Origin of the sequence: Albimonas donghaensis (genome assembly GCF_900106695.1) — a bacterium.
Taxonomy (GTDB): domain Bacteria; phylum Pseudomonadota; class Alphaproteobacteria; order Rhodobacterales; family Rhodobacteraceae; genus Albimonas; species Albimonas donghaensis.
In genome coordinates this window covers 166,965-222,790 of the sequence record NZ_FNMZ01000003.1, presented here as the reverse complement: position 1 = coordinate 222,790, position 55,826 = coordinate 166,965, and the positions used below count along the sequence as shown (strand labels likewise).

Below are 55,826 nucleotides of genomic sequence, written 5' to 3'. Positions count from 1 at the left end.
TCGCCGTTGACCCCGTATTTGCGTCATCATGGCCGTGTCGTCGCGGCCGTGCGTCGTGGCCGTGCGTCGTGGTCGTCATCGCGGAACGCCCGCCGGAAAAGACAAAGGGCGGGCCGTAGCGGCCCGCCCTTTCGGTCCGGTCGCCGCGCCCCCGAGGGGACCACAGCGCCGCTATGTCGAGGGGGATATACACAGCCCCGCCCCCGGAGGCAAGAGCGGGGCGCGGCCCGCCGCCGGCTCAGGCCGGGGCGCCCAGCGCCGCCAGCGGACGCTCGCGCACCGGCAGGTGGCAGGCGGCCGAGAACAGGCTGATCGCCACCCCGATCCACCACACCGCCGCGTAATCCCCGAAACGGTCATGCAGCGCGCCGCCCAGCCAGACCCCGAGGAATCCGCCGACCTGGTGGGAGAAGAACACGATCCCGTAAAGCGTGCCCATGTAGCGCAGCCCGTGGATCACCCCCACCAGCCCCACCGTCAGCGGCACGGTGGCGAGCCAGAGCGACCCCATGGCGACCGAGAAGATCAGCACCGTCGCCGGGGTCATCGGGATCACGATGAAGGCCGCGCAGACCGCGGCGCGCAGCAGGTAGACGATGGTCAGCAGCCAACGCTTGGGAAAGGTCGCGCCCAGCTTGCCGGCCAGCAGGGTGCCGCCTATATTCGCCGCCCCGATCATCGCCAGCGCCCAGCCCCCCAGCGCCGCGGTGGACGAGATCCCGACCGAGGCCAGCAGCCCCGCCGGGTCCACGGCGGCGCAGGCCTCGGTGATGAAGGCCGGGAAATGCGCGGTGATGAAGCCCAGCTGATAGCCGCAGGAGAAGAAGCCGAGGAAGATCAGGATGAAGGACGGATCCTTCGCCGCCCGGACCAGCGCCTCGCGCAATGTGCCCTCGGCCGGCGCGGCGGCGCCGGGCAGGGCGGGGGGCGGCGCGCCGGTGGTCAGCGGCAGCAGCAGCGCGCAGGCCGCGACGATGGCGGCGGACACGAGGAACACGTCCTCCCACGCCATCGAGGTCAGCAGCATCCCGAGGATCGGCGGCAGGATCAGCTGCCCCGCCGAGGCCGCCGAGGTGACGATCCCCAGGCTGAGGCTGCGGTTCTTGTCCGACGCCTCGCGCCCCACCGCGCCGAGGATCACGCCGAGCCCCGATCCCGCGATGCCGAAGCCGATCAGGATGTTCAGCGCCTGGTGCCCCTCGGGCGTCGTCGCCCAGGCGGAGCCCAGCAGCCCGACCGCATAGATCGCCAGCCCCACCAGCAGCGTGCGCCGCGTGCCGAACTTCTCGGCCATCGCCGCGAAGGCGGGCTGGGCCGCGCCCCAGGCCAGGTTCTGCAGGGCGATGGCCAGCGAATATTCCGCCCGCGGCCAGCCGTAGCTCTGCTCGATGGGGATCTGGAACAGCCCGAAGGCCGCCCGCACCCCGAAACCCAGCGCGAGGATCACGGCGCCCGAGATCAGCATCGGCGTGAACAGCCGGTCCGGCGCGGAGGACACGGCGGCGGCGGCGGGGGAGGTCGTGGTCATCGGATCGATTCCATCACAGGTCGCCGTCACAGGACGCGGGGCCGCCGGGGCGCCGCCATTCGGTCAGGGTCACGCCGGTCTCGGGCGTGAGGGTCTCGGTCGGGCCGGGGACGAGGCCGGCTTCCGCCAGCGCGCGCTCCGCCGATCGCGCGGGGCCGAGCCCCGAGAACACCGGGCGTCCGCCGGGCAGGGGGCAGGACGGGTTCCGGGCCAGGTGGAAGCTGTCGAACCAGGGCAGGAACAGGTCGAAGGCCGCGCGCCCGCCGGGCACGCCGATGCGCCCGCCCTCGGGAACCACGGCGGCCAGCATCTCGGGGACGGGGATGTCGGCGGGGTTCCATTCCCAGGCCTCCAGGCCCCTTGTCAGGCCCCGATGGCCCCGGCTCATCACCACCCGCAGGCGGCGGCCGGCGTTGGGCGTCGCCTCGTGGCTGGCGCGGGCCAGAACGGTCGCCGCGCAGGCGTCCAGCGCCGCCTGAAAGCGCGCCCAGTCATTGGCGTCCCCCAGCGCCGGCGGAAAGGCGCCCGAGGCGTCGGCGATGCAGTCCTCCGGCGACAGGATCGCATGCCCCTCGATCCGCCAGCGGAAGGCGGAGGCGCGGGTTTCGGAGGCGGGAGCGTCTGGCATGGCGGGCCTGCGGGGCGAGATGGTCGGTGCGCCCGCGCCCGCGACGCGGGAACGGCCGGGCCGGGGATCATCCGCCGGATCGCGGATCGGCCGGAGACTGGCCGAGCCTCGGCGTCGGGGCAAGCGAATAATGTAAGCATGACTTACATTGATGCGCCCCGTCACCGGACGTGATCGGCCGCCCCCACCCGGTCCGCCTCCCGGTCCCCCCCGGTCCGCCTACCGGGCCGCCCCGTTCAGGCCCCCGCGCCTTGACATGCGCGCCCCCCGGCCGCACGCCGGTCCCCGACGCCCCTGCAGGAGGTCCGCCCGCCCCATGGCCCCCAACGCCTCGAAAACCGACGACACCCCCATGGCCCGCTACCGCGCGCTGCTGCGCGAAGGCGAGCTGAACGAAGACCCGGCCCAACGCCACGCCGTCGAGCAGCTGCAACTGCTGCATGACCGCCTCAAGGGCTACGACCCCGGGCAGGGCAAGAAGGTGGCGCGCGGCTGGTTCGGCTGGGGACGCGAGCGTGCGAAGCAGGAAACCCTGGGCGGCCTCTACCTCTACGGCGGGGTCGGGCGCGGAAAATCCATGCTGATGGACCTGTTCTGCGACATCGCCCCGGTCAGCCCCAAGCGCCGCGTGCATTTCCACGCCTTCATGCAGGAGATCCACGCCGGCATCAAAAAGGCCCGCGACGCCGGCGCCTCCGACCCGATCGCGCCGGTGGCGGACACGGTCGCGGCCTCGGCCACGCTGCTCTGCTTCGACGAGATGCAGATCACCGACATCGCCGACGCCATGATCGTCGGCCGCCTGTTCGAGGCGCTGTTCGCCCGCGGCGTGGTCGTGGTCACGACCTCCAACCGCCACCCGGACGACCTCTACAAGGACGGGCTCAACCGCGCGATCTTCCTGCCCTTCATCGAGATCCTGAAGGACAAGCTCGACCTGCACCATCTGGACGGCGCCGAGGATCACCGCCGCGACCGCGCCCGCTCCGACCGCCGCTACATCGCGCCTCTGGGGCCGGAGGCGGAGGCCGAGATCGACCGCATCTGGGACCATCTGGGAACCGGGGAGGAGACCCCGCTGGTCCTGACCTTCCCCGGCCGGACCGAGAGTTTCGCCCGCCACCGGAACCGCGCCCTGCGCGCAGGTTTCGAGGATCTCTGCGCCCGCCCGCTGGGGGCCGCCGACTATCTCGCGCTGGTCGAGGCCGTGGACGCGCTGGTGATCGAGAACGTGCCCCGCCTGTCCCGCGCCCGCAACAACGAGGCCAAGCGCTTCGTGACCCTGGTGGACGCGCTCTACGAGGCGCGCACGAAACTGTTCGTCTCCGCCGAGGCGGAACCCGAAACGCTCTACCTGGAGGGCGCCGGGGCCTTCGAGTTCGAGCGCACGGCGAGCCGCCTGGACGAGATGCGGGCCGCCGACTGGCCGGAAAAGGCGGACTGACATGCGCATGCGGTTGCGTTGGGCATTCGACGCGGCCCTTGAGAGCTTCTGGTTCCTGCCCCTGCTGATGGTCGCCGTCAGCCAGTCGCTGGTGCTGCCGGCGATGCTGTTCGGCGCGGACCCGGCGTCCTGGGCGGCCGCGGCCGGGCTCGATGCGCTGGCCGAGCGCATCCGCGCGCTGGCCGAGGGGCTCGACCCGGACGGCGCCCGCGACGTGCTGGGCATGGTTGCGGGGGGGATGATCACCACCGTTTCCATCGTGTTCTCGCTCAGCTTCGTGGCGCTGACCCTGACCTCGCAGCAGATCGGGCCGCGGATCATCGACTTCTGGCTGCGCTCCAACGCCACCCAGGCGCTGCTCGGGCTCAGCCTCGCGGCCTTCTTCGCGGCGCTCTCGGGGCTGCTGGCGATGACCCAGACCTCCGAGGACGGGCGCGTGGCCCTGATGGCGGTGGCCTTCGCGGCGCTGCTGGGCTCGCTGGCGCTGGTCGCCGTGGTGCTGTTCGCCACCCGCATGTCCGAAGCGATCCGCGCCGACGCCACGGTGGCCCGCATCGGCGACGCCTTCGTGACCGCCTGCCGGGCGGGGAAGGTGCGCATGGGCGTGGCGGAGGCCGACGCCGCCGCGGCGCTGGAGGCGTTGGCCGAGGCCGAGGGCGTGGTGATCCGCGCCGACGCGGCCGGCTACCTGGGCGACATGGACCTGGACGCGCTGGCCGGCTGGGCGGGGAGCCACGGCCTGCGCCTGATCGTGCTGCCGCGGGAGAACGACCACGTGCTCCCCGGCCGCCCGCTGGCCCGGGTCCTGGGCCAGCATGGCGATCCGTCGGAGGTCGAGACCGCGCTGCGCGGCCGGCTCGCCCTGACCTCGCGCCGCCGCCGCTCCGGCGTCGCGGATTTCGAGGGCGACGCGCTGGCCGAAGTGGCGCTGCGCGCCCTGTCGCCCTCGATCAACGACCCGTTCACCGCCATGGCCTGCATCGACCGCATCGCCGAGGGCTGCTCCGTGCTCGCCCGTCTCGGCCCGCCCTCGCGCCTGCGCTGGGCGGACGGGGGGGGCGACGGGGGGGGCGACGGGGGGGCGCCTGGGGCGCCGGATGACGGCGGGACCGGCGTGGCCATCGTGGCGGCGCAGTCCTGCGGCGCGGCCTGGCTGGCGCCGCGGCTGCTGCACCCGGTGCTCGACGCCGGGCGCGACAAGGCGGTGGTGCTGGAGCGCGCGGCCCAGGCCCTGTCCGATATCGCCCGCATCGCCTGGCTGGAGGAGGACCGCGCCGCCGTCCGCCGCCTGCTGGACCGGGTGAAACGCGCCGCCGAGGACCTGGCCGACCCCGATGACCGCGTGCTGGTCATGGATGCGCTGGCCGATCCGGCGATGGACTGAGGCCGCGCCCGCCCCCTCGCGCCCATCCCCGGCCGCGTGAGGGGAGCCGCCGCGTTTCAGCCGAAATCAGCACTAAAAGAATCCTAAAACCAGCCCTGAAAAGTCTTTGATCATCCCTCATCGCCATACCCGTGCCCGGGAGCCGAGCTGTCGGCCGGGTAAAGGGGGCTTTTCAACATGCTGCGTGCACTGCTGCTTCTTGGGGGAGCGGTCGTTCTCGCGGTCGGCGCGGCGGCGCCGGCGGCGGGGCACTCCGTCTATGACACCGATCCGAACGCCAACGCCTGTTGCGGCGGCGAGCATTGCGGCCCGGTGCCGCGCGAGTCGGTGACCTGGGATCCTGAAGCCGGGGGCTGGACCCTGCTCTGGCGCGACGAGGAGGTCTTCGTGCCGCGCGAAAGCGCGCTTCTGTCGCCGGATGAGGGCTTTCACGCCTGCGGCAGCCGCACCCGCGGCCTGTTCGGCGCCGAGGGCCCGTTGCCTCCGGGCGCCGCGGCCGAGCTGTCGCCCTGGAAAATGTGCTTTCTCGTGCCCCGCGACGCGCTGGAAACCGCCTTCGCCGATGTGGGAGACGACCGCCTGGCCTTCGGCGAGATGCTCGACGGTCTGATCGGGACCGCCCGCGATCTCAGCCGCCGCGGGTTCGAGATCGGGGGACGGCTGGCGGCGCTCAGCTACGGCGGCGCCCATGACCCCGAAATCAGGACGGTCGGCATCGTGGACGGCGGATCGAGCAGCGGTCGGACCGAAGGCGAAGCGGGGGGGCGAACGGACGGCGAAGCGCCCCGCACGCCCTCGGGCGGCGAGGGCGGACATAGCGAGGGCGCGCCGCCGTCGGTGGTGCCCGCGCCCCCGGCGGCGCTGATGCTGCTGAGCGGGCTCGTGGCGCTGGGCCTGGCCCGCCGCCGTCGCGGGGGCTGAGGCGCAGGGCCGGGGCCGGGGCGCCCGCGCGCCCCGCACCCGGGCGGTCAGAGCAGGAAGTGATCCTCGTCGATCTCGCGCGGCTTGAGATCGGCGACGATGATCGTCAGGTCGCGCCATTCGATCACCGAATCGGCGCCGTCGCGGGTGATCGTCAGGTCGGCGAAATCCCGCAGCCCGCGGATCTGCATCTGGTCGGCGCCCAGGCCGAAGTCCTCGATCGTATCGGTCCCGTGCCTGCCTCGGAACACCATCAGGTCGGCGCCCTTGCCGCCGATCAGCAGATCGTCGCCGAGGCCGCCGACCAGCTTGTCCCGGCCGGGGCCGCCGTCGAGCGTGTCGTTTCCGCCGCCGCCGAACAGATTGTCCGGGCCCGGCCCGCCGAACAGGAAATCGTCCCCGGCCTGGCCCTTCAGCACGTCCTGTCCGCGGCCGCCATTGAGGTAATCGCCGTCGGCCCCGCCCTTCAGCGTATCGCGCCCGGCGCCGCCGCGCAGCTCATCCTCGCCGGCGCCGCCCTTGAGCCTGTCCGCTCCCGCGCCGCGCACGATCACGTCGTCGCCGGCGCCGCCGGTGTCCGGCGCGAAGAGCCCGGCGTTGAAAGCGCCGTTGGCGAAGACCAGCGTCTCGACCCCGACCACCGAATCCCGCCCGTCCTCGCCGTCCACATAAAGCACGCCGTCGACGGTCTCGAACGTGTAGTCGGCCGAGCTGCCGGCGAAGAGCGCCCGGTCCTCGCCGAGCCCGCCGTCGATGGCGTCGTCGCCGAGCCCGCCGGTGATCTCGTCATCGCCGGCACCGCCGAGGATGGCGTCGTCGCCGGCCAGGCCGATCAGCGTGTCGTCGCCGGTCCCGCCCAGCAGGAAGTCCGCCAGCGCGGTTCCGGTCAGATGGTCGTCGCCGCCGCCGCCGGCCAGCACCGCGCCGGGAACGGGATCGGGATCGGTGGGGCTCTCGTCCTCGACCCCCTCTTCGGAGGTCTCCGCGGACGCGGCGGCGAGGTCGCCGTCTTCGCCCGCCGCGGCTTCGGTCTCGGCCAGGGTCAGGCCCACGACCGTCTCGCCCTCCGACGCGCCGAAGAACACGTTGCGCTGCAGGTCGCCGTCGGAGACCGCGAAGGCTTCCAGCGACGGCGCCGTGGCGGCCGCGAGCCGGTCGAGAATGTCGTCCACGCCCAGGTCCGGCACGTCGGGGATCAGCCCCTCCATCACGTCGGCCAGCGAGGTCAGGGCGGCGATCGCGGCGTTGACCGGGGCCAGGAACTCGTCGATCGGGATCAGCTTGTCGAGAATGGCGTTGGCGGCGTTCTGGATCGGCCGCAGCAGGTCGCCCAGGAAGAATTCCACCGCCTCCTGCACCACCCCGTTCAGCGCGTCGAGGAAGTCGAGGATCGCGTCGATGGCGCTGCGCGGGATCGCCGGGAAGACGCGGATGCCGAAGACGCGCGGCGGGTCCTCCAGGAAGTCGAAGAAGGCGTTGATCGGGCTCGCCATGGTCGACACGGCGGAGATGAAGGGCCGGGCCAGCGCCTCCAGCCCTTCGAGGAAGTCGATGGGTTCGACCAGGTCCTCGATGAACTCCAGCGCGGCGTCCAGCCCCTCGACCGCCGGGTCGATGATGGTCTCGATCGCCGCCTGAACCGGGGCGACGGCCTGGGTCATGGCGTCGATGATCCCGGTGTAATCCGAGGTTTCGGCATCGAAGCGCAGGGCGAAGGCGGCGAAGCCGGCCTCCATGCGCGCGTTATCGGAAAGATCGGTGTCCGACCAGACGGGCGCGGCCTCCGCATCCGCCACGCCGATCTCGCCGCTGACGCTCATCGCCGCGAGCGGGTCGACGTCGGGGTCCGATGCGAAGCCCATCCATTCCAGCGCCGGTTCGATGGCGGCGGGCAGGATCCCGTAGACGGTCAGCACCGCGTCGACCACCTCGACCACCCGGACCAGGTTCTCAAGGATCGTATGCAGCCGCTCCAACCGCTCGATATGCTGGCTCAGCGACTGGTCCATGGAGATGCCGCGGGCCTCCAGGTCCTCGCCCGAGACCTCGATCCGTCCCATCGCCTGCCGCAGCCCGAGCCGGCTGATGGTCGGTCCGATGCCCGGCAGGGCGCCGCCGACCAGCATCAGCAGCTCCCCGTCCTCGGCGGTTTCGGCGACCTCGCCGACCTTGTTGTGGAACTCGCGGAGCTGGGCGCGGTAGTCCCGCTTCAGGTCATCGATATGGGCATCGAGCGCCATGAGCAGCAATTCCGCGCCGCCATAGACGCCGACCCGGATCAGCAGGGGGCTCCAGTCGGTGAGCACTTCTTCGAAGCTGCGCGGTTCGGCGTCGTCCTCGCCCGTCCCCTGGACCAGCGCCCGCAGCGACTCGAGCTCCCCGAAGGCGCCGAGCGTGGCGCCATGGGTGGCCTCGATGGACGAAAGGCTCTGCGAAACGGACATGGCCGGCGGCTCCCCAGTGTCGCCCGGCGTGGCGCGCCGGATGTATTTCCCTTACGGAATGCGTTGGCTCCGAAGCATGCAGATCACGTGCCGCCGAACAAGTGACAAACGTCCTCCGATGAACGATTTTCGCCCGCCGGTGGAGTTTCATCCGCGAATGGGCGCCCGTTGCCGTCCCCGCAACGCGAAACCCCCGACCGTTTCCGGCCGGGGGCTGATCATCGTCCGGGGGGGCGAGGCCCCGCGGATCACATGGTGCGTTCGACCATCATCTTCTTGATCTCGGCGATCGACTTCGCCGGGTTCAGCCCCTTGGGGCAGGTCTTGGCGCAGTTCATGATGGTGTGGCAGCGATACAGGCGGAACGGATCCTCGAGGAAGTCCAGCCGGTCCTGCGTCGCCTCGTCCCGGCTGTCGATCAGCCAGCGATAGGCGTGCAGCAAGGCGGCCGGGCCGAGGTAGCGGTCGCCGTTCCACCAGTAGCTCGGGCAGGAGGTGGAGCAGCAGGCGCACATCACGCACTCATAGAGCCCGTCGAGCTTCTTGCGGTCGTCGATCGACTGCTTCCACTCTTTCTCCGGCGCCGTGGTCGCGGTCTCCAGCCAGGGCATGACCGCCGCGTGCTGCGCGTAGAAATGCGTCAGGTCGGGGATCAGGTCCTTGACCACCGGCATGTGCGGCAGCGGGTAGATCTTCACGTCGCCGTCGACCTCGTCCAGCCCGTAGATGCAGGCCAGCGTGTTGATCCCGTCGATGTTCATGGCGCAGGAGCCGCAGATGCCCTCCCGGCAGGAACGACGGAAGGTCAGGGTCGGATCGATCTCGTTCTTGATCTTGATCAGCGCGTCGAGGATCATCGGCCCGCAGGTATCCATGTCGACGAAATAGGTGTCGACCCGCGGGTTGGCCCCGTCATCGGGGTTCCAGCGGTAGATCTTGAACGAACGGACGTTCGTGGCGCCCTCCGGCTTGGGCCAGGTCTTGCCGACCGTAACGCGGGAGTTCTTGGGCAGCGCGAGTTCAACCATGGTTGGCTCCTTCCCGGGTCCGGATCAATACACGCGCGCCTTGGGCGCGATCTTCTTCATGTCGATGCCGCCGGCGTCCTGCTTGGTCAGCGGGTCCAGCACCACCGAGCGGTAGCCGAGCTTCACGTCGCCCTCGTCCGAGACCCAGGCCAGCGTGTGCTTGCGCCATTCCTTGTCGTCCCGGTCGGGATAGTCCTCGCGGGCATGGGCGCCGCGGCTCTCGTGACGGGCCTCGGCGCCGACCACGGTGGCGAGCGCGTTGGGCATCAGGTTGTCGAGCTCCAGCGTCTCCATCAGGTCGGAGTTCCACACCAGGCTGCGGTCCGAGACCTTCACGTCGGCGAATTCCTTGCGGATCGCCGCCATCTTCACGCAGCCCTCCTTGAGGGTCTCCTCGGTGCGGAACACCGCGGCGTCGGACTGCATGGCGCGCTGCATGTCGAGCCGCAGCTCGGCGGTCGGCTTGGCGCCGTTGGCGTTGCGCAGCTTGTCGAAGCGCGCCATCGACTTTTCGACCGAAGCCTCGTTCATCGGCGGGTTCGGGGCCTTGGGGTCGACGATGGTCCCCGCCTTGATCGCCGCGGCGCGGCCGAAGACCACGAGGTCGATCAGCGAGTTGGAGCCCAGCCGGTTGGCGCCGTGGACCGAGGCGCAGCCGGCTTCGCCCACCGCCATCAGGCCGGGGACGATCTCATCCTTGCCCTCGGCGTCGGCGCGCAGCACTTCGCCGAAGTAGTTCGTGGGGATGCCGCCCATGTTGTAGTGCACGGTCGGCAGCACCGGGATCGGGTCCTTGGTCAGGTCCACGCCGGCGAAGATGCGGGCGGATTCCGAAATGCCGGGCAGGCGCAGGGCCAGCGTCTCGGGCGGCAGGTGGTTGAGGTGAAGGTGGATGTGATCCCCCTCCGGCCCCACGCCGCGGCCCTCGCGGATCTCCAGCGTCATGCAGCGGGAGACGACATCGCGCGAGGCGAGGTCCTTGTAGGTGGGGGCGTAGCGCTCCATGAAGCGCTCGCCCTCGGAATTGGTCAGGTAGCCGCCCTCGCCGCGGGCGCCCTCGGTGATCAGGCAGCCCGAGCCGTAGATGCCGGTCGGGTGGAACTGCACGAACTCCATGTCCTGCAGGGGCAGGCCGGCGCGGGCCGCCATGCCGGCGCCGTCGCCGGTGCAGGTATGGGCCGAGGTGGCCGAGAAGTAGGCGCGGCCGTAGCCGCCGGTCGCCAGCACCACCATCTTGGCGTTGAAGCGGTGCATGGTGCCGTCATCGAGCTTCCAGGCGATGACGCCGGTGCACTGGCCGTCATCCGACATGATGAGGTCGGTGGCGAAATACTCGATGTAGAACTCGGCGTTGTGCTTGAGCGACTGGCCGTAGAGCGTGTGCAGGATGGCGTGGCCGGTGCGGTCGGCCGCGGCGCAGGTGCGCTGCACGGGCGGGCCCTCGCCGAACTCGGTGGTGTGGCCGCCGAAGGGGCGCTGGTAGATCTTGCCCTCTTCGGTCCGGCTGAACGGCACGCCGTAATGCTCCAGCTCGTAGACCGCCTTGGGGGCCTCGCGGGCCAGGTATTCCATGGCGTCGGTGTCGCCGAGCCAGTCGGAGCCCTTCACCGTGTCGTACATGTGCCACTGCCAGTTGTCGGGGCCCATGTTGGACAGCGACGCGGCGATGCCGCCCTGGGCTGCGACGGTGTGGGAGCGGGTGGGGAACACCTTGGTCACGCAGGCGGTCTTGAGCCCCTGCTCTGCCATGCCCAGCGTCGCCCGGAGGCCGGAGCCGCCGGCCCCGACCACGACGACGTCGTAGGTGTGATCCACATATTCATAGGCGGCCATGGCGGTCCTCATGCTTTGGCGCGACGGCGATCGCGCGTGGCGGGCGGCGCGGGAGCGCGCTCAGCCCGCGAAGGCGATCTTGGCGACGGCGAAAACGCCGGTCAGGCCGAACAGGGTGCAGAACGCGATGTTCGCGATCAGCGCGGCGGTGCGCACGGCCTTGTCGTGGACGTAGTCCTCGATCACCACCTGAAGGCCGAGCTGCAGGTGGCGGAAGGCGACGGCGATGAACAGGATCAGGATGACCGCGTTGAACGGGTTGGAATAGGTGGCCATCACGTCGGCGTGGGAGGCGCCCAGCGACCAGTCCAGCGGCAGGATCGCCAGCAGGAACAGCGGCACCAGCGCCACGGCGGTGATGCGCTGCACCCAGAAATGTCCGGTGCCGTGCTTGGCGGACCCCAGTCCGATGACGCGGCCCTTGTCGGTCTTGAAGCTCATGTCCGCGTCTCCCTCAGAGGATCCAGATCAGCACGGTCAGCAGTGCGGCGATGACCAGGGTCATCTTGCCGGCCACTTCCGCCTGGTCGGGGTCGAGCATCAGCCCTAGGTCCCAGATCAGGTGCCGCACGCCGTTGCAGGCATGGAAGCACAGCGCGAACAGCGATCCGAACATGATCAGATTGCCGATCCAGGAGGTCAGGAACCCGTCGGCGGTGGCGAAGTAATCGGGGCCCGAGGCCGCCGCCAGCAGCCACCACACCACCAGGATCGCGCCAAGCGAAAGCGCGCAGCCGGTGATCCGGTGCGCGATCGACATGATGGACGTCCATTGGGGGCGATAGATGCTGAGATGGGGAGACAGGGGGCGATTGCCCCGGTTCACGTCGGCCATTGCGACCCCTCTCATTGTTCCGGCGCGGTCGCGCGATCGGGTGCGCGCAAGCCTGGCTGGCGGTTTTCATAGCGCGTCGATCCGCGGTCGAAAAGCGTTGCGACGTCGCGCTGTGCGGAAAAAGCGCCCGCAGGCGTCGGCGCGTCGCGGCGACGGGGGGATTTCGCCCCGGTTTGTGATCACGGCCCGCGGGTTGTGATCACGATGCGGAATCGAACGGCTCCGTCCGCTCCGGCGCCGGAAGCGTTTCGCCCGCCTCCCGCTCCGGATGCGGCCACGCCCGGCGCGGGGGGCGCCGGGCGTGGGAATCGTCGAAGCGCCGGACCCGCGCCGGGCCTCAGGTGGGGATCAGCGCCCAGACATCGAGATCCAGCAGCACGTTGGCGGCGTATTTGCCGTCCTCGCCGCGCAGGGGCGCCGGCGTCGCGTCGTTCTTCACCGCCACCAGCCGCAGCCGCAGCGCGCCGACGCCGGGGGCCGGGGTCTCGGCCTTGTCCAGCACCTCGGACCACGCATAGACGGTGTCGCCCGCGAAGCACGGATTGGCATGGGCCCCGCCGTTGATCGCGACGATGGTCTGGGCGTTGGCCAGGCCGTTGTAGCTCAGCGCCCGCGCCAGGCTGATGACGTGGCCGCCATAGATCAGCCGGCGCCCGTCCTCGCGGAACTGGGCGTTGAAATGCACCTTGGCGGTGTTCTGCCAGAGCCGGGTGGCGAGCATGTGCTCCGCCTCCTCGATGGTCGAGCCGTCGACGTGGTCGATGCGCTCGCCGATCTCGTAGTCGCCCCAGCGGTGCGTCTCCCCGGCGAGGTCGAAGTCGTAGCCGGTGAAATCCAGCCCCTCCGGGATCGCCAGGTCCTCCGCCTTCACGGCCTTGGCCAGCTCGGGGACCACCGGCTCCGGCGCGGGGGCGTCGACGTCGTTCTTGCGCACCATCACCCAGCGCACCCATTCCAGCGCCTTGGCCCCGTCGGCGGTGGTCGCCGCCGAGCGCACCCAGACCACCCCGGACTTGCCGTTGGAGTTCTGCTTGAGCCCGATGATCTCGGTCTGCGTGGTCAGCGTGTCGCCGGGATAGAGCGGCTTGAGAAACCGGCACTCGGCGTAACCGAGATTCGCCACCGCGTTCAGCGAGATGTCGGGCACGGTCTTGCCGAAGGCCACGTGGAAGCCGATCAGGTCCTCCAGCGGGCTGCGCGGCAGACCCGAGGCGCGGGCGAATTCGTCCGAGGAGGGCAGGGCGAACCGGGTCGGGTAAAGCGCGGTGTAGAGCGCGCGGTCGCCCTCGGTCAGGGTGCGCGGCGTGGCGTGACGCAGGGTCTGGCCGACCTTGAAGTCCTCGAAGAAGTAGCCGGGATTGGTCTTTGAGGCGGTCATGCGGGGCTCCCTGAACCTGTGCTTTGATTTGCCCGGCAGATTAGGCCCGGCCCCGCGCGACGCAACCGGACGCCGCGCCGCGCCGCGGGGCGTTCAGAAGCGGGTGCGCAGGTTGACCGAGCCGAACAGGGACATGCCGTCCTGCCCCGCATATTCCTCGGTGCGCAGAACCTGGGTGTAGCTCAGCTCCACCCGCCCCAGCTGCACCGCGATCCCGGCCTGGATGTCGGCGACGAAGCGGTTGGGCTCGACCCCGTCGACGCCGCCGAAGGTGTTGCCCTCGATGAAGATGTTGCGCCCGACCAGCCGGCCCTCCGCCCCCGCGAAGACATACCAGGAGAAGTCGTCCTCGTTGCGGAAGAAGCCCGGCGAGGCCACCGCGGGCCGCACCCGCGGCGGGCCGTAATCGTCCGCCAGGTCCTGCCCCAGCCGCGCCACCCCGCCGATCGCCAGCGAGGTGTCGACGTTGCCCAGCGCCACCGTCACGTTGGGCGCCCAGTCCACCGACAGGTCCAGCGCCGGAACCGGCACGTCGGCCGAGAACTTCCACTTCCGCTCATAGAGCAGCCGCAGGCCGAGCTCGTCGTCGAGCTGGTTGTGCCAGCCCCGCGGCTCCTGCGCGCCGATGAGCTCGTGGACGATGGTCTGGGATTCCTCGGCCAGCGAGGACGGGCCGACGATCCCGATCTCCACCGACAGCGTGTCCAGCCGGTCGCCCCGATCCGCCGCCACTCCGGCCCCGACATAAAGGAATCCCGCATAGGGCCGGTCGGTCTTCGGCGGGGTCTTCAGCGAGATGTCGGAGGGCGTGTAGATGTTCTGCCCCAGCGTGTAGAGCCCGTACCAGTCCGAGGCGTCGGAGAACCAGCCGTAGAGCCCCCGTTTCGCCAGCCGCCCCGCGGCGCTGAGATTGTTGCGCGGGGTCACGTAGTCCAGCCGCACGCCGTTGGTGTAGTCGCGGTCCTCGTCGCCGAAGATGTCGTTCTCGAAGGTCACCGACCAGGTGCCGCGGGCGTCGGCGTCGGGGCCGGCCTCGGGCGCGGCGGGCTCCTGCGTCGGGGCGCCGGCGACGGGGGAGCGGACGGCGTCCTGGGCCTGGGCCGGCCCGAAGGCGCCGAGGCCGACGACGATGGCGGCGACGCGCATGGAGGCGCCCCCGGCCGCGAACGGTCTGTGGGCGTCGCTGCGTCTGGAAGACACGTTCTGAGCTCCTGGCTGAAAGAGGCGGGACGGTCGCGTTCCCGGCCGGCCGCGGGGGCGTGGACCCCGGTTCGCCCCGCGCAAGCATAGGCCGCCGCCGCTTCCGGGCAACGGCGGCCAACGCCAATTCTTCCTTGATAACAGGGGAACGTGACGTAAGCTGCCGGCTCCGAAGCAGATCGGGCGCCGTTGCAAGAGCAGCCCGTCGCAGGGAGGAAAAACTCGATGTCGCTGAAAACCCACGCCCGGATTGCGTTCGCCGCGATCGCTGCGCTGGCCTTCGCAGGCTCCGCCGTCGCCCAGGACTGCGCCCCTTCCAAATGGGGCGCCGACGACGAGATCGGCTCCGCCAACCTTGTGACGCCCGAGCAGGTGCTGATGGCCTCCAAGCTGGTCAAGAAGGGCATGAGCGCGCCGCTGGGCATCACCATCAGCCGCGACACGCCGGCCTTCGCGCCGCGCTCGCTGTCCATGCAGGTGGTGCAGCCCGGCCAGACCGGCGGGACCGATCCGCTGGGCTACGGCGGCGGCGGCGTCTACAATGACGACATCATCCAGATGTGGTTCGGCATCGGCTCCCAGATCGACGGGCTGGGGCATCTCGGCGATGACGGGCGCTATTACAACTGCAACGACGCCAAGGAGATCTCGCAGATCGGCGGGCTGACCAGGCTCGGCGTGCACAACGTGCCGCCGCTTGTGGGCCGGGGCGTGGTCATCGACATGGCCAAGCACTTCGGGAAGGAATTCCTCGAAGCCGGTCACGTCATCAACGCCGAGGACGTGAAGGCGGCGATGGAAGCGCAGTCGATCGAGGTGAAGAAGGGCGACGTGGTCCTGTTCCACACCGGCTGGACCGACGCCAAGCTGGAGAGCGCGCCGTCCGAATGGGGCGCGGGCGAGCCCGGCATCATGCCCGACGTGGCCGAGATGCTGGCCGAGGCCGACGTGATGGCGGTGGGCGCCGACACCTGGGGCGTCGACGTGGTGCCGCCGCCGGCCGGCGCCAAGGTGTTCTATTCCCACGTGGTTCTGCTGCGCGACAACGGCATCTACATCCTCGAGACCATGAATACCGGCCCGCTGGTCGAGGCCGGCGTGACCGAGTTCATGTTCGTGCTGGGCCAGGCCCGGGTGAAGGGCTCGGTGCAGATGGTGATCAACCCGGTCGCGCTCTGGTAAGCGCGCCCGCCGCGCGGTTCCGGCTGCGCGGCGACCGGGCATGGGGGGACGGGCGGCTTCGGCCGCCCGTTTCGCGTTGGACGGGGGCGCGGGCGCGAGGCGCCGCGCCGTAGGGCGGGTTTCAACCCGCCGCGCCGCTCACCGCCCTCGCCGCCCTCGCCGTGCGCGCCCGGCCATGGCCAGGGCGGCGGAGCGCGGCGCCGCCAGCGCCTCCCGCACGCTCCGCGCCAGCCTTCGGCGCAGAGGGCTCGGCGCGGGCGAGGTCGGCGCCGGCCGCGTGGCGATCCCGTGCAGGGCGAAGCACATCCGGGCGCGGGCCATGTGCCAGGGGTCGGTGACCAGCGTCACGCGCTCCGCCCCCTCCGCCCGGATCAGGGGGCGGGAAAAGCGCGCGTTCTCCTCGGTGTCGCGGGCGCGGGGTTCGACGATCAGGGCGGTTTCGGGGAGGCCGGCGGCCAGCAGGCGGCCGCGCATCGCCATCGCCTCGCCGGGCGCGTCCGCGCCGCGCGCGCCGGGGGCGCCGCCGGTGACGAGGATCTTCGCCCGCCGCCCCTCGGCCCGGGCCGCGCGCCACAGCGCCTCGCCCCGGTCCGACCGCCGCGCCAGCGCCGGACCGGGCCGGCCGTCCGGGCGCAGCGCCGCGCCCAGAACCACGATCAGCTCGGGCAGTTCGCGCCGTTCGGGCGCGGCGCGGGTCACTCAGGCCTCAGACCGGGAAGGGCGACGGCCCGATCAGCCCGTGGATGACCGTGATGACCGCGAAGGCCACGACGGTGATCCCCACCAGTATGAAGTCCTTCTTGCGCGGCGCCGGCGCCGGCTTCACCCAGGCCCCGTCGCGGGCGTTGGTGGCGAAGATCGCCGCCACCGACCATACCCCCAGCCCGCCGAACAGGATCAACGAGGCGACGTCCCCGTTCACCAGCAGATGCGCCACGGCCCACACGATCACCGCCAGAAGCTGCGGGTGCCGCACATGGCGCTTGGCGTTGCCCTTGGAATGCGAGGCGCCGAACAGCCCGACCGCGATCAGCATCATGAGGTTGTTGAGATGCACGGCCCAGGGCAGGAACCACAGCTCCTCATATTCCGCCTGCTGGTAGCCGATCACCAGCATCGCCACGATGGCGAGGGTCAAAAGGGCGAACCCGCCCCGCCAGGTCTTCTCCCCGTGGCGCGCGACCATCGCGGCGCGGAACCGCGGGGCGACCAGGGGAATGGAATGCGTGGCCCACCAGAGGACGACGCCGAGAATCAGAAGGGTCATTGGCTTGCTCCCACGCGGGCCGGAGGGGTTGGCTTGCGGGCCGGAGCATAGCGGCCGCACGCCCGCGCGCCATGGACGGATCGACACATTAACCAATTCGCGGGAGGCGGGCGGGGGCGTCGGCGCCCGGCGCGCGCTCAGACGCCGAGCAGCCGGTCCCGGATTTCCGGCGTCAGGTCGCCGGGCGCGCCGGTCCAGGCGGAGCGGCCCTTCTCCAGGATCACGCAGCGGTCCATCACCGGCAGCAGTTCGGCCAGCGACTTGTCCACCACCAGCAGGGACTGGCCCTCGGCCTTCAGCGCGCCGATGGCGGCCCAGATCTCGTGGCGGATGACGGGGGCGAGGCCCTCGGTGGCCTCGTCCAGGATCAGCAGCCGCGGGTTGGTCATCAGCGCCCGGCCGATGGCCAGCATCTGCTGCTCGCCCCCCGAAAGCGTGCGCGCCGACTGCCCGGCGCGCTCGGCCAGCCGGGGGAACAGCGCCTCGACACGGGGCCGGTCCCAGGGGCCGGGGCGGGCGGTGGCGACCAGGTTCTCGGCCACCGTCAGGTTGGGAAAGCAGCGCCGCCCCTCGGGCGCGAGCCCCAGCCCCAGCCGCGCCGCCCGGTAGGCCGGCAGCCCGGCGAGGTCCCGCCCCCCGAAGCGGATGCGCCCGCGCCGATGCGGCGTCAGCCGGCAGATCGAGCGGATGGTGGTGGATTTCCCCATGCCGTTGCGCCCCATCAGCGCCACCGCCTCGCCGGCGCGGACCTGAAGGTCGACCCCGTGCAGGGCCTGCGAGGCGCCGTAGAAGGTCTCGATCCCCTCGACTTCCAGCATGGCCGGCTCGGACATCATTCGGTCTCCTCGAACGGGCCGAGCGCGGTGCGGGCCTTCTTCGTCAGCTTGCCCCGGATCAGCGCGTAGGAGCGGCGGATCCGATGCGCCAGCGCCGCCTCGTCCGCCGCCTGCGCCCAGGGGACCAACACCCACGAGCGGTGGAAATAGGGCGCGCGCTCGGCCTCGCCGGCTTCGATCAGCAGTTCGGCGGTCTCGATGTCGGGACATTTGACGGCGACGCCCCGGTCCATGGCGCCGATGCAGGCGAACATCTTGCCGCCGACCTTCCACGCGTCATGGCCTCCGCCCCAGGGGTCGGAGCGCTCGGCCCCGGGCAGGGCGGCGCAAAGGCGGTTGACGGTCTCGCGGGTCATGGCGGGCAGGATCGCGCGGCCCGGGCGGCGACGCAAGGCGGGACGGGCGGGAGACGACCGGGGGACGGGGGACGGGGCGCGGAGGCGGCTCGGTCAGCGGCTTCGTGCGGCGGCGATATCGGCGGCGATCGGCCCGGCGGCGATCGCCGCCAGCAGGGCCGCCAGCGGCAGGGCCGCGGGCGGCCCGAAGCGCCCGAAGCCCACCGCCCCCAGCGCGCCGGCCCCGAGGAAGGTTCCCGTCAGCCCGGCCAGCATCCCCAGCTTCTCCCGATCCGCGCGCACCGGCGGGCCATCCCCGCGCGAGGGATACAGCGCCCGGCCGATCTCGATCCCCAGATCGGTGACCAGCCCGGTGATATGGGTGGTTCGGATGCGCGCCCCCGACAGTTTGGTGATGACCGCGTTCTGAAGCCCCATGACGAAGCACAGCAGAAGGGTCACGAACAGCACCGCCTCGCCCGTCCCGCTTCCCGCCCCGAGCAGCCCGAACCCCGCCAGCAAGGCGGCTTCCAGCGCCAGCGGCAGGGCGAAGAGGCTCTCCAGCCCCCGCCGCCGCGCCCAGTTGACCATAAGCGCGCTGACCGCGGCGCCGCCCACGAAGGCGCACAGCGCGCCCGCCCCGGCGGCGACCAGCGCATGGCGCCCCAGCGCCAGGTCGTCGGCCATGCCCGACACGATCCCGGTCATGTGCGAGGTGTAGTGCCCGATGGCCATGAAGCCCCCGGCATTGGCGGCGCCGGCCACGAAGACCAGCAGCACCGCCAGCCGCGCGTCCGAGCCCGCGTCCCGTTTCCGTCCCGCAATACGCCTCAGCCGCGCGATCATGGCTCCGCGTCCCGTTCCGCCATCGTTCCGGAAACCGCCCGCGCCGGCCGGCGGGGCGGGGGGCTCAGTCGAAGATCTCGTCCCCGGCGACGCCCCACAGCGCGGTCTTGGGCAGCCAGCCCTCGACCCCGTCCTTGTAGACCTCGCACCAGTCGCGCCCGCAGGCTTCGACCTTCAGCACCACGCCCGGCGCCGCGCGCGCCACCACCGGCGAGGCGGTCGAGGCGTCCTCGCGCAGGTCCGCTTCCACCGGGGTGACCAGCGCGGTGCGCACGCCCGAGAGCATGGAGTAATGCACCCAGCCGAAGCCGCCCTCCTGGTCGCGGACCCGGCGCCAGTGGCCGTATTCGGCGATCACCTCGAGCGGCATCCCGCGGCGCATGAAGACCCAGTCGACCCGATGGGTCATGCCGGGGCCGCGGCGCACATTGGCCTTGGTGGCCTTCAGGCTGACATAGCGGGGCATGGGCAGGCCGGTGACGGGGCCGGTGGTCGGCGCGGGCTCGGCCGCCGATGCGGGGCCGGGATCGGTCGCGGCGCCGCTCGGCGCGTCGGGCGCCGCCTGCGCGGTGGAGGCGGAGGCCGCCTGCGCCCGCGCCGATGTCGCGGGGCCGAGCGCGAGCGTGAGCGCGATTCCGAAAATGAGCGTTAGGGAGATCCCCAGCCGCAGGGGGCGCCCGAGACGCCGGAACGGGCCGCGCCGCCATGTCCGCCGACGCGCCCGGGCCTGCCGATCACCCGTCCGTTCGCCCGTCATCCGAAGCCTGCTCCGCCTCTTCGCCGTATCCGGGCCGCGCCCGGTCGTCGTCCCCGGCCCAAATCCGAGCCCGGCCGCCGCCGATCGCCGAGGCGTCCGCGACGTTCCTTAGGGGCCGCTCTCCCCGTGGACCCCGCGCCGGGATTTGGTTAAGGCTATCGCATCCGCACGGCCAGGAGAAGCCCGAGACCATGCCCGTCGAGTCCCGTCCCCTTCCTTTCCCCGGCGGCCGTCCGCGCGTCGTGGTGACCCGCAAGCTGCCCGAGGCCGTGGAGGCCCGGATGCGCGAGCTGTTCGAGGTCGATCTGAACCTCTCGGACGCGCCGATGAGCCGCGAGGCGCTCGCCGCCGCCGTCAACCGCGCCGACGTGCTGGTCCCCGCCCTGGGCGACCGCATCGACGCGGGCCTGATCGGCCAGGCCGGGCCGGACCTGAAGCTGATCGCCAATTACGGCGCCGGCGTCGACCATATCGACGTCGAGACCGCGCGCCGCCGCGGCATTCACGTGTCCAACACGCCCGGCGTGCTGACCGAAGACACCGCCGACATGACCATGGCCCTGATGCTGGCGGTCCCCCGCCGTTTGCAGGAAGGCGCGAAGATCATCGAGGCCGAGGACGAGGCCGGCTGGAAAGGCTGGTCCCCGACCTTCCTCAACGGCCGCCGCATCACCGGCAAGCGGCTGGGCATTCTCGGCATGGGCCGCATCGGCCAGGCCGTGGCCCGACGCGCCCGCGCCTTCGGCATGTCGATCCACTACCACAACCGCCGCCGCCTGCATTCGGACATCGAGACCGGGCTGGACGCGACATGGTGGGAGAGCCTCGACCAGATGCTGGCCCGCATGGACATCGTCTCGGTCAACTGCCCGCACACGCCGGGCACCTATCACCTGCTCAACGCCCGCCGGCTGAAGCTGATGAAGCCCTCGGCCTATATCGTGAACACGTCCCGCGGCGAGGTGATCGACGAGAACGCGCTGGGCCGGATGCTGAAGGCGGGCGAGCTCGCCGGCGCCGGGCTCGACGTGTTCGAGCGGGAGCCGACCGTGAACCCCGACCTGAAGGGCCTGCCCAACGTGCTGCTGCTGCCGCATATGGGCTCGGCCACCCAGGAGGGGCGGCTGGAGATGGGCGAGAAGGTGATCATCAACATCAAGACCTTCGCCGATGGTCACCGGCCGCCGGATCTGGTCGTGCCCTCGATGCTCTGACCGCCGGGGCTCCGCTCGCCTTTTCGGGGGCGGGGCCGGTTCCTCTCCTTCCAACGCTCCGGTTTTCCCGTCGGGTTTCTCCGCGGCGCGCTCGGCCGCCGTGGGGAGGCGCGCCGGTGGAGGTCATTTCATGCATCGATTTCTCGGACTTCCGGTGGGGCACAGCTGGGCCCCGGGCGAGGGCCTGACCGTCGCCGAACAGATCGCGCTGATCATGAGCTGGCTGGTGTCCAGCTGGCTCGGGCTGATCGTGTTGCTGGCGGCGCTGGTGTTTCTGACCCTTTCGGTGTTTCGCGCCCTTCGCTTCCTGCGGTCGCGCCGTCTGCGTCGTCGCAAGGCGGCGGCGAAGGCCGATGCGCCGGTAAGCCTGACCCGGCTGCGTCTGTCGCGGATGCCGCCGAAGGCGGAGGATGACGAAGACGAAGAAGATGACGGCGAAGAGGGTGAGGATGAGGCCGGGGGGCGCCCGGACCGAGGCCTCCGCGCGCGCCCCAGGGCCTGAGCGTCGCCGCGGCCGGGCCCCGCGCAGGTCGCGCGGGAATTGACTTCGGCGTTAACATTAACTAAATATGAACGTCATGAGGCGCGTCTGGGGAGGCGCCTGTCAGAGCGATGGGGATCGTCATGGCGTTGAAATTCGCGGAGGTTCCGGGCGGAGGCAGCTTCGCGCCGGGGGCGGGGCCGAGCTGGTTCGAGATGGCGAACCGGCAGATCGCGTCCCTGTGGACCGGAGAAGTGTCGCTGGTGCTGACCGGCGTTCTGGCGGCGCTGGCCGCGTTCGTGCTGATCCAGGCCCAGATCCGCGGCGCCGGCGGACGGCGCAGCCGCCGCAAGCTCGAAGACGTCCCGCGCAACGGGCCGGTCAGCATGGCCGAACTGCGCCACGCCCGCATGCCTATGGGCGAGCGGCCGGGCGACCGGGCCGGCGCCTGAGGCCTCAGGCTTCAGGCTTCAGGCTTCAGGCCTCGGGCGCCGGGGATCCCGCCGCAGACCGGGCAACCCGGCCGGCGACGCACCCCGATGGTCCGGGCTTCGGCCCAGAGCGCATCCCATAGCAGCAGGCGGCCCGCCAAGGGCTCGCCCGCGCCGACCAGCAGCTTGACCGCCTCCGCGGCCATCATCGAGCCGATGACCCCGGCCAGCGCGCCCAGCACGCCGGCCTCGGCGCAGGCCGGGACCAGGCCGGGGGCGGGGCGCTCGGGGAAGACGCAGGCGTAGCAGGGGCCGCCCGCGGCGGGGTTCCACACCGAGAGCTGCCCCTCCCATTGCCCGATGGCGCCGGCCACCAGCGGGACGCCCAGCCGCGCGCAGGCGACGTTGGCGAGGTGGCGGGTGTCGAAATTGTCGGACCCGTCCAGCACGACCGTGTGACCTGCGAGGATCGCCTCGGCATTGGCCTCGGTCAGCCGGCTCGCGACGCCCTGGACCTCGACGCCCGGATTCACCGCGGCCAGCGCGTCGCGGGCGCTGTCGATCTTGGGACGGCCGACGGCGCCGGTGGCGTGCAGCACCTGCCGTTGCAGGTTCGACAGGCTCACCGCGTCGTCGTCGATCACGGTCAGCCGCCCGATCCCCGCGGCGGCGAGGTAGAGCAGGGCGGGCGAGCCCAGCCCGCCGGCTCCGATCACCGCGACCGAGGCGGCGCGCAGGGCGGCCTGGCCCGGCCCGCCGATCTCGCGCAGCACGATATGGCGGGCGTAGCGGTCGAGCTCGTCGTCGGTCAGCGCCATGGCGGTCTCCGGTGGGCGTCGAGGCGCCCGGGGGCCAGAGGTGTCGGGGAGGCCAGAGGTAGAGACCCCCGGCCCGGGCGCCAAGGGCGCCAAGGCGCCGGGCGGCCCGCCCCGCCGCCCGGCGCCGCCCCGGTTCCGGTGGGAGGCGCCGCGTCCCGCGCCCGCCAGGCTCCGCCGTTCCGCCCGCGGCGCGTGGAGCCGGGGGCGAGGGCGTCGCCGTCTCTTCGCCGCGCCCGTTTCCCTCCGTATCCGGTTCCCGCCATGTCCCCCCGCATTCCCCCCCACTGACGCATCCCGCCGGATCCCGCCGAATCCCGCCGGGGCCGCCCGAAACCCGTCCGCCGGGCGCCCCCGGTTCAACGCGCCGCGGGCGGACCCGGTCGGCTTGCGCGCCCTCGACGCGGCGCCTCCCCGGACCTCGCCGCTCGCCCCGCCGACGCCGCCTGCGTCCCCCTTGCCTCACCCGCTCCGACGATCCCTTAGCGCGCCGTCTGCGAAACTGGACGCATCCCCCTGCGCACGGTATCTTTTCACCCGCGAGGCGCCGCGATCAATGACGGCGCCCCTACATGAGGCAAGGCACATGCAGCAGCCCGAGCGGTTCTCGGACCTGCCGGAATACGCGTTTCCGCGTCTCCGCGCGCTCATCGAGGGCGTCGCCGCCGGCGGCCCTCTGCTCCCCATGTCGTTGGGAGAGCCCCGGCACGACCTCCCCCCCTTCCTGGGCGAGGCGCTGGCGAAGCATGCCGGCCTGTTCGGCCGCTATCCGCCCAACGAGGGCTATCCGGACCTGCGCGCCGCCATTTCCGGCTGGCTGCGCCGCCGCTTCGGCCTGACCGAAGCCGCGACCGACCCGGACGCCCATGTCTTCCCGCTGAACGGCACGCGGGAGGGCCTGTTCGCCGCCTGCCTCGCCCTTGTCCCCGAACGCAAGAACGGCGAGCGGCCGGCGGTGCTGATCCCCAACCCGTTCTACCAGTGCTACGCGGTCGCCGCGCTCGCCGCCGGGGCGGAGCCGATCTATGTGCCGGCGGAGGCCGAGACCGGCTTCCTCCCCGATTTCGCCGCCCTCCCCCCCGCGCTGCTCGACCGCACCGCGGCGGTTTACCTGTGCTCGCCGGCCAATCCGCAGGGCGCGGTCGCCGATCTCGACCACTGGACCCGGCTCATCGCGCTGGCGGACAAGCACGATTTCCGCATCTTCGCCGACGAATGCTATTCCGAGATCCATCGCGGGACCCCGCCGCCCTCCTCCCTCCAGGCCGCGCAGGCCATGGATGCGGACCCGGAGCGGGTGCTGGCCTTCCACTCGCTGTCCAAGCGGTCGAACCTTCCGGGCATCCGCTCGGGCTTCTGCGCCGGCGGCCCGAAGACCATCGCGGCGATGCGAAAGCTGCGCGCCTATGCCGGCGCGCCGCTGCCCGGGCCGATCCAGATGGCCTCCGCCGAAGTCTGGGCGGACGAGGCGCATGTGGACGCCTCCCGCGCGGTCTACATGGAGAAATTCGCCATGGCCGACCGCATCCTCGGCAACATGGAGGGCTACCGCCCCCCCGAGGCCGGGTTCTTCCTGTGGCTCGACGTCTCCGCCCGACATGGCGACGGCGAGGCGGCGACCCTCAAGCTCTGGCGCGAGACCGGCGTGCGCGTCCTGCCCGGCGCCTATCTTTCCCGACCTTCCCCCGACTGGCTGGGCGGCGGCGACCCCGGCGCGCGTTATGTGCGCATCGCCCTGGTCGAACGCCCCGAAGACGTGGAGCGGGGCCTGACCCTGATCCGCGACTGCCTCGGCTGAACGGAGACGATTTCCCATGGCCCTGTTCTCCCGCTCCGACCTCGACGATTACGAGCGCGAGCCCCGCGACAGCTTCCTGCCCGAAAGCTGGTCCGAGGCCCTGCGCCGCCGGGCGGCGGAGCTGGCGGGGCTGGCGCTGGCGGGGCTGGCGGTCGCCGCGGCGCTGATGCTGGCGAGCTATTCGTCCGAGGACCCGTCCTTTTTCAACATGAGCGGGGGGGACGCCTCCAACTGGCTGGGCATGGCGGGAGCCTACGCGGCCGATCCGCTGATGCGAACGCTGGGTCTGGCGTCCTGGATGCTGCCGCTGCTGATCGGGGTCTGGGGCTGGCGGCTGGTGACGCATGAGGGCGAGCACCGGGCCTGGTCGCGCCTGCTGCTGTCGCCGCTGGCGGTGCTGGCCGTCGCCGCGGCCCTGTCCACGCATATCCCCCCCGCCGCATGGCCGCATCCCTACGGGCTGGGCGGGCTGATCGGCGACGGCGCCGGGCGCACGCTGGCCCAGCAGGCGCCCTGGCCGCTGGAACTGACCCTGCTGGCCCTGTCCCTGAGCCTGGGGTTCTGCGCCGTGGCGCTGAGCCTGCTGTCGCTGGGCGTCGACTGGGAGGAGCTGGCGGCCCTCCGGCGCTGGATGGCCGACGGCCTGATCTGGGCGCTGGGCCTGGTCTTCGCGCTGGTCGCCTTCATCGCCAGTCGTCGCCGCAAGCCGGCGGAGCCGCGGTCCTCCCGCCTCGGCGCGCCGCGCCCCATCGGCGCCGCCGCCCGCCACGAGCCGGCGATGGAGGAGGACGAGGACCCGCTTTACGACGACGAGGAGATGGACGAGCCCCAGCTTTCCACCCGTCGCGCCGCCCGCGCCGAACCCCGTGCCGAACCCCGCGCCGAGCCCCGTGCCGAGCCCCGTGCCGAACCCCGGGTCCGCGCCGAACCCGAAGCCGACGCGCCGCTGCGGGCCGAGCCCAGCGTGGTGGACCGCATCCGCTCCGTCGCCCGGCGGATCGAGCCGGCGCCCGCCCCGCTCCATGACCACGACCCGGACTTCGGCGGCTATGACGACGACGCGGACTACGCCGCGCCCGTCGCCGCGCGCCCCGAGCCGGTGGCCCGCGTCGCGGTGCCGGCGCCGGCGCCGGCGCCGGTTTCGGCCGGGCCGCGCGAACCCTCGGTCAGCTCCCGCGCGCTGGGCGACGATTACGACGACGCCGACCCGGCCCCGATCCCCGACCCGGTCCCCCGGGCCCAGGTCGCGCCCCCCGTCCGCGCCCCCGCCCAGTCGCGCCGCGCCGCGGCCGAGGCCCAGCCGATGCTCGCCTTCGACGATCAGGCCGACGACGCCTGGTCGGCGCCGCCGCTCTCCCTGCTCCAGAACCCCGCCCGGATCGAGCGCCCCCACCACTCCACCGAGGCGCTGGAGGAGAACGCGCGGATGCTGGAGGCCGTGCTGGACGATTACGGCATCCGCGGCGAAATCGTGAAGGTCTCCCCCGGCCCGGTCGTGACCATGTACGAGCTGGAGCCCGCGCCGGGCCTCAAGGCGTCGCGCGTCATCGGGCTGGCCGACGACATCGCCCGCTCGATGTCGGCGCTCGCCGCCCGCGTCTCCACCGTGCCGGGGCGCTCGATCATCGGCATCGAGCTGCCCAACGAGATCCGCGAGAAGGTGCTGCTGCGCGAGCTTTTCGCCGCCCGCGCCTTCGGCGACGCCAAGGAACGCCTGCTGATCGCGCTGGGCAAGGACATCGCCGGCGCGCCGATCGTGGCCAACCTCGCCCGCATGCCCCACCTGCTGATCGCGGGCACCACCGGCTCGGGCAAGTCGGTGGCGATCAACGTGATGATCCTGTCGCTGCTCTACCGGCTGTCGCCCAAGGAATGCCGGATGATCATGATCGACCCCAAGATGCTGGAGCTGTCGGTCTATGACGGCATCCCGCATCTGCTGTCCCCCGTCGTCACCGATCCCAAGAAGGCCGTCGTGGCCCTGAAATGGACCGTGGCGGAGATGGAGGACCGCTACCGGAAGATGTCGCGCATGGGCGTGCGCAACATAGAGGGCTACAACCAGCGCGTCCGCGACGCGGTGGCCAAGGGCGAGGCTTTCACCCGCACCGTGCAGACCGGCTTCGACGACGACACCGGCGAACCCGTGTACGAGACGCAGGAGTTCGAGCCCGAAGAGCTGCCCTTCATCGTGGTCGTGGTCGACGAGATGGCCGACCTGATGATGGTGGCGGGCAAGGAGATCGAGGCCTGCATCCAGCGTCTCGCGCAGATGGCGCGCGCCTCGGGCATCCATATCATCATGGCCACCCAGCGGCCGTCGGTGGACGTCATCACCGGCACCATCAAGGCCAACTTCCCCACCCGGATCTCCTTCCAGGTGACGTCGAAAATCGACTCGCGGACCATTCTCGGCGAGATGGGGGCCGAGCAGCTGCTGGGCATGGGCGACATGCTCTACATGGCCGGCGGCGGGCGCGTGACCCGCGTCCACGGGCCGTTCGTGTCGGACGAGGAGGTTGAGGAGGTGGTGATGCACCTCAAGGCCCAGGGCGAGCCGTCCTATATCGGCGGCGTCACCGACGGCCCGGACGAGGAGCAGGCCTCCGAGATCGACGCGGTGCTGGGCCTGTCGGGGGACGAGACCGAGAGCGAGCTCTACGACCGCGCCGTGGCGATCGTGGCGCGGGACCGCAAGTGCTCGACCTCCTATATCCAGCGCAAGCTCGCCATCGGCTACCAGCGCGCCGCGCGGCTGGTGGAGCAGATGGAGGAACAGGGCGTGGTCTCCCCGGCCAACAAGGTCGGCAAGCGCGAGATCATGGTCGGCGAGGTCTGATCCGGGCGGCGGGGGAGCCGGGCGGCGCCCCTGCGGGGCATGCCCATATCTCCGGCCGCAAGCGGCCTTCGGGCGGGCGCGAGGCGGGTAGGGCGGGCGTGAACCCGCCGTCGCGCCAAGCGGGTCACGGCGCTTCCGGCCGCGCCCCCATATGCGAGATCGCCCGCGCCGCGGTGTCATGCGCCTGCGCGAGGCATTTCCCGGGCGCGTCGCCGGCCAGCCACCCCGCGATGAACCCCGCCGCGAAGGCGTCGCCGGCCCCGGTGCTGTCGACCATCCGCGCCGGCGGAGGCGCGCTCTCCGCCGCGCGCGCGCCTTCGACCCAGACCCGCGCCACGCCCGCCCCGTCCTTGATCGCCAGAACCGCGAACCGGGGCGCGAGGCGCGCGGCCTGCGCCACGGGATCGGCCTCTCCGGTCAGCGCTTCGGCCTCGTCCCGGTTGGGGAAGAACAGCCGGGCGCCGGCGATGGCCTTGAAGAACCGCCCCGCCCCGATCTCCGCCAGGAAGGAGGCCGAGCCGGGATCGACGCTCACCGTCACGCCCCGCGCCACCGCCCGCGCGATCAGGTCGGACGCCGCCGCCCGCGGCCCCTCCGCCACCAGCGCATAGCCGGAGACATGCAGCAGGGCCGCGCCGTCGAGCAGGGCGTCGGGCAGGTCCTCGACGCCCAGCCGGTCATTGGCCCCGCGTGAGGTCAGAAAGCTGCGCTCCCCGTCCGCCGGGTCGACCAGCGCCACCAGCGCGCCGGTGGGCGCGTGCGGGTCGGGAGAGAGGCGGGGGCGCACGCCGGCGGCGCGGAACTCGGCCTCCAGCCCCGGCAGGTCCCCGGCGCCGACCCGGCCGGCGAAGGTCACGGCGACGCCCAGCGCGGCCAGCCAGCAGGCGCAGTTGGCGGCCGAGCCGCCGGGGGCGAAGCGCACCTCCGCCCGCCGGTCGGCGCCGCGCAGGGGCGGGCCCTCGGGCCGCACCAGCACGTCGCGCATCACGTCGCCGACCACCACGACCCGGGGGGCGGAGGCGCCCTGCGCCGTCACGCCGCCCGCCGCGCGTCGGTCAACGCCAAGGCCATGCGCCCCGCCAGGCGGGCGTTGTCGCGCACCAGCGCCACATTGGCGACCAGGCTGCGGCCCTCGGTCAGTTCCAGCACCCGGCCCAGCAGGAACGGCGTCGCGCCCTTGCCGGCGATGCCCTGCGCCTCGGCCTCGGCCACCGCGCGGTCGATGAAGGCGGAGATCTCCTCCGCCGGGATCTCGTCGCCCTCGGGGATCGGGTTGCACACCAGCATCCCCTTGCCCCCGACCCGCTGATGGGCGGCGAAGGCGGCGGCCAGCGCCTCCGGCGTGTCCACCCGCTCATCCAGCTCCAACCCGCTCCGGCGCGAGAAGAAGGCGGGGAAAGCCCGCGTCCCGAAGCCCATGACCGGCACGCCGGCGGTTTCCAGGTATTCCAGCGTCCGGGGCAGATCGAGGATCGACTTGGCCCCCGCGCAGACCACCGCGACCGGCGAGGCCGCCAGTTCCGGCAGGTCCGCCGACACGTCGCCGGTCTTCTCCGCCCCCCGGTGCACGCCGCCGATGCCGCCGGTGGCGAAGATCTCGATGCCGGCCAGCGCCGCGATGCGCATGGTCGCCGCCACCGTGGTCCCGGCGCAGGCGCCCGCCGCGATCGCCGCGCCGAGGTCCTTGGCCGAGGCCTTGCGGACCCCCTCGGGCAGCGCCGCCAGCCGCTCCAGCTCCGCGCCCGACAGCCCGGCCCGCAGCACGCCGTCGATCACCGCGATGGTGGCGGGCACGGCGCCGGCGGCGCGAACCTCGGCCTCCACGGCGCGGGCGGTCTCCAGGTTGTTCGGGATCGGCATGCCATGGGTGACGATCGCGGTCTCCAGCGCCACCACGGGGGCGCCGGAGGCGAGCGCCTCGGCCACCTCGGGCGACAGGCTCAGGTCGGGATGAGAGGTCATGGCGCGGGCTCCTTGCTGATCTCGCGCGGAGCCATGCCGCGGCGGGGCGTCCGGCGCAAGCCATCCCGGCGCGGGGGATCGGAGACGGCGCCGCCCGGCGCCCCCGGTTCCGCGCCGCGCGGGCGCCCCGGCGAAACCCGCGGAAGGGTCGTCGCGCGGCTTCCGTCCCCTGAAGCGGGGCGCCCCCCCATGCGAAAGGGCGGACCCGACGGGCCCGCCCTTTCGTCGTTGTCCAAGCGGCGCCGGGGCCGCGAAACTCAGGCGTGGATGGCGCCGTCGCCGCAGGCCATCGCCGCTTCCTTCACCGCCTCGGAGAAGGTCGGGTGGGCGTGGCAGGTGCGGGCCAGATCCTCGGCTGCCGCGCCGAATTCCATCGCCACGCAGACCTCGTGGATCAGGTCGCCCGCCGCCGGGCCGATGATGTGGCAGCCGAGAATGCGGTCGGTTTCCTTGTCCGCCAGGATCTTGACGAAGCCGTCGCCCTGGAAGTTGGCCTTGGCCCGCGCGTTGCCCATGAAGGGGAACTTGCCGACCTTGTAGGCGCGGCCCTCCTCCTTCAGCTGCTCCTCGGTCTTGCCGACCGAGGCGACCTCGGGGCTGGTGTAGATCACGCCCGGGATCACGTCGTAGTTCACGTGACCGGCCTGGCCGGCGATGATCTCGGCCACCGCGCCGCCCTCGTCCTCGGCCTTGTGGGCCAGCATCGGCCCGGCGATCACGTCGCCGATGGCGTAGCAGCCCTCCAGCCGGGTGCGGAAATGATCGTCCACCACGATCCGCCCGCGGGGGTCGAGCTCGATCCCCATATCCTCCAGCCCCAGCCCTTCCGTGTAGGGCTTCCGGCCGGTGGCGACGAGCACCACGTCGGTCTCCAGCGAATGCTCGCTGTCATCCTTGCGCAGCTTGTAGTTCACGGTCAGGCGGTCGCCCTTCTCCACCGACTGCACGGCGGCGCCGAGGGTGAATTTCAGGCCCTGGCGGGTGAGCAGCTTCTGGAACTGCTTGCAGACCTCGCCGTCCATGCCGGGCGTGATCTGGTCGAGATACTCGATCACCTGCACCTCGGCGCCCAGCCGCTTCCAGACCGAGCCCAGCTCCAGCCCGATCACGCCGGCGCCGATCACCACCATCGACTTGGGAACCTCCTTCAGTTCCAGCGCGCCGGTGGAGGAGACGATGCGTTCCTCGTCCAGTTCCACGAAGGGCGGCACGGCGACGTCCGACCCGGTGGCGATGACGATGGACTTCGCCTTGTAGGTCCCGGCGCTTTCGCCGTCGACGGTCACTTCGCCCTTGCCGGTGACCTTGCCGAAGCCCTTGAGCCACTTGACCTTGTTCTTCTTGAACAGGAACTCGATGCCGCCGGTGTTGGCGTCGATGGTCGACTGCTTGTAGGCCAGCATCTTGGGCACGTCGACGGACACGCCCTCCACCGTGATGCCCATCTTGGCGAAGTTGCCCTCGGTCTCGTGCACCATTTCCGACGAGTGCAGCATCGCCTTGGAGGGGATGCAGCCCACGTTGAGGCAGGTGCCGCCGAGCGTCGCGCGGCTTTCCACGCAGGCGGCCTTCAGGCCGAGCTGGGCGGCGCGGATGGCGCAATAGTAGCCGCCGGGGCCGCCGCCGATCACGATCAGGTCGAATTCGGTCTCGGACATGGGTGCCTCCTTGCGGGACGTGGCCCGCCGGTTCGTGCCGCGCGCCTCAGAGCAGCGCGGCGAGGATCATCAGGACCGCGGCGGCGTTGCCGACCGCGAACACGACGCTGCGCCAGGGGACGAGCCCGAAGGCGTAGCAGGGAACATAGGCCGCGCGGGCGATCAGCCAGACCCAGGCGCAGGCGGCGGTGAAGCCGGTGCCGGCCCCGAGCAGGGTGACGGTCAGGGCCGCGACGGCGTAGAGCAGCAGCGATTCCTGCATGTTGCCCAGCGCCCGGTGCAGCCGCCCGGTGCGGGTGGAAAGCTGCAGGGGCTGGTCCCGGTTGCCGAGCGTCTTGCCGGTCCCCAGCTCCAGGTTCGCGGGGATCGCCATGGCGAAGAACTGCACGGTCAGCAGCAGCCCGCCGAGGCCGAGCACCACGATCTCCGGTCCGCCGAGCGGGACGAGCGGCGCCTCGGTCATGCCGCCGCCCCCGCCGTCCGCCCAGCGTCCTGCCCGGAGTCGTGCCCGGCGTCCTGCCCGGAGTCCTGCCCAGAGTCCGGCGCGGCCGCGCGCGGCAGGTAGACCCGGCCGGTGGCCAGCACCGCGCCGCAGAGCGTGGCGGCCCCGTCCTCGGCGATGGCGTAGACATCCGCCGCCCCGACCGAGGTCGAGCGGCCGAGCTGCATCACCCGCCCCACCGCGCGCAGCCGCACGCCCTTCGCGGGGGCGCACATCTTCACGGTGAAATCCAGCGTGGCCATGCGGGTGTCCCGGGGTTGCAGCGTCAGCACCGAATGCATCGCCGCCACGTCGCCCAGCGTGCCGACCGAGCCGGCGGCGAAATGCCCGACGGGGCCTTCCTGGCTTTCGGTCAGGGGGATCTCGATCACCGCCTGGCCGGGGTCGAGCGACACCACCTCCAGCCCGATCGCCCGGAAGATCGGGTGCAGCGCCAGGCGCTTGGCCCCGTCCTCCCGGAAAGCGGGGTTGCGGGGCTCGGCCACGATGCGGGCGGGGAAGTCGGCGGTCATGTCAGGCGCCTCGGCTCAGGGGCGGGCGGTGAGAAGGCGCCGCCCCCCGCGAAAGGGGGGCGGCGCCGCGTTCAGCGCGCAGCGGATCAGAGATCCATCAGCAGGCGGCGCGGATCCTCGAGGGCCTCCTTGACCCGGACGAGGAAGGTCACCGCGCCCTTGCCGTCCACGATGCGGTGATCGTAGCTCAGCGCCAGATACATCATCGGCCGGATCACGATCTGGCCGCCCACGACCATCGGACGCTCCTGGATCTTGTGCATGCCCAGGATGCCCGACTGCGGGGGGTTGAGGATCGGGGACGACATCAGCGACCCGTAGACCCCGCCGTTGGAGATGGTGAAGGTGCCGCCCTGCATCTCCGCCATCGACAGCTTGCCGTCGCGGGCGCGCAGGCCGAGTTCGCCGATCTTCTTCTCGATCTCCGAGAAGGACATCTGGTCGGCGTCGCGGACCACCGGCACCACCAGCCCGTTGGGCGTGCCGACGGCGACGCCCATGTGGTAGTAGTTCTTGTAGACCACGTCGGTGCCGTCGATCTCGGCGTTCACATCCGGCACTTCCTTCAGCGCGTGGATGCAGGCCTTCACGAAGAACGACATGAAGCCCAGCTTCACCCCGTGCTTCTTCTCGAACACGCCCTTGTATTCGTTGCGCAGGTCCATGACGCCGGACATGTCCACCTCGTTGTAGGTGGTCAGCATCGCGGCGGTGTTCTGCGCGTCCTTCAGGCGGCGCGCGATGGTCTGGCGCAGGCGCGTCATGCGCACCCGCTCCTCCCGCTCCGCATCCGTCGCGGCGACGGGGGCGCGGGGGGCGGAGGCCGCCGGGGCCGGCGCGGACCTGGAGGCGACGGCCTTCTGGACGTCCTCCTTCATCACGCGCCCGTCGCGGCCGGTGCCGGTCACGTCGCCCGAGGTCAGGCCCGCTTCGGCCATCGCCTTCTTGGCCGAGGGCGCGTCCTCCACGTCCTTGCCCGACCCCGAGGGGGCGGAGGCGGCGGGGGCCGGCGCGGCGGCGGGGGCGGAGGCCGAGGCGGTCGCGCCCTTGGTGACCCGGGCCAGCAGGCCGCCGGCTTCGACGGTCTCGCCCTCGGGCACCAGGATCTCGGCGACGACGCCGGCGACGGGGCTCGGGGCCTCGACCGAGACCTTGTCGGTCTCCAGCTCGCACAGCATCTCATCGACCGCGACCGCGTCGCCCACCTTCTTGAACCAGGTGGAGACGGTGGCCTCGGTGACGCTCTCGCCCAGGCTGGGCACCTTCACGTCGACGGTCTCGCCGCCACCCTCGCCACCGCCGCCGCCGGAAGAGGCCGGGGCCTCCGCCGCCGGGGCGGGCTTCTTCTCGGAGGCGGAGGACTTGGGCGCGGGGGCCGCGCCTTCGCCTTCCTCCACCGTGGCCAGCAGGGCGTCGACGCCGACGGTCTCGCCCTCGGCCGCGACCAGCTCGCCCAGCACGCCGGCGGCGGGGCACGGGACCTCCACCGTGACCTTGTCGGTCTCCAGCTCGCAGAGCATCTCGTCCACGGCGACGGCGTCGCCCGGCTTCTTGAACCAGGTCGCGACGGTCGCCTCGGTGACGCTCTCGCCGAGAGTCGGAACTCGCACTTCAACGGTCATAGTCTGGTACTCCCTCAGCCGAGCGCGTCGGAGAGCAAAGTCTCCTGCTCCTGGCGATGCTTGGAGGCGAGCCCGGTCGCCGGCGACGCCGAAGCCTGTCGGCCCGCATAGCGGGGACGGCTGTTGGCGGCGCCGATACGCCCGAGCACCCATTCGATATTCGGTTCCACGAAGGTCCAGGCGCCCTGGTTCTTCGGCTCTTCCTGGCACCAGACGATTTCCGCATTCTTGAAGCGCGAAAGCTCCTTGGTCAGCGAAATCGCCGGGAACGGATAGAACTGTTCGAGACGCAGCAGGTAGGTGTCGTCACGCCCCTCCGCGTCGCGCTTCTCAAGCAGGTCGTAGTAGACCTTGCCCGAGCTGATCACCACGCGCTTGATCTCCGCGTCGGGCTTCAGGTTCAGGTCGGACGAGCCCATTTCGGCATCGTCCCACAGAACCCGGTGGAAGCTCGAACCGGTGGCGAACTGATCGATGTCCGACACCGCCTTCTTGTGCCGCAGCAGCGACTTGGGCGTCATCAGCACCAGCGGCTTGCGGAAGGTGCGGTGGATCTGCCGGCGCAGGATGTGGAAGTAGTTCGCCGGGGTCGAGCAGTTGGCGACGATCCAGTTGTCCTCCGCCGAGAGCTGCAGGAACCGCTCCAGCCGCGCCGAGGAATGCTCCGGCCCCTGGCCTTCGTAGCCATGGGGCAGCAGCATCACCAGGCCGGACATGCGCAGCCACTTGCGCTCCCCCGACGACACGAACTGGTCGATCATGATCTGGGCGCCGTTGGCGAAGTCGCCGAACTGGGCCTCCCAGATGGTGAGCGTGTTCGGCTCGGCCAGCGAATAGCCGTACTCGTAGCCGAGCACCGCGTATTCGGACAGCATCGAGTCCACGACCTCATATTGCGCCTGGCCGGGCTTGATGTTGTTGAGCGGGAAGTAACGCTCCTCCGTCTCCTGGTCGATGACGCCGGAATGGCGCTGGGAGAAGGTGCCGCGGGTCGAATCCTGGCCGGCGAGCCGGACCGGGTAGTTCTCCGTCACCAGGGTGCCGAAGGCGAGCGCCTCGGCCATGGCCCAGTCGATGCCCTTGCCGCTGTCGATCATCTCGCGGCGGCCCTCGAAGATGCGGGCCACGGTGCGGTGCGGCTTGACGTTGGCGGGGATGGTCGAGATGGCCTCGCCGACCTCGCGCAGCCGCTCGATCGGAACCGAGGTGGCGCCGCGCTGATACTCGCCCTCGCCGGCGCCCATGCCCGACCACTTGCCGTCCAGCCAGTCGGCCTTGTTGGGACGGAAGTCCTTGGCGGCCTCGAACTCCTCGCTCAGGAAGGCCTGGAAGCGCGCCTTCTCATCCTCGATCTCGCCCTCGGGGATCAGGCCGTCGGCCACCAGACGCTCGGTGTAGAGCTGCAGCGTCGTCTTGTGCCGCTTGATGGTGTTGTACATCAGCGGCTGGGTGAACATGGGCTCGTCGCCCTCGTTATGCCCGAAGCGACGGTAGCAGAAGATGTCCAGCACCACGTCCTTGTGGAACTTCTGGCGGTATTCGATGGCGACCCGCGCGGCGTGGACCACGGCTTCCGGATCGTCGCCGTTGACGTGGAAGATCGGGGCCTCGACCATCAGCGCCACGTCGGTCGGGTAGGGGCTGGACCGCGAGTTGTGGGGCGCGGTGGTGAAGCCGATCTGGTTGTTCACCACGATATGGATGGTGCCGCCGGTGCGGTGGCCCTTCAGCCCCGACAGGCCGAAGCATTCCGTCACCACGCCCTGACCGGCGAAGGCCGCGTCGCCGTGCAGCAGGATCGGCAGGCAGGCGATCCGGTCCTCGTCGTTGAGCTGGAACTGCTTGGCGCGGACCTTGCCCAGCACCACCGGGTTCACCGCCTCCAGGTGGGAGGGGTTGGCGGTCAGCGACAGATGCACCTTGTTGCCGTCGAACTCACGGTCCGACGAGGCGCCGAGATGGTACTTCACGTCGCCCGAGCCCTGGACCTCGTCGGGGGTCGAGGAGCCGCCGTGGAACTCGTTGAAGATGGCCTTGTAGGGCTTGCCCATCACGCAGGCGAGCACGTTGAGACGGCCGCGATGGGGCATGCCCACCACGATGTCCTTCACGCCCAGCGCGCCGCCGCGCTTGATGATCTGCTCCATCGCCGGGATCAGCGCCTCGCCGCCGTCGAGCCCGAAGCGCTTGGTCCCCATATACTTGACCTGGAGGAACTTCTCGAAGCCCTCGGCCTCGACCAGCTTGGACAGGATGGCGCGGCGACCGGTCTTGGTGAACTGGATCTCCTTGCCGTAGCCCTCGATCCGCTCCTTCAGCCAGCCGGCTTCCTCGGGGTTGGAGATGTGCATGTACTGCAGCGCGAAGGTGCCGCAATAGGTGCGGGACACCAGCGCCACGATCTCGCGCATCGTGGCGGTTTCCAGCCCCAGAACCTGGTCGAGGAAGATCGGCCGGTCCATGTCGGCCTCGGCGAAGCCGTAGCTGCGCGGGTCGAGCTCGGGGTGCGGGGTCTGCGCGGTGATGCGCAGCGGGTCGAGATCGGCGGCGAGGTGGCCGCGGATGCGATAGGCGCGGATCAGCATGATGGCGCGCACGGAATCGAGCACCGCCTTGCGGACCTGGTCGTCGGAGACCTGGGCGCCGGTTTCGGCCGCCTTGGCCTTGATCTTGTCGCCGATCTGCTTGGGCGAGACGTCGGCCTCCCACTCCCCGGTCAGCGCGCCGGTGAGCTCGGAACGGTCCTGCGGCGGCCAGTCGGTCCGCAGCCAGGAGGGGCCGGAGGCTTCGGCCTCGACGGCGCCGAGATCATCGCCGAGCGAGGCGAAGTAGTTGCGCCAGCTCTCGTCCACCGAGGCGGGATCCTTCGCGTAGCGCGCATGCAGCTGCTCCACGTAGACCGCGTTGTGGCCCTGCAGGAAGGACGATGAAGCGAAGGCTTTGGTTGGGCTCTGGTCCGTCATGGCGTTGCAGGCGCGTGCGCGCCCTCCCTAGCGAGCGTGGAGGCGGGCATGCCCCCGACGACGTGGCCTCACGCCCCGTGGGGCGGGGGGCCGAAGCGATTGGCGCCGGGCTCCCCGCGCGAGGCGAGCCAGACGATCAGAACGATATAGGCGACGGCGGGGGCGAACAGAATGCCGAGCACCAGCAGCCCGACGCCTCCCGCCGCGACGGCCTCCGCCGCCGGGCCGGGGTCGAACCCCTCCAGCAGCGCGGCGCTTCCGCCCAGGACCATCCCCAGCACCAGGCCGATCACGCCGATGGCATGGGGCAGCAGGCACCACCAGCCGGCGCGGCCGGTGTCGTGCAGCCGCCGCCAGTTGGCGGCCAGCAGCGGCAGGAACAGCGCCAGCCCGACCAGCCCGCCGATCGACGTGGGGCCGGAGATGCTGGCCGAAGCCGCTTCGCTGGTGTCGGTGGAGAGGGTCGCGGTCTCGGTCTCGCCGAACAGCGCCATGTCCAGCGCCGATGCGGCCAGGGAGAGCAGGATCGCGGCGAGCACGAAATACCAGAACTCCGACCGCGAGGCGCGGCCGGAGAAGGTCACGTACTTGCCCAGACAGGTCCGGACGGCGTCGGCGAGGCCCATCGGCTCGCTCCCGTGTTCAGTCGGCGCGCCGCCCGGCAGACCCGGACGGCGCCGAAGGGCTCAGCGCCCCATGGCTTTCAGCACGGCCTCGCCAAGGCTGGCGGGGCTGTCGGCGACGGTGAAGCCGGCCGAGTTCATCGCCTCGATCTTGTCCTCGGCGCCGCCCTTGCCGCCGGAGATGATCGCGCCCGCATGGCCCATGCGGCGGCCCGGAGGCGCCGTGCGGCCGGCGATGAAGCCGGCGATGGGCTTGGAGCGGCCCTTCTTCTTCTCATCCGCGATGAACTGCGCGGCCTCTTCCTCGGCCGAGCCGCCGATCTCGCCGATCATGATGATCGACTCGGTCTCGTCGTCGGCCAGCAGCCATTCCAGGGCGTCGAGATGCTCGGTGCCCTTGATCGGGTCGCCGCCGATGCCGATGCAGGTGGACTGGCCGAGGCCCGCCACCGTGGTCTGCAGCACGGCTTCGTAGGTCAGGGTGCCCGAGCGGGACACGACGCCGACCCGGCCGCGCTTGTGGATGTGGCCCGGCATGATGCCGATCTTGCAGGCGTCCGGCGTGATCACGCCCGGGCAGTTCGGCCCGATCAGGATCGAGGACGAGCTCTGCAGCGCGCGCTTCACCTTCATCATGTCGAGCACGGGGATGCCCTCGGTGATGCAGACGATCAGCTCCATCTCGGCGTCGATCGCCTCGAGGATGGCGTCGGCGGCGAAGGGCGGCGGCACGTAGATCGCGGTGGCGTTGGCGCCGGTCCGCTCCTTGGCGTCGATCACGGTGTCGAAGACGGGCAGACCGATATGCTCGGACCCGCCTTTGCCGGGGGTGACGCCGCCGACCATCTTGGTGCCGTAGGCGATCGCCTGCTCGGAATGGAACGTGCCCTGCGAGCCGGTGATGCCCTGGCAGATCACTTTGGTGTTTTCGTCGACGAGAACGGCCATTTCGATGGCTCCCCTGTCAGTACTTTGAGGCTTCCATGCGGAAGAACCAAGTTTCCGGATCGACACGCGTCACCTTCCGGATGCGCGAGTCATGTTCTTCATTGCGCCAGGCGGCGACCTGACCTTGGTCAATCCCGACGGATTCAGGCATCGGGATCACGTCCCGGCCGCGCATCGTCCGTCCCGGCCGCTGACAGCCCGCCTTGGGCGCGGCAGGCGCCGCGCGCGGCCTCACATGGTCCCGTCCGGGGCTTCGAAGCGCCTCGGACCGGAACAATGGGCTCACGCGCGGCGGCATGATCAGCCCTTCACCGCCTTCACGATCTTGGCGGCGGCGTCGGCGAGGTTGTCGGCCGCGATGACGTTCAGCCCGCTCTCGTCGATGATCTTCTTGCCGAGCTCCACGTTGGTGCCTTCGAGGCGCACCACCAGCGGCACCTTCAGGCCCACCGCGTTGACCGCGGCGATCACGCCCTCGGCGATCACGTCGCAGCGCATGATGCCGCCGAAGATGTTGACCAGGATGCCCTTCACCTGCGGATCGGAGGTGATGATCTTGAAGGCCTCGGTCACCTTCTCCTTGGTCGCGCCGCCGCCCACGTCGAGGAAGTTGGCGGGCTCGGAGCCGTAGAGCTTGATGATGTCCATCGTCGCCATCGCGAGGCCGGCGCCGTTGACCATGCAGCCGATCTCGCCGTCCAGCGCGATGTAGTTCAGGTCGTATTTGGAGGCCTCGAGCTCCTTCGGGTCCTCCTCGGTCTCGTCGCGCAGGCTCAGGACGGCCGGCTGACGGTAGAGCGAGTTGGAGTCGAAGTTCATCTTGCAGTCGAGGCAGCGGATATGCCCGTCGGTCATGACGATCAGCGGGTTGATCTCCAGCATGCTCACGTCTTTTTCGATGAACAGCTTGTAGAGCGTGCCGACCAGCTTCACGCATTCCTTGAACGCCACGCCCGACAGGCCCAGCGCGAAGGCGACCTTGCGGCCGTGGAAGGACGAGATGCCCGAGGCCGGATCGACGGAGAAGGACACGATCTTCTCGGGGCTCGCCTCGGCGACCTCCTCGATGTCCATGCCGCCCTCGGTGGAGGCGATGAAGGAGACGCGCGAGGTCTCGCGGTCCACCAGCATCGCCAGATACAGCTCGGTCTCGATGTCCGCGCCGTCCTCGATGTAGATGCGGTTGACCTGCTTGCCGACCGGGCCGGTCTGGTGCGTGACCAGCGTGCGGCCGAGCATCATCTCGGAGTTCTCGGCGGCCTCTTCGACCGACTTGGCGAGGCGCACGCCGCCCTTGGGTCCGGCGCTCTCCTCCTTGAAGGAGCCCTTGCCGCGCCCGCCGGCGTGGATCTGGGCCTTCACCACCCAGAGCGGCCCGTCGAGCTCGCCGGCGGCGCTCTTCGCCTCCTCGGCGCGCGTGATCGCGCGGCCGTCGGCGACGGGAGCGCCATATTCCTTGAGAAGCTGCTTGGCCTGGTACTCGTGGATGTTCATGTCGCTCGCACCCTTCCGCGGTCCTGTCGGCCCGGCGATCGCGAGGCGTCGCGCCTCGAGCGCGCGCCCCTCCCGGGCGCCGCGCCGTCGATCCGGCCTTGCGCGACTTGTAGACGCGCGCTTACGGTGACCGCAATCGTCGCATGGCGCCGGGCGGAAAAAAACCGGCGATTGTGATCACGCGATTTCTGGCTGTGATCACAATGTCGCGGCGGACGACCGGGGAAGGGCCATTCGTGGTTTCTTCCCGTTAATCAACGATTCGCAGGCGCTGGATGGACGGTTTCGGCCGATCCTGCGCGATGCGGACGAAACAGGCGGACCTCCATGACGGCCCCACGTCCCGACCCAGCCGCCGCAGCCGGCGGCCTGTTCGCGCGCCTCGACATGACCGCGATGGTCATGGGGCTGGTCTTCGTGGTGATCTGGTCCTCGGCCTTCAGCGCCGCGAAATTCGTGGTCGCCGACGCCCCGCCGCTGCTGTCGCTGGCGCTGCGCTTCGCGGTCTCGGGCGCCATCGCGGTGGGGCTGGCCCTGGCGGCGGGGCAGAGCTTCCGCTTCACCCGCAGGCAATGGGGGCTCGTGGTGGTGTTCGGCATCTGCCAGAACAGCCTCTATCTCGGGCTCAACTACATCGCCATGACCCGGATCGAGGGCGGGTTCGCCGCGATCATCGCCTCGATGCTGCCGATGTTCGTGGCGGCGGGGGCCTGGGGCTTTCTCGGCGATCGGCCGGGGCGGATCGGCGCGCTGGGGCTGGGGCTGGGCTTCGCCGGCGTGGCGCTGATCATGGGCGCGCGGATCGAGGGCGGGGCCGACGGCCTGGGCGTGGCCCTGTGCCTGGTGGGGGCGCTGGCCCTGGCGGTGGCCACGCTGGTGGTGCGCGGGGTCTCGCCGGGATCGAACCTGATGATGGTGGTGGGGATGCAGATGCTGGTCGGCGCGGTGACGCTGGCCCCCGTCGCGGCGCTGCTGGAATCCCCGTGGGAGATCAACTGGACCACGTCGCTGATCGCGGCCTTCGCTTACACGGTGATCTTTCCGGGGCTGGTGGCGACCATGGTCTGGTTCCACCTGGTGCGCCGCATCGGGCCGACCAACGCCGCGGCCTTCCACTTCCTGAACCCCTGCCTCGGCGTCGGCATCGCGGCCCTGACCCTGGGCGAGGCGCTGGAGCCGCGCGACCTGATCGGCGTGGCCATCGTCACCGTCGGCATCCTGCTGGTGCAGCTCGCGCGTCGGCCGGCGCCTGACGCGGGACCGGCTCAGAAGTCGTAGATCGCCCCGAATTTGGCGTGGAGATGGGCGAGCAGCGGCGTCTCGTCCACCGGGCCGCCGCAGGCCTGCGCCATCAGCTCGGGCGCGTTCATGACCCGCCCGTGCCGGTGGACCCTGTCCCGCATCCAGTCCAGCGGCGCCGAGAGGTCCCCCGCGGACAGCGCGGCGTCGAGATCGGGCAGGTCCCGGCGCATGGCGGCGGCCAGCGCCGCGGCGTTGAGATTGCCCAGCGTGTAGGTCGGGAAATAGCCGATCATGCCCTCGGACCAGTGCACGTCCTGCAGGCAGCCCTCGGCGGCATGGCGGGGACGGCGGCCGAAATCGGCCTCGAACCGGTCCGCCCAGGCGACTTCCAGATCCTCCGGCGGCAGGTCGCCCGACAGCAGCGCCCGCTCCAGATCGAAGCGCATCAGGATATGCAGGTCGTATTGCGCCTCATCGGCCGCGGTGCGGATGAAGCCCCGCTCCACCCGGTTCACCGCGGCGTGAAGCTGCCCGGCCTTCTTCACCCCGATCTCCCCGAAGGCGATGGACATGCGGTGCAGCAGCCAGGGCGCGAAGGCCTCCGAGCGGCCGATATGGTTCTCCCAGAAGCGCGACTGGCTTTCATGCACGCCCATGGAGGCCCAGCGGCCCGAGGGGCGGCCCAGCAGCGCCGGCGCGATCCCCTGTTCGTAGAGCGCGTGGCCGGTCTCGTGCAGGGTGGCGAAGATGCATTCGGTCGGGTCGGAGGGATCCACCCGCGTGGTGATCCGCACATCCCCGCCCGAGCCCGAGGAGAACGGGTGCACCGCCCGGTCCAGCCGCCCGGCGCTCCAGTCATAGCCGCAATCGCCGGCGAGATCGCGGGCCAGCGCCATCTGGGCGGATTCGGGGAAGGCGCCGGTGAGCTTGGGCGGCCGGACCGCGGCGCCCCGGATGCGGTCGAGCGTTTCGGTCAGCCCGGCGCGCAGGCGGGCGAAGACCGGGATCAGGTCCTCGACCCGGGCGCCGGGCTCGAATTCCTCCAGCAGCGCGTCATAGGGGGTCTGGCCGGGGGCGGCGACGGCGGCGGCCTCCTCCCGGCGCAGGGCGAGCACGCGGGTCAGGGCCGGGACGAAGCGGGGGAAGTCGCGGGCCGCGCGGGCCTCGGCCCAGACCTGGTGGGCGGAGGCGGTCTCACGCGCGAGCGCCTCGGCCAGGCCGGCGGGAAGGCGGGCGGCGCGGGTGTAGGCGCGGTCGGCGTCGCGCAGGTCGGCGGCGATGTCGGCGGGCCAGTCGTCCGCCCGCCCGGCCTCCGCGATCCAGTCGGCGATGCGGGGATCGGTCCGCAAGTCCTGCAGCACGGCGGCGAGCGCGCCGCGGCTTTCGGCGCGCTGGGCCCCGCCGCGCGGGGGCATCATCGTCTCCTGATCCCAGGACAGGATCGTGGCCGCGCCTTCCAGCGCCGATATTCTACGGCCGTGGTCGCTGAGCGCGGCATAGGCGTCCCGAGGGGTCATGGAGGGTCCTTGTTCCGTGCAGGGCCGGCGCGAGGGGGCGCCGGGACAGGGGGCCGTGAGGCGTGGATGCCGGTCCTCGCCACCGTTCATCGGCGGGATGCGCGCCGCCCGCGCCGGGGGCGGGCGACCGCGGCCGCCGCCCAGTTTCCATGCCGTCCCGCCAACGCGCCGTGAATGGACGGGCGCCCGATGGCCGCACAATGTCGCGGCGATCGGGAAAACAGCGCCGATCGGAAACCGGCCTGCGAGGTCAGGCATGAAGGCGCGGGCGGTTGATGCGCCCCCCGCAATGATTGCGGCGCGATTCAATTCAGGCTTGAAACATCCCCATTGCCGGGGCGCGGGTCAATCCTGCCGCGACGGGGGGGGCGGAGGCCCCTCGGCTTCGGGCGCGCCCGGTCGCCCGCCGTCGAACGCGCGAACGGCCCGCCGGGACGACGGGCCGATCCGGCGCGGGCCTCATCCCTGCCGTGCGAGGGCATGGGAGGGGCTCAGACGTCCAGGTTCTCGACGTTCAGCGCGTTCTCCTGGATGAACTGGCGGCGCGGCTCGACCACGTCGCCCATCAGCTTGGAGAAGATCTCGTCGGCCTCGTCCACATGGTCGATGCGCACCTGAAGCAGCGTCCGCGCGTCGGGGTCGAGCGTGGTTTCCCACAACTGGTCGGGGTTCATCTCCCCCAGCCCCTTGTAGCGCTGCAGGGTCAGGCCGCGTTCGCCCTCGGCCATCACCAGGTCGAGCAGTTCCAGCGGGCCGCGCACCGACAGCGCCTTATCCTTGCGGCGCAGCGCCACCGGGCCGTCATAGACCGCGTTCAGCGAGGGCACGAGCGCCGACAGCCGCCGCGCCTCGACCGAGCGCATGGCGGCGCCGTCGATGGTCCGCACCTCCGCCACGCCGCGCAGGGTGCGGGTCAGGCGAAGGCCGCCGTCGGCGGTGGGCATGCCGGTCCAGCCGCGCTCCGTCTCCGGGGCCACCACGTCGAGCCGGGCCGCCACCTTGTCCGCCGCCGCCTGAGGATCGCTCATCGCGCCTTCGGCGAAGGCGCCGGCGATGGAGGCCTGCTCCAGGATGAAGCGGGGGTAATGGGTCGGGAAGGCGTTCAGCGCGGCGCGGGCCGCGCGGGCCTCCTCGATCACCACGGCGAGGTCGGCGCCCACCCGGATGTCGTCCCCGGTCTCCAGCGAGGCGCCGTCGGAGCCTTCGCGGATCAGGAAGTTCTCCAGCTCGCGCTGGTCCTTCAGGTAGACCTCGGACTTGCCCCGCGCCACTTTGAACAGCGGCGGCTGGGCGATGTAGAGGTGCCCGCGCTCGATCAGCTCCGGCATCTGCCGGTAGAAGAAGGTCAGCAGCAGGGTGCGGATATGGGCGCCGTCCACGTCGGCGTCGGTCATCACGATGATCTTGTGGTAGCGCAGCTTGTCGAGGTTGAACTCGTCGCGCCCGATGCCGGTGCCCAGCGCGGTGATCAGCGTGCCCACCTGGTCGGAGCCGAGCATCCGGTCGAAGCGCGCCCGCTCCACGTTCAGGATCTTGCCGCGCAGGGGCAGCACGGCCTGGTTGCCCCGGTGGCGGCCCTGCTTGGCGGAGCCGCCGGCCGAGTCGCCCTCCACCAGGAACAGCTCGGACTTGGCGGGGTCCTTCTCCTGGCAATCGGCCAGCTTGCCGGGCAGGGAGGCCACGTCCATCGCGGTCTTGCGCCGGGTCAGCTCGCGCGCCTTGCGGGCGGCCTCGCGGGCCAGCGCGGCCTCGACGATCTTGCCGACCACGCCCTGCGCGTCCTTGGGGTTCTCCTCGAACCACTCGGCGAGCTTTTCGTTCATCAGGTTCTCGACCGCCGGGCGGACCTCGGAGGACACCAGCTTGTCCTTGGTCTGGGACGAGAACTTGGGGTCCGGCACCTTCACCGACAGCACGCAGGTCAGCCCCTCGCGGGCGTCGTCGCCGGTGAGGGAGACCTTCTCCTTCTTCGCCAGGCCGGAGGCCGCGACGTAGTTGTTGATGGTCCGGGTCAGCGCCCCGCGGAAGCCGGCCAGATGGGCGCCGCCGTCGCGTTGGGGGATGTTGTTGGTGAAGGGCAGCACGGTTTCATGATAGCCGTCGTTCCACCACAGCGCGGCCTCGACCACGATGCCGTCGCGTTCGCCCACCACCACGATGGGCGCGGGGATCAGCGGCGACTTGGAGCGGTCGAGATAGCGCACGAAGGCCTCGATCCCGCCTTCGTAGACCATTTCCTCGGTCCGCCGCTCGGTCGAGCGTTCGTCGGTCAGGTGGATGCGCACGCCGGAATTGAGGAAGGCGAGCTCGCGCAGGCGGTGCTCCAGCGTCTTCCACGAATATTCGCGGTTGGAGAAGGTCTCCAGGCTGGCGAGGAAGCGGACCTCGGTGCCCTGCTCCCCGTCGGCGTCGCCGGTGACGACCAGCGGCTCGACCGTCGCGCCATGTTCGAACTTGGCGTAATGGGCCTTGCCGCCGCGCCAGATGCGCAGCTCCAGCCAGTCCGACAGGGCGTTGACCACCGACACGCCCACGCCGTGCAGGCCGCCGGAGACCTTGTAGGAGTTCTGGTCGAACTTACCGCCGGCATGGAGCTGGGTCATGATGACCTCGGCCGCGGAGATGCCTTCCTCGGTATGGATGTCGGTGGGGATGCCGCGGCCGTTGTCGCGCACGGAGACCGAGCCGTCGGCGTGCAGGATCACCTCGACCCGGTCGGCATGGCCGGCCAGGGCCTCGTCGATGGCGTTGTCCACGGCCTCGTAGATCATGTGATGCAGGCCGGACCCGTCATCGGTGTCGCCGATATACATGCCCGGGCGCTTGCGCACCGCGTCGAGCCCCTTGAGCACCTTGATGGAGTCCGCGCCGTATTCGGCGCCCGGCTGCTGGGCCTCGTCGGTCATGTTCGCGTCGTTCCCTGGATAAGAACGCGCAACCTACAGGGGCCGGGGGGCGGTGTCCACGCGCGCGCGGGCGCGCGTTCCATAGCATCGGCCCGGATTCAGCATCGGCCCGGATTCGCGTGGGCAGAGGCCTGCGCGGCGGCGCGCAGGGGGCGGGGGACCGGGCGGCGGCGGCGCCTTCGCCCGGTCCCGTTCGCTCAGCGGCGGCGGCGGCGCGCGAAGGCCAGCGCCCCCAGGCCCGCGGCCAGCAAGGGCGCGGCGGCCGGCGCCGGCACGGGGGAGGCCGGGGCGCCGAAGGACAGCTCCAGGCTGGCCAGCCCGGTCTGGCCATTGGCCGAGGAGGACCAGATCGCCCCCTCGATCGTGCCGCCGGCGACGGCGAGGGTCCCGCCGATGGCGAACCCGCCGCCCCGCGCGGCGTTGACGTCGGTCAGCGCGGCGGGTGTGAGCGCGACTGAGACCGCCGGCATCGGGTCCATGTCCTTCGCGAACACGGTCGCCGACCCGTAGAGCGCGCCATCCCCCAGGTCGGCGTATCCCGCCACGCCGGCGGTCCCGGCATAAAGCGCCGTGAGGTCCGTGGTCACCGCGTGAAAATTCACCGTCTCGGACGGGTCTGGGGACTCATACCGACCCGTGCCCGTGAGTCCCTCCGAGGAGCCGAAGGCGAAGGACAGCGTCGCTCCGGTCACAGTCTCCGTGACGCCGGAGAGGTCGAATGCGTAATAGCTTCGAAAGCCGTCTCCATCGGCGGAGGTAAATATATTGGTGTTGCTCGAGCCCGCATATCCGGTGCCGTCGATCCAGCCATTGTCGATAGAGGCCAGCGTCAGCGCCGACGCGGCGGTGGACGCCATGGTCAACGCTGCGGCGGTCAGGGCCGCCGCGACAGGTTTCACGCTCATTCAGTTCCTCCAAAATCAAACGCTTCTCAAATGGAAGCCAGCGGCTTTGCGCGAAAATGGAAACGTTTCTTGCACGTCGGGAAAATCAGGCGCCGAGGCCGGAAAGGGGCGGACCATAGCCGCCGGATACGATTTCGATTGCACCGTGCCCCCCGAGCGAAGCGATTCCCTAGCGGAAAATAGCTGGATCGCGCGCGAATGGGATAGGTTTTCATGCGTGAGCGGCCCGCCCGCCGTCCGCAGGGGAGGCGGGAGAGGCTCAGGCGGGCGAAAGGGTCGAGCCCTCCGGCCCCTCCGTCACCGCCACGCGCAGCGCCTCGTCGCCCAGCGAGTCGAACAGATGCGCCTCGGTCCCGGTCATCCAGGCCTGCGCGCCCAGCGCCCGGATCTCGGCGTAGAGCGCGGCGCGGCGGGTCTCGTCGAGATGGGCGGCGACCTCGTCCAGCAGCAGCAGCGGCGGGGTTCCGGCGCGGGCGGTCAGCGCCCGGGCCGTGGCCAGCGTCAGCGAGATCAGCAGCGCCTTCTGCTCCCCGGTCGAGCACAGGCGCGCGGGCGCGCCCTTGGCGGCGTAGACGGCGGCGAGGTCGGTGCGATGCGGCCCGGTCAGGGTGCGCCCGGCGGCGACGTCGCGGGACCGGCCCTCGGCCAGGGCCGCGCGCAGGCGGGCTTCGGCCTCGGCCTCGGCGGCCTCGGGCGCAAGGCCGGCGGCCAGCGCCTCGGCCAGGGCCGCGTCGGGGTCGCCCTCCAGCGCAAGCGCCGCGGCGGGGAAGGCGGTTTCGGCCGCCTCCTGCGCGGCGGCCAGCGCCGCGACGGTCTGGGCGCGGGCCCGGGCGATGGCGGCGCCCTCCGTGGCCATCCGGGCCTCCAGCGCGTCGAACCAGCGGGGGTCGCGCACGTCGTCGCGCAGCAGGCGGTTGCGCTCCCGCATCGCCTTTTCATAGGCGAGCGCGCGGTCGGCGTGCTCGGGCTCGAACCCCATGGCGGCGCGGTCGATGAAGCGGCGGCGCTCGGCGGCGCCCTCGGTCCACAGGCGGTCCATGGCGGGCGTCAGCCAGACGATGCGCAGAAGGCTCGCGAGCCGCGCCTGCGGGACGGTCTTGCCGTCGATGCGCACGGCGCGGGGCTGGCCGGGGGCGTCGGCGCCGGTCTCGACCTCCCGCGGCCCGTCAGGGGCGGAAAGGCGGGCGGAGACCCGCCAGCCCAGGGCCTCGGGCCGGCGGGGCAGGGCGTCGGCCTCGGCCCGGCGCAACCCGCGGCCGGGGGACAGCAGCGACACCGCCTCCAGCAGGTTGGTCTTGCCGGCGCCGTTGGGCCCGAACAGCGCGACCGAGCGGCCGTCCGTCTCCAGCCGCGCCAGCCGGTGCGAGCGGAAATGCGCGGCGGCGAGGGTGCGGAGGGCGGTCATCGCGCGGCGACGGGCGCGACGGCGCGGCCCCTCCCCCCCGCTGGGGGGAGGGCGCCGCGAGCGCGCGCGTGAGAAGGATGTCCGAAGCGGGGGCGGATGGCCGCGTCAGACGCGCATCGGCATGACGACGTAGACGGCGCTTTCGTCATCGCCTTCGCGCACCAGCGTCGGATCGCCGGAACCGTTGAGCAGGAACACCGCGTTCTCACGGTCCACCTGGCCGGCGATCTCCAGCAGATACTTGGCGTTGAAACCGATTTCCATCGCCTCGTCGGCATAGGCCACCGCCAGCTCCTCGGTCGCGGCGCCGCTGTCGGGGGCGTTGACCGACAGCACCAGCCGGTCCTCCGACAGAGCCAGCTTGACGGCGCGCGACCGCTCCGAGCTGACCGTGGCGACGCGGTCGACGGCCTTGGCGAACTCGGCCGCGTCCACTTCCATGCGGCGCGGATTGCCCTGGGGAATCACCCGCGTGTAGTCGGGGAACGACCCGTCGATGACCTTGGAGACCAGCGCGATGTTGTCGGTGGCGAAGCGGATCTTGGTCTCGGAAACGCCGACCTCGATCACCGCCTCGTCGTCGGACAGCAGCTTGGCGAGCTCGCCCACCGTCTTGCGCGGCACGATGACGCCGGGCATCCCGTCCGAGCCCGGCGGCGCCGGCGCGTCGACCCGAGCCAGCCGGTGGCCGTCGGTGGCCACGCAGCGCAGGGCCTTGCCCTCGGCCCCGTCGGCCAGATGCATGTAGACGCCGTTGAGATAATAGCGCGTCTCCTCGGTGGAGATCGCGAACTTGGCCTTGTCGAACAGCCGGCGCAGCACGCCCGCCTTCGACTGGAAATGGCAGGCGTAATCCGCCGAGGCCATCACCGGGAAGTCGTCCTTGGGCAGGGTCGCCAGCCGGAAATCGGACCGTCCGGCCCGCACTTCCAGCCGCCCGGCGCCGTCATCGGTCAGCTTGGCCTGCGCCCCGTCGGGCAGCTTGCGCACGATGTCATGCAGCATGTGGGCGGGGGCGGTGGTCGCCCCGGCCTGCTCGACCATCGCGGGGATGGTCTCCAGCACCTCGACGTCGAGATCCGTGGCGCGGATCGACAGCGTGTCGCCCGAGGCCTCCAGCAGCACGTTGGACAGGATCGGAATCGTTGTCCGGCGTTCCACGACGCCCTGAGCGCGGCTCATGGCCTTGAGCAGGGCCGCCCGTTCGACGCTTATCTTCATGGTCCCCCACCCGGTCGGAGCGCGCCGCCTGCGACGGGCGGCGCGGATTGTTCGGGCGCTTACACTAGCGGCTCGGGCGGCGGGCGCAACGGTCGGCGCGGCCTCGGGGGGAGATGATCCGCCCCGGGCTTCACTTTTCGGCAAGGCGCGGCGGTTAGCTTCCGCGACGGTTCAATCCCGGCCGTCGAAGGAGTGCCGCTCAAATGCTCGCCCGCTTCAGCATCTTTCAGCGCATCGTCGGGGGTTTCGGCGGCGCGCTCGTCGTGATCCTCGGTCTGGCCGCCTTCAGCTACCAGTCCACGTCGCGCCTGGGCCACGACTTCGGCGAAGTGCGGGACGCGACCAACGACAAGGCCGCGATCGACCTGCTGTCCATCGACCTCTACGCCATGCGGCAGGAGGGGTTCCGCTACTTCGCCGCGGCGAATCCCGAGTTGCTGAAGCCGATGGCGGCGCGCCGGACGGCGATCGTGGAACATGTCGCCGCCGCGAAGGAGGCGGTGGAGAACGATCCCGCGCTGTCCGGGGCCCTGGATCGGTTCGCAGCCGGTTCCAGTCGCTATGTGGACCTTTTCGAGCAGCTTTCGGCGATGGATGTCGAGCGTGACGCCATCCGGAACGAGGCGCTGGACGCCGCCCAGGCGGCGCGCGACGCCTTCGACCTGGTCCGCGACACGGCGCTGGAGCGGGGGGAGAACCTCGCCGCCGCGCAGGCCGGCCGCGCGATCGAGGAAATCATCAAGTCCACGCGCCTGCTGATCGTCTACGCCGATACCGGCGTCGAGGCGGATCACGACGCGTGGTTCGAGACGCTGAACGAAATGCAGACGGACGGGAAACGCGCCTTCGACGAGGCGGCGCGCAGCGGCCTGCGGCCGATGGCGGAACTGGCGGTGGCCGCGATGGCGGACCTGACCCGGCATGTCCAGCCGCTGGCCGATGTCATCGCGCGGCGCACCACGCTGTTCTTCGAAGAGATCGCGCCGCTCGGGCCGGAACTGAACGAGACGATCGAAGCCGTGCAGAATCAGGTCAGCGCCAGGCGGGCGGGTATTCTCGACGCCGCCGACAAGGAGGTGGCGAGCGCCACGATGGTGGTCATCCTCTCGGGCCTGGTCGGGGCCGGGCTGGCCGTGGCGCTGTCGCTGGTCATCGGGCGATCGATCTCCAGCGACGTGTCGCAGACCACGCGGGACATGCAGCGCCTGGCCGGCGGCGATGTGGGCTTCGACATCCACGGCGTGGAGCATACGCATGAGGTGGGCAAGATGGCCCGGGCGCTGGGCGTGTTCCGGGACAACCAGCTGGCGCTGGCCCGGACCGAGAAGGAGCGGGTGGAGGCCGAGGCGGAGGCCGCCCGCAAGCGCGCGGCGATGATGAAGGAACTGCAGGACAATGTCGGCGCGGTGGTCGACGCGGCCGTGGCCGGCGATTTCGCCCGGCGGGTGGAGGCGCGGTTCGACGACGCCGAGCTCGCGGCGCTGGCCAGCGGCGTGAACCGGCTTCTGGGCTCGGTCCAGGGCGGGCTCGATGCGGCGCGCAGGGCGATGAGCGACGTCGCCTCCGGCGATCTCGACACCGCCATGCGCGGCGATTTCAAGGGCGCGTTCGGGGAGCTGAAGCGCGACGTGGACGCCACCGTCACCCGCCTGCGCGGGCTGGTGGAGGACATCCGCAACGGCTCCGCCAACATCGTCACGGTGGCCGCGGCGATGTCCGACGACGCCGAGCATCTCAGCCAGAGCGCCGAGAGCCAGGCCGCCTCGCTGGAGGAAACCGCCGCGACGATGGAGGAGATCTCCTCCACCGTGCGCCGCAATGCCGAGAATTCGAAGGAAGCCGCGAACCTGTCGCGTCAGGCCTCCAAGAGCGCCTCGTCGGGCAGCCAGGTGGTCGGCGACACCGTGGAGATCATCGAGCGGATCGAGGCGAGCTCCTCGCGCATCGCCGACATCACCTCGGTGATCGACGGCATCGCCTTCCAGACCAACCTGCTGGCGTTGAATGCGGCGGTGGAGGCCGCGCGGGCCGGGGAGGCCGGCAAGGGCTTCGCGGTCGTGGCGGCGGAGGTCCGGCAGCTGGCTCAGCGCTCGGCCGACGCGGCCTCGGACATCAAGCGGCTGATCGAGGACAGCGGCCGCCAGGTCTCCGAAGGGGTCGATGCCGCGAAGCGCGCCGGCGAATCGCTGGAGGAGATCGTGTCCGCCGTGACCCGGCTGGAGCAGACGATCGACGACATCTCCGCGGCGAGCATGGAGCAGTCGGCGGGGATCGACGAGATCTCCTCGGCGGTGGCGAGCCTGGATCAGGCGACCCAGCAGAACGCGCAGATGGCCCAGGACGCGGCGCGGCGCACCGGGGAGATGACCGGAACCGCGCGCGGGCTGCAGGACCGGGTGGACGCGTTCGTCGGCGCCTCGGACGCAGGCGGCGCGAGGTCCGCGCGGGCTGCGTGACGGTCTGCGGCCGGGGGGCCGGGGAGCCGGGGAGCCGCGGGGGGCGACCGGCGCCGCGATGAAAGGAAGGGCGCGGAGACCGGCGAGGGCCGCTCTCCGCGCCCTGCGGTTCAGAAGGCCTTTGGCGGGAAAGCGCGCGGGACCCGGGGACGAGCGGCGCGGCGGCGGGCTTCTTCGGCCGCCGTTCGTCCGGCTGGCCGCCCTCAGCTCGATGGATTGAGGCCGCAGGCGACCGCGGCGTCGTCGATGCGGTCGATGGCCTGGGGCGCGCCGGAACGGCCCAGCGCGTAGAGCTGATCGTCCAGCTCGATATGCCGGAAGCAATGCGGCGAGCCCCCCAGCGCCTGCCCGAAATCGAAGCAGAACCACGGCGCCCGATAGCTCCATTCCGCGTCCAGGCATTCGCCGTCAGGGAACTGGAAAATGACGCGCCCTTCCTCCCGGTAGCTCTCCCGCCCCCAGAGCGCGCCGTCGATCCGGTACCAGACCGTGCGGCCCCGGGTCAGCGCCCGCCATTCCGCCAGGCTCAGGTCGCGGCCCTCGGTCCGCAGCGTCTCGGCCAGCCCGGTTTCCGGCGTGCCGGCCCGGGCGGCGGCGCCGCCGCCCAGGCACGCGAGCAGCAGACACGCGATGAGCCGGGCGGCGGGGGCGACGCGGCGCGCGGCCCCGCGCAGGGGCGCGCATCCGGTCGACGGAGCGGGAGGCGTCATGCAAAGGGGCCTTTCAGCTGCTGCGGGCCGGCTGCGCCGGAGCGGCGGCGACGCGGAATTCCAGCGACAGGTTAGCCGCGCCGCCGCATCGCGCAAGCCCGCGCCCCGGCCGGGCGACCCTGGGTCGCCCTGAGCGCGGTTTTCGTGCCGAACCGGCCCGGCCCGGCCACGCGCCATGTCCCTCCCGCGCCCGGCCTGGTCGCATTGCGCCTGTCGCCGCCCGCCGCTGCGCCTAGTATGCAGGGCCGATCCCCCGCGCGCATCGGGGCGACGCGGGGCGCGCGAGGCGCCGGGACAGGCGAGCGACGGGAGGCCGAGGCATGGCGGAAAACAACGGGACCCAGCAGGTCGGCGCAGGCGCCTCGAAGGGCGACCCGGCCCCCGGCATCTGGAAATCCGGCCGCGGCAAGGGCCGCCGCCAGCCCCGGGGCCGCCAGGCCGAAGACGCCGCCCTGGCCGAAATCCGCGCCCTGATCGGCCCGGGCCCGCATGCCCGCGACCGGCTGATCGAGCATCTCCACCTGATCCAGGACGCCCACGGCCACCTCTCGGCCGCTCATCTGCGCGCGCTGGCCGAGGACATGCGCCTCGCCCAGGCCGAGATATGGGAGGTCGCCACCTTCTACGCCCATTTCGACCCGATCCGCGAAGACGAAACCCCGCCCCCCGCGCTGACCGTCCGGGTCTGCGGCTCGCTTTCCTGCGCCATGGCGGGCGCCGAGGCGCTGCGCAGCGCGCTGGTCGCGGGCACGGACCCCGCCCGGATCCGCATCCTCGAAGCGCCCTGCATGGGGCGCTGCGATCTCGCCCCCACCGCGGAGATCGGCCATCGCCATGTGGACCGCGCCACCCCGGAAGCCGTCCTCGCCGCCGCGGAGGCCGGCGAAACCCGCCCGCTGATTCCCGATTGCGAATCCCTCGACGCCTATCTGGCCGGCGGCGGCTACGTCCAGCTCCGCGCCCTGCGCGAGGGCGCGACGACGCGGGACGATATCCAGGGGCTGGTGGCCGAATCCGGCCTGCGCGGGCTCGGGGGCGCCGGCTTCCCGGCCGCCCGCAAATGGGGCTTCGTGCGCGCCGAGCCCGGTCCCCGGATGCTCGCCGTCAATGGCGACGAGGGCGAGCCCGGCACCTTCAAGGACCGGGTCTTCCTCGAAACCCGCCCGCACCTGATCCTGGAGGGCATGCTGATCGCGGGCCATGTGGTCGAGGCCGAGACCTGCGTGATCTACCTGCGGGACGAATACCCCGCGGCGCGCGAGATCCTGATCCGCGAGATCGCCGCGCTGGAGGCCGCCGGCCTCGTCCCCCCCGGCCATATCGACCTGCGCCGGGGCGCCGGCGCCTATATCTGCGGCGAGGAATCCGCGATGCTCGAGTCGATCGAGGGCAAGCGCGGCCTCCCTCGTCACCGCCCCCCTTTCGTCGCGCAATCCGGCATCCACGGCCGCCCGACCCTGGTGCACAACATCGAGACCCTGAAATGGGTGGCCCGCATCTGCCACGAGGGGCCCGAGATCCTCTCGGGCGTCGAGCGCAACGGTCGGCGGGGGCTGCGCAATTTCTCGGTCTCGGGCCGGGTGCGGAATCCCGGCGTGCATTGCCTGCCGGCGGGCTCGACCATCACCGACCTGATCGCCGCGGCGGGGGGGATGCTGCCGGGCCACGTGTTCAAGGCCTATCAGCCGGGGGGGCCGTCCTCGGGCCTGCTGCCGGCCTCCGACGCCGATGTGCCGCTGGATTTCGACTGCCTTCAGGACCGCGGCAGCTTCATCGGCTCGGCCGCCGTGGTGGTGCTGTCGGACCAGGACAGCGCGCGGGGCGCGGCGCTCAACATGCTGCGCTTCTTCGCCGACGAAAGCTGCGGACAGTGCACGCCCTGCCGGGTCGGCTGCGCCAAGGCGGTGAGCCTGATGCAGGAGCCGCGCTGGGACCGGGATCTGCTGGAGGACCTGTGCCAGGTGATGGAGGACGCCTCGATCTGCGGTCTCGGCCAGGCGGCCCCGAACCCGATCCGGCTGGCGATGAAGCATTTCCCGGACGAGACCGTAAGGTGATCAGAATTCTATATTCCTCCTCACAAATCCCGGCTCTCGACGCCGATGTTATTTTGCGGGGGGCGCGGGGTGCGGTATGAATGCTGCACGAAATACGTTTTTCCACGAAGGCGGATAGGGCGGAATAGGGGTGGATGCAACCGAGATGACGCTGATCGTGCGCACGCGTTTCCTCAAGGCCGAAGGAACCTGGTTCGACTACGAGTACTTCGACGGCAAGCACTTGCCCCTGCTGCGACGGCGTCATGCCCGGCACGGGCTGCTGGAGGCCGAGCTGCGGCCCGGCGCGGCGGATGACGAACATGCCAATGTGCGGTTTGTCTACCGGGACGAGGCGAGCTTCGTGGCGGCGCTCAACGATATGGATGAGATCCTGCGGGACCTCGCCCGCGCGACCAACGCCACCATGGATCTGCGTCTTGAGCAGTTCGGCGAGACGGAACTCGGCGCCGAGGCCGAGCGCAGGGCGCGTCGGGCCGCTCGGGCGCGCGCCGCGAACCATGGCGCGCGGGATCGGGAGAGCCGCGGAGCGCCGACCGCCTGACAGGCGGCCGGCGCGATTCCGCATCTCCGCCCGTCAGGCGGCTTCCGTCGCCCGCTTCTCCCACGCGAACTTCTGGAAGGGCGTGTCGACCGGGGTTTCGGCCAGATGGTTGACGTAGTTGCTGATCACCTTCTGGGACAGGCCGAGCACCACCTCCAGGACGTTCTTCCGGGTGAAGCCGGCGTCGAGGAAGGTCTGCACCTGCGCATCCTCCATCTCGCCGCGCTGGCGGACCAGGGCCAGGGTGAAGGTCCGCAGCGCCTCCAGCTTCGGATCGGGCAGCGGCGTCTCGTTGCGCAGAGCCTCGATCACCGCGTCGTCCACGTTCATGCGCTTGGCGATGCCGGTATGCGCCGGCACGCAATAGTGGCAGGCGTGCTCGACGTTGATGGTCAGCCAGACCACGTTGAGCTCGGTCGGGGTGAAGGACGTCTCCTGGAACAGGCGGTGCAGGTGCTGATAGGCCTCCAGCGTCTCGGGGGATTCGACGAGCACGCGGTGCAGGCCGGGGATCATGCCGAAAGCCTTCTGCGAGGCGTCGAGAAGCGGTTTGCCGGCTTCGGGGGCGGTCTCGGGGCTGTGCAGGGTGAAATCGACCATCTCTGGCTCCATATTCCTTGTGTGGGGCGCGGCCTTGACCGGCGGCCGTGGGAGAGAGATATGCATGTTGAGCGAGCGCTCAAGGTTTGACTTGAGCAAATGCTCAAGTTTGTGATGCCCCCGTGTCCGATGGCGGCGGCAGGGGGCGGCGGAAGGAGGGGCGGCATGGCGCGGCTGGCGACGGAAAAGCGGGAGAAGGCGCTCTGCGCGGCGCTGGAGCTGTTCTGGCGCAAGGGCTGGCACGCGACCTCCACCCGTGACCTGGAACGGGCGCTCGACATGCGGCCGGGCAGCATCTACGCGGCGTTCGGCTCGAAGGAGGGGCTGTTCCGCGAGGCCCTGGATCGCTACGCCGCGACCACGCGGGCGGAGCTGGAGGCCGCGACGGAGGGGCGCGCGCCCCTGGCCGGGCTGGCGGAATTCGCCCGTCGGCTGGGGGCGCGGATGGTCGATCCGGACACCACCAACGCCTGCCTTCTGGTCAAGACGCTGCTGGAATGCGCCGGCGACGAGCCCGAATTGCGCGCCGAGGCCGACCGCCTGCTGAGCGGGTTC

The 55,826-nt window shown here is 71.2% G+C and carries 48 protein-coding genes and 1 pseudogene (2 of these 49 cut by a window edge); 14 read left to right on the top strand and 35 right to left on the bottom strand.

Translation table 11 applies throughout. The features are described 5' to 3' along the window. From rimP to BLV24_RS10495, 3 genes are all read right to left on the bottom strand, one after another. Position 1 carries a 1-nt sliver of a ribosome maturation factor RimP gene (rimP, locus tag BLV24_RS10505; RefSeq protein WP_092681431.1) on the bottom strand. 650 nt of this gene lie to the left of the window's left edge, so a 1-nt sliver of its 651-nt coding sequence is all that appears in the window; its start codon straddles the left edge of the window (only 1 of its three bases is visible, at position 1); its stop codon lies off the left edge, out of view. Positions 2–238: 237 nt separating this feature from the next. After that, the gene (locus BLV24_RS10500; RefSeq protein WP_092681429.1) at positions 239–1,528 is read right to left on the bottom strand and encodes an MFS transporter; all 1,290 of its coding nucleotides are present in this window, start codon (positions 1,526–1,528) and stop codon (positions 239–241) included. Positions 1,529–1,541: 13 nt separating this feature from the next. Then, the gene (locus BLV24_RS10495; protein ID WP_218133392.1) at positions 1,542–2,156 is read right to left on the bottom strand and encodes a hypothetical protein; all 615 of its coding nucleotides are present in this window, start codon (positions 2,154–2,156) and stop codon (positions 1,542–1,544) included. 316 nt (positions 2,157–2,472) lie between these two features. Between BLV24_RS10495 and zapE the strand changes: the two genes are divergently transcribed. The 3 genes from zapE (at position 2,473) to BLV24_RS10480 (ending at position 5,905) form a co-directional block, all read left to right on the top strand. Continuing rightward, on the top strand, positions 2,473–3,600 hold the full coding sequence (gene zapE, locus BLV24_RS10490) for a cell division protein ZapE (RefSeq protein WP_245710504.1): 1,128 nt from the start codon (positions 2,473–2,475) through the stop codon (positions 3,598–3,600). Positions 3,601–3,607: 7 nt separating this feature from the next. Beyond that, positions 3,608–4,984, top strand: a complete 1,377-nt coding sequence (locus BLV24_RS10485) for a DUF2254 family protein (protein WP_176954705.1) — start codon at positions 3,608–3,610, stop codon at positions 4,982–4,984. 177 nt (positions 4,985–5,161) lie between these two features. Then, entirely contained in the window at positions 5,162–5,905 is a 744-nt protein-coding gene (locus tag BLV24_RS10480) for a hypothetical protein (RefSeq protein WP_092681425.1), read from the top strand. A gap of 47 nt (positions 5,906–5,952) precedes the next feature. Here the strand turns inward: BLV24_RS10480 and BLV24_RS10475 are convergent, their stop codons facing one another. The 7 genes from BLV24_RS10475 to BLV24_RS10445 form a co-directional block, all read right to left on the bottom strand. Beyond that, a complete protein-coding gene (locus BLV24_RS10475; protein WP_092681423.1) occupies positions 5,953–8,349 on the bottom strand; it encodes a calcium-binding protein in 2,397 nt (798 codons plus the stop codon). A 248-nt stretch (positions 8,350–8,597) separates the two neighbouring features. Further along, positions 8,598–9,377 carry a succinate dehydrogenase iron-sulfur subunit gene (locus BLV24_RS10470; RefSeq protein WP_092681421.1) on the bottom strand — a complete coding sequence of 260 codons (780 nt, stop codon included), beginning with the start codon at positions 9,375–9,377 and terminating at the stop codon, positions 8,598–8,600. Between the two features lie 24 nt (positions 9,378–9,401). Continuing rightward, on the bottom strand, positions 9,402–11,210 hold the full coding sequence (gene sdhA, locus BLV24_RS10465) for a succinate dehydrogenase flavoprotein subunit (protein WP_092681419.1): 1,809 nt from the start codon (positions 11,208–11,210) through the stop codon (positions 9,402–9,404). Positions 11,211–11,270: 60 nt separating this feature from the next. After that, complete coding sequence (sdhD, locus tag BLV24_RS10460; protein WP_092681417.1) at positions 11,271–11,651, bottom strand: succinate dehydrogenase, hydrophobic membrane anchor protein; 381 nt, start codon at positions 11,649–11,651, stop codon at positions 11,271–11,273. A 13-nt stretch (positions 11,652–11,664) separates the two neighbouring features. After that, positions 11,665–12,045, bottom strand: a complete 381-nt coding sequence (sdhC, locus tag BLV24_RS10455) for a succinate dehydrogenase, cytochrome b556 subunit (RefSeq protein WP_092681415.1) — start codon at positions 12,043–12,045, stop codon at positions 11,665–11,667. Positions 12,046–12,382: 337 nt separating this feature from the next. Next, positions 12,383–13,423: a MaoC family dehydratase gene (locus tag BLV24_RS10450; protein WP_092681412.1), complete on the bottom strand. Its 1,041-nt coding sequence runs from the start codon at positions 13,421–13,423 to the stop codon at positions 12,383–12,385. 93 nt (positions 13,424–13,516) lie between these two features. Further along, the gene (locus BLV24_RS10445) at positions 13,517–14,569 is read right to left on the bottom strand and encodes a lipid A deacylase LpxR family protein (protein WP_092681410.1); all 1,053 of its coding nucleotides are present in this window, start codon (positions 14,567–14,569) and stop codon (positions 13,517–13,519) included. Positions 14,570–14,848: 279 nt separating this feature from the next. On the opposite strand from BLV24_RS10445, the gene BLV24_RS10440 reads away from it, so the two are divergent. Next, complete coding sequence (locus BLV24_RS10440; RefSeq protein WP_092681408.1) at positions 14,849–15,805, top strand: cyclase family protein; 957 nt, start codon at positions 14,849–14,851, stop codon at positions 15,803–15,805. A 138-nt stretch (positions 15,806–15,943) separates the two neighbouring features. Here the strand turns inward: BLV24_RS10440 and BLV24_RS10435 are convergent, their stop codons facing one another. From BLV24_RS10435 to BLV24_RS10410, 6 genes are all read right to left on the bottom strand, one after another. Continuing rightward, positions 15,944–16,504, bottom strand: coding sequence for a YdcF family protein (locus tag BLV24_RS10435; RefSeq protein ID WP_092681405.1), 561 nt, complete (start codon positions 16,502–16,504; stop codon positions 15,944–15,946). Between the two features lie 7 nt (positions 16,505–16,511). After that, complete coding sequence (locus BLV24_RS10430) at positions 16,512–17,072, bottom strand: NnrU family protein (protein WP_092681403.1); 561 nt, start codon at positions 17,070–17,072, stop codon at positions 16,512–16,514. 137 nt (positions 17,073–17,209) lie between these two features. After that, entirely contained in the window at positions 17,210–17,905 is a 696-nt protein-coding gene (locus BLV24_RS10425; protein WP_218133391.1) for an ABC transporter ATP-binding protein, read from the bottom strand. Further along, positions 17,905–18,264, bottom strand: coding sequence for an MmcQ/YjbR family DNA-binding protein (locus tag BLV24_RS10420; RefSeq protein WP_092681401.1), 360 nt, complete (start codon positions 18,262–18,264; stop codon positions 17,905–17,907). Before BLV24_RS10420 ends, BLV24_RS10425 begins: the two co-directional genes overlap by 1 nt. Positions 18,265–18,357: 93 nt before the next feature. After that, positions 18,358–19,089 carry a YoaK family protein gene (locus tag BLV24_RS10415; protein WP_092681398.1) on the bottom strand — a complete coding sequence of 244 codons (732 nt, stop codon included), beginning with the start codon at positions 19,087–19,089 and terminating at the stop codon, positions 18,358–18,360. 64 nt (positions 19,090–19,153) lie between these two features. Next, positions 19,154–19,846, bottom strand: a complete 693-nt coding sequence (locus tag BLV24_RS10410) for an SH3 domain-containing protein (RefSeq protein WP_092681396.1) — start codon at positions 19,844–19,846, stop codon at positions 19,154–19,156. 191 nt (positions 19,847–20,037) lie between these two features. Between BLV24_RS10410 and BLV24_RS10405 the strand changes: the two genes are divergently transcribed. The 3 genes from BLV24_RS10405 to BLV24_RS10395 all read left to right on the top strand — a co-directional run bounded on the left by BLV24_RS10405 (position 20,038) and on the right by BLV24_RS10395 (position 21,993). Next, complete coding sequence (locus BLV24_RS10405; RefSeq protein ID WP_092681394.1) at positions 20,038–21,060, top strand: 2-hydroxyacid dehydrogenase; 1,023 nt, start codon at positions 20,038–20,040, stop codon at positions 21,058–21,060. Between the two features lie 130 nt (positions 21,061–21,190). Beyond that, on the top strand, positions 21,191–21,562 hold the full coding sequence (locus BLV24_RS10400; protein ID WP_092681392.1) for a hypothetical protein: 372 nt from the start codon (positions 21,191–21,193) through the stop codon (positions 21,560–21,562). Positions 21,563–21,684: 122 nt separating this feature from the next. Next, positions 21,685–21,993 carry a hypothetical protein gene (locus tag BLV24_RS10395; RefSeq protein ID WP_143040287.1) on the top strand — a complete coding sequence of 103 codons (309 nt, stop codon included), beginning with the start codon at positions 21,685–21,687 and terminating at the stop codon, positions 21,991–21,993. A gap of 11 nt (positions 21,994–22,004) precedes the next feature. Here the strand turns inward: BLV24_RS10395 and BLV24_RS10390 are convergent. Beyond that, positions 22,005–22,817 (bottom strand): annotated as a pseudogene (locus BLV24_RS10390) (HesA/MoeB/ThiF family protein); the annotation flags it as partial. Between the two features lie 556 nt (positions 22,818–23,373). Here BLV24_RS10390 and BLV24_RS10385 point away from each other — a divergent pair. Together BLV24_RS10385 and BLV24_RS10380 are read left to right on the top strand one after the other, a co-directional pair. Further along, positions 23,374–24,585 carry an aminotransferase class I/II-fold pyridoxal phosphate-dependent enzyme gene (locus BLV24_RS10385; RefSeq protein ID WP_092681386.1) on the top strand — a complete coding sequence of 404 codons (1,212 nt, stop codon included), beginning with the start codon at positions 23,374–23,376 and terminating at the stop codon, positions 24,583–24,585. A gap of 16 nt (positions 24,586–24,601) precedes the next feature. Continuing rightward, positions 24,602–27,424: a DNA translocase FtsK gene (locus BLV24_RS10380; protein ID WP_092681384.1), complete on the top strand. Its 2,823-nt coding sequence runs from the start codon at positions 24,602–24,604 to the stop codon at positions 27,422–27,424. A gap of 124 nt (positions 27,425–27,548) precedes the next feature. Here the strand turns inward: BLV24_RS10380 and BLV24_RS10375 are convergent, their stop codons facing one another. From BLV24_RS10375 to sucC, 11 genes are all read right to left on the bottom strand, one after another. Then, a complete protein-coding gene (locus BLV24_RS10375; protein ID WP_218133390.1) occupies positions 27,549–28,460 on the bottom strand; it encodes a carbohydrate kinase family protein in 912 nt (303 codons plus the stop codon). Beyond that, the gene (locus BLV24_RS10370) at positions 28,457–29,386 is read right to left on the bottom strand and encodes a pseudouridine-5'-phosphate glycosidase (RefSeq protein ID WP_092681382.1); all 930 of its coding nucleotides are present in this window, start codon (positions 29,384–29,386) and stop codon (positions 28,457–28,459) included. Before BLV24_RS10370 ends, BLV24_RS10375 begins: the two co-directional genes overlap by 4 nt. 257 nt (positions 29,387–29,643) lie before the next feature. Further along, positions 29,644–31,044 carry a dihydrolipoyl dehydrogenase gene (gene lpdA / locus BLV24_RS10365; RefSeq protein ID WP_092681380.1) on the bottom strand — a complete coding sequence of 467 codons (1,401 nt, stop codon included), beginning with the start codon at positions 31,042–31,044 and terminating at the stop codon, positions 29,644–29,646. Between the two features lie 46 nt (positions 31,045–31,090). Further along, positions 31,091–31,507: an MAPEG family protein gene (locus tag BLV24_RS10360; protein WP_092681378.1), complete on the bottom strand. Its 417-nt coding sequence runs from the start codon at positions 31,505–31,507 to the stop codon at positions 31,091–31,093. Next, entirely contained in the window at positions 31,504–32,058 is a 555-nt protein-coding gene (locus tag BLV24_RS10355) for a PaaI family thioesterase (protein ID WP_092681376.1), read from the bottom strand. The genes BLV24_RS10360 and BLV24_RS10355 overlap by 4 nt, the downstream gene beginning before the upstream one ends. A gap of 86 nt (positions 32,059–32,144) precedes the next feature. Beyond that, positions 32,145–33,680 carry a 2-oxoglutarate dehydrogenase complex dihydrolipoyllysine-residue succinyltransferase gene (odhB, locus tag BLV24_RS10350; RefSeq protein ID WP_092681374.1) on the bottom strand — a complete coding sequence of 512 codons (1,536 nt, stop codon included), beginning with the start codon at positions 33,678–33,680 and terminating at the stop codon, positions 32,145–32,147. A gap of 14 nt (positions 33,681–33,694) precedes the next feature. Beyond that, on the bottom strand, positions 33,695–36,643 hold the full coding sequence (locus BLV24_RS10345; RefSeq protein ID WP_092681372.1) for a 2-oxoglutarate dehydrogenase E1 component: 2,949 nt from the start codon (positions 36,641–36,643) through the stop codon (positions 33,695–33,697). Positions 36,644–36,711: 68 nt separating this feature from the next. After that, complete coding sequence (locus tag BLV24_RS10340) at positions 36,712–37,269, bottom strand: DUF805 domain-containing protein (RefSeq protein ID WP_092681370.1); 558 nt, start codon at positions 37,267–37,269, stop codon at positions 36,712–36,714. A gap of 60 nt (positions 37,270–37,329) precedes the next feature. Then, positions 37,330–38,214: a succinate--CoA ligase subunit alpha gene (gene sucD / locus BLV24_RS10335; protein WP_092681368.1), complete on the bottom strand. Its 885-nt coding sequence runs from the start codon at positions 38,212–38,214 to the stop codon at positions 37,330–37,332. A 16-nt stretch (positions 38,215–38,230) separates the two neighbouring features. After that, positions 38,231–38,365 (bottom strand): hypothetical protein, encoded by a 135-nt coding sequence (locus BLV24_RS22845; protein WP_281242907.1) that lies wholly within the window; start codon positions 38,363–38,365, stop codon positions 38,231–38,233. A gap of 149 nt (positions 38,366–38,514) precedes the next feature. Then, entirely contained in the window at positions 38,515–39,708 is a 1,194-nt protein-coding gene (sucC, locus tag BLV24_RS10330; RefSeq protein WP_092681366.1) for an ADP-forming succinate--CoA ligase subunit beta, read from the bottom strand. Between the two features lie 327 nt (positions 39,709–40,035). Here sucC and BLV24_RS10325 point away from each other — a divergent pair, with 327 nt between their 5' ends. Further along, positions 40,036–40,986, top strand: coding sequence for a DMT family transporter (locus BLV24_RS10325; RefSeq protein WP_245710501.1), 951 nt, complete (start codon positions 40,036–40,038; stop codon positions 40,984–40,986). On the opposite strand, the gene BLV24_RS10320 is transcribed toward BLV24_RS10325, so the two are convergent. The 5 genes from BLV24_RS10320 to dnaN form a co-directional block, all read right to left on the bottom strand. Next, on the bottom strand, positions 40,974–42,467 hold the full coding sequence (locus tag BLV24_RS10320) for a carboxypeptidase M32 (protein ID WP_092681364.1): 1,494 nt from the start codon (positions 42,465–42,467) through the stop codon (positions 40,974–40,976). The genes BLV24_RS10325 and BLV24_RS10320 overlap by 13 nt on opposite strands. 491 nt (positions 42,468–42,958) lie before the next feature. Further along, entirely contained in the window at positions 42,959–45,373 is a 2,415-nt protein-coding gene (gyrB, locus tag BLV24_RS10315) for a DNA topoisomerase (ATP-hydrolyzing) subunit B (protein WP_092681362.1), read from the bottom strand. A gap of 197 nt (positions 45,374–45,570) precedes the next feature. After that, entirely contained in the window at positions 45,571–46,278 is a 708-nt protein-coding gene (locus BLV24_RS10310; protein WP_092681360.1) for a PEP-CTERM sorting domain-containing protein, read from the bottom strand. Positions 46,279–46,537: 259 nt separating this feature from the next. Further along, positions 46,538–47,683 (bottom strand): DNA replication/repair protein RecF, encoded by a 1,146-nt coding sequence (gene recF / locus BLV24_RS10305; protein ID WP_092681358.1) that lies wholly within the window; start codon positions 47,681–47,683, stop codon positions 46,538–46,540. Positions 47,684–47,788: 105 nt separating this feature from the next. Beyond that, complete coding sequence (gene dnaN / locus BLV24_RS10300; RefSeq protein ID WP_092681356.1) at positions 47,789–48,904, bottom strand: DNA polymerase III subunit beta; 1,116 nt, start codon at positions 48,902–48,904, stop codon at positions 47,789–47,791. A 203-nt stretch (positions 48,905–49,107) separates the two neighbouring features. On the opposite strand from dnaN, the gene BLV24_RS22840 reads away from it, so the two are divergent. After that, complete coding sequence (locus BLV24_RS22840; RefSeq protein ID WP_092681354.1) at positions 49,108–51,360, top strand: methyl-accepting chemotaxis protein; 2,253 nt, start codon at positions 49,108–49,110, stop codon at positions 51,358–51,360. Positions 51,361–51,563: 203 nt separating this feature from the next. Here the strand turns inward: BLV24_RS22840 and BLV24_RS10290 are convergent, their stop codons facing one another. Next, positions 51,564–52,070 carry a hypothetical protein gene (locus tag BLV24_RS10290; RefSeq protein WP_092681352.1) on the bottom strand — a complete coding sequence of 169 codons (507 nt, stop codon included), beginning with the start codon at positions 52,068–52,070 and terminating at the stop codon, positions 51,564–51,566. A gap of 320 nt (positions 52,071–52,390) precedes the next feature. On the opposite strand from BLV24_RS10290, the gene BLV24_RS10285 reads away from it, so the two are divergent. After that, positions 52,391–54,127: an NADH-ubiquinone oxidoreductase-F iron-sulfur binding region domain-containing protein gene (locus BLV24_RS10285; protein ID WP_092681350.1), complete on the top strand. Its 1,737-nt coding sequence runs from the start codon at positions 52,391–52,393 to the stop codon at positions 54,125–54,127. Between the two features lie 145 nt (positions 54,128–54,272). After that, the gene (locus BLV24_RS10280; protein WP_092681348.1) at positions 54,273–54,671 is read left to right on the top strand and encodes a hypothetical protein; all 399 of its coding nucleotides are present in this window, start codon (positions 54,273–54,275) and stop codon (positions 54,669–54,671) included. A gap of 33 nt (positions 54,672–54,704) precedes the next feature. Here the strand turns inward: BLV24_RS10280 and BLV24_RS10275 are convergent, their stop codons facing one another. Beyond that, entirely contained in the window at positions 54,705–55,271 is a 567-nt protein-coding gene (locus BLV24_RS10275) for a carboxymuconolactone decarboxylase family protein (RefSeq protein WP_092681346.1), read from the bottom strand. Positions 55,272–55,436: 165 nt separating this feature from the next. Between BLV24_RS10275 and BLV24_RS10270 the strand changes: the two genes are divergently transcribed. Further along, positions 55,437–55,826, top strand: partial view of a TetR/AcrR family transcriptional regulator gene (locus BLV24_RS10270; RefSeq protein ID WP_092681344.1) — the 5' portion only. 240 nt of this gene lie beyond the right edge of the window; 390 of the gene's 630 nt are visible here — the first part of the coding sequence; it begins with the start codon at positions 55,437–55,439; the stop codon falls past the right edge of the window.

What these genes read in the sequence shown, in the direction of transcription:
- recF (WP_092681358.1), bottom strand. Translation starts at nt 47,683, where the DNA reads ATGACCGCCCTCCGCACCCTCGCCGCCGCGCATTTCCGCTCGCACCGG.
- BLV24_RS10385 (WP_092681386.1), top strand. Translation starts at nt 23,374, where the DNA reads ATGCAGCAGCCCGAGCGGTTCTCGGACCTGCCGGAATACGCGTTTCCG.
- BLV24_RS10470 (WP_092681421.1), bottom strand. Translation starts at nt 9,377, where the DNA reads ATGGTTGAACTCGCGCTGCCCAAGAACTCCCGCGTTACGGTCGGCAAG.
- BLV24_RS22840 (WP_092681354.1), top strand. Translation starts at nt 49,108, where the DNA reads ATGCTCGCCCGCTTCAGCATCTTTCAGCGCATCGTCGGGGGTTTCGGC.
- dnaN (WP_092681356.1), bottom strand. Translation starts at nt 48,904, where the DNA reads ATGAAGATAAGCGTCGAACGGGCGGCCCTGCTCAAGGCCATGAGCCGC.
- sdhD (WP_092681417.1), bottom strand. Translation starts at nt 11,651, where the DNA reads ATGAGCTTCAAGACCGACAAGGGCCGCGTCATCGGACTGGGGTCCGCC.
- BLV24_RS10370 (WP_092681382.1), bottom strand. Translation starts at nt 29,386, where the DNA reads ATGACCTCTCATCCCGACCTGAGCCTGTCGCCCGAGGTGGCCGAGGCG.
- gyrB (WP_092681362.1), bottom strand. Translation starts at nt 45,373, where the DNA reads ATGACCGACGAGGCCCAGCAGCCGGGCGCCGAATACGGCGCGGACTCC.
- BLV24_RS10485 (WP_176954705.1), top strand. Translation starts at nt 3,608, where the DNA reads ATGCGGTTGCGTTGGGCATTCGACGCGGCCCTTGAGAGCTTCTGGTTC.
- BLV24_RS10400 (WP_092681392.1), top strand. Translation starts at nt 21,191, where the DNA reads ATGCATCGATTTCTCGGACTTCCGGTGGGGCACAGCTGGGCCCCGGGC.
- sdhA (WP_092681419.1), bottom strand. Translation starts at nt 11,210, where the DNA reads ATGGCCGCCTATGAATATGTGGATCACACCTACGACGTCGTCGTGGTC.
- BLV24_RS10380 (WP_092681384.1), top strand. Translation starts at nt 24,602, where the DNA reads ATGGCCCTGTTCTCCCGCTCCGACCTCGACGATTACGAGCGCGAGCCC.
- lpdA (WP_092681380.1), bottom strand. Translation starts at nt 31,044, where the DNA reads ATGTCCGAGACCGAATTCGACCTGATCGTGATCGGCGGCGGCCCCGGC.
- BLV24_RS10280 (WP_092681348.1), top strand. Translation starts at nt 54,273, where the DNA reads ATGACGCTGATCGTGCGCACGCGTTTCCTCAAGGCCGAAGGAACCTGG.
- BLV24_RS10285 (WP_092681350.1), top strand. Translation starts at nt 52,391, where the DNA reads ATGGCGGAAAACAACGGGACCCAGCAGGTCGGCGCAGGCGCCTCGAAG.
- BLV24_RS10395 (WP_143040287.1), top strand. Translation starts at nt 21,685, where the DNA reads ATGGCGTTGAAATTCGCGGAGGTTCCGGGCGGAGGCAGCTTCGCGCCG.
- sucD (WP_092681368.1), bottom strand. Translation starts at nt 38,214, where the DNA reads ATGGCCGTTCTCGTCGACGAAAACACCAAAGTGATCTGCCAGGGCATC.
- BLV24_RS10475 (WP_092681423.1), bottom strand. Translation starts at nt 8,349, where the DNA reads ATGTCCGTTTCGCAGAGCCTTTCGTCCATCGAGGCCACCCATGGCGCC.
- BLV24_RS10420 (WP_092681401.1), bottom strand. Translation starts at nt 18,264, where the DNA reads ATGACCCGCGAGACCGTCAACCGCCTTTGCGCCGCCCTGCCCGGGGCC.
- BLV24_RS10345 (WP_092681372.1), bottom strand. Translation starts at nt 36,643, where the DNA reads ATGACGGACCAGAGCCCAACCAAAGCCTTCGCTTCATCGTCCTTCCTG.
- sucC (WP_092681366.1), bottom strand. Translation starts at nt 39,708, where the DNA reads ATGAACATCCACGAGTACCAGGCCAAGCAGCTTCTCAAGGAATATGGC.
- BLV24_RS10480 (WP_092681425.1), top strand. Translation starts at nt 5,162, where the DNA reads ATGCTGCGTGCACTGCTGCTTCTTGGGGGAGCGGTCGTTCTCGCGGTC.
- BLV24_RS22845 (WP_281242907.1), bottom strand. Translation starts at nt 38,365, where the DNA reads ATGCCTGAATCCGTCGGGATTGACCAAGGTCAGGTCGCCGCCTGGCGC.
- odhB (WP_092681374.1), bottom strand. Translation starts at nt 33,680, where the DNA reads ATGACCGTTGAAGTGCGAGTTCCGACTCTCGGCGAGAGCGTCACCGAG.
- BLV24_RS10450 (WP_092681412.1), bottom strand. Translation starts at nt 13,423, where the DNA reads ATGACCGCCTCAAAGACCAATCCCGGCTACTTCTTCGAGGACTTCAAG.
- BLV24_RS10320 (WP_092681364.1), bottom strand. Translation starts at nt 42,467, where the DNA reads ATGACCCCTCGGGACGCCTATGCCGCGCTCAGCGACCACGGCCGTAGA.
- BLV24_RS10310 (WP_092681360.1), bottom strand. Translation starts at nt 46,278, where the DNA reads ATGAGCGTGAAACCTGTCGCGGCGGCCCTGACCGCCGCAGCGTTGACC.
- BLV24_RS10290 (WP_092681352.1), bottom strand. Translation starts at nt 52,070, where the DNA reads ATGACGCCTCCCGCTCCGTCGACCGGATGCGCGCCCCTGCGCGGGGCC.
- BLV24_RS10275 (WP_092681346.1), bottom strand. Translation starts at nt 55,271, where the DNA reads ATGGTCGATTTCACCCTGCACAGCCCCGAGACCGCCCCCGAAGCCGGC.
- BLV24_RS10405 (WP_092681394.1), top strand. Translation starts at nt 20,038, where the DNA reads ATGCCCGTCGAGTCCCGTCCCCTTCCTTTCCCCGGCGGCCGTCCGCGC.
- BLV24_RS10445 (WP_092681410.1), bottom strand. Translation starts at nt 14,569, where the DNA reads ATGCGCGTCGCCGCCATCGTCGTCGGCCTCGGCGCCTTCGGGCCGGCC.
- BLV24_RS10430 (WP_092681403.1), bottom strand. Translation starts at nt 17,072, where the DNA reads ATGACCCTTCTGATTCTCGGCGTCGTCCTCTGGTGGGCCACGCATTCC.
- BLV24_RS10325 (WP_245710501.1), top strand. Translation starts at nt 40,036, where the DNA reads ATGACGGCCCCACGTCCCGACCCAGCCGCCGCAGCCGGCGGCCTGTTC.
- zapE (WP_245710504.1), top strand. Translation starts at nt 2,473, where the DNA reads ATGGCCCCCAACGCCTCGAAAACCGACGACACCCCCATGGCCCGCTAC.
- BLV24_RS10495 (WP_218133392.1), bottom strand. Translation starts at nt 2,156, where the DNA reads ATGCCAGACGCTCCCGCCTCCGAAACCCGCGCCTCCGCCTTCCGCTGG.
- BLV24_RS10500 (WP_092681429.1), bottom strand. Translation starts at nt 1,528, where the DNA reads ATGACCACGACCTCCCCCGCCGCCGCCGCCGTGTCCTCCGCGCCGGAC.
- BLV24_RS10355 (WP_092681376.1), bottom strand. Translation starts at nt 32,058, where the DNA reads ATGACCGCCGACTTCCCCGCCCGCATCGTGGCCGAGCCCCGCAACCCC.
- BLV24_RS10360 (WP_092681378.1), bottom strand. Translation starts at nt 31,507, where the DNA reads ATGACCGAGGCGCCGCTCGTCCCGCTCGGCGGACCGGAGATCGTGGTG.
- BLV24_RS10340 (WP_092681370.1), bottom strand. Translation starts at nt 37,269, where the DNA reads ATGGGCCTCGCCGACGCCGTCCGGACCTGTCTGGGCAAGTACGTGACC.
- sdhC (WP_092681415.1), bottom strand. Translation starts at nt 12,045, where the DNA reads ATGGCCGACGTGAACCGGGGCAATCGCCCCCTGTCTCCCCATCTCAGC.
- BLV24_RS10440 (WP_092681408.1), top strand. Translation starts at nt 14,849, where the DNA reads ATGTCGCTGAAAACCCACGCCCGGATTGCGTTCGCCGCGATCGCTGCG.
- BLV24_RS10415 (WP_092681398.1), bottom strand. Translation starts at nt 19,089, where the DNA reads ATGATCGCGCGGCTGAGGCGTATTGCGGGACGGAAACGGGACGCGGGC.
- BLV24_RS10410 (WP_092681396.1), bottom strand. Translation starts at nt 19,846, where the DNA reads ATGACGGGCGAACGGACGGGTGATCGGCAGGCCCGGGCGCGTCGGCGG.
- BLV24_RS10425 (WP_218133391.1), bottom strand. Translation starts at nt 17,905, where the DNA reads ATGTCCGAGCCGGCCATGCTGGAAGTCGAGGGGATCGAGACCTTCTAC.